General features: G+C 74.6%; 50 protein-coding genes and 6 pseudogenes (2 of these 56 only partly in view). 30 read left to right on the top strand and 26 right to left on the bottom strand.

All coding sequences use genetic code 11. From position 1 onward, the window contains the following. On the top strand, positions 1-110 hold the final stretch of the coding sequence (locus tag JKP75_RS09955; protein WP_255523334.1) for a hypothetical protein. It extends 409 nt beyond the left edge of the window; the window shows 110 of its 519 coding nt (coding positions 410-519); the start codon falls outside the window, past its left edge; it ends in the stop codon at positions 108-110. Between the two features lie 73 nt (positions 111-183). Beyond that, entirely contained in the window at positions 184-1,578 is a 1,395-nt protein-coding gene (locus JKP75_RS09950; protein WP_200491581.1) for an MFS transporter, read from the top strand. On the opposite strand, the gene JKP75_RS09945 is transcribed toward JKP75_RS09950, so the two are convergent. The 6 genes from JKP75_RS09945 to JKP75_RS09920 form a co-directional block, all read right to left on the bottom strand. Further along, a complete protein-coding gene (locus JKP75_RS09945) occupies positions 1,579-2,031 on the bottom strand; it encodes a hypothetical protein (protein ID WP_200491582.1) in 453 nt (150 codons plus the stop codon). A gap of 14 nt (positions 2,032-2,045) precedes the next feature. Then, entirely contained in the window at positions 2,046-3,452 is a 1,407-nt protein-coding gene (locus tag JKP75_RS09940; protein ID WP_309229727.1) for an aldehyde dehydrogenase family protein, read from the bottom strand. A 37-nt stretch (positions 3,453-3,489) separates the two neighbouring features. Next, the gene (locus tag JKP75_RS09935; protein WP_375539249.1) at positions 3,490-4,053 is read right to left on the bottom strand and encodes a phosphotransferase; all 564 of its coding nucleotides are present in this window, start codon (positions 4,051-4,053) and stop codon (positions 3,490-3,492) included. Positions 4,054-4,548: 495 nt separating this feature from the next. Beyond that, positions 4,549-5,550, bottom strand: a complete 1,002-nt coding sequence (locus JKP75_RS09930) for a hypothetical protein (RefSeq protein ID WP_200491584.1) — start codon at positions 5,548-5,550, stop codon at positions 4,549-4,551. A gap of 53 nt (positions 5,551-5,603) precedes the next feature. After that, positions 5,604-6,224, bottom strand: coding sequence for a TetR/AcrR family transcriptional regulator (locus JKP75_RS09925; RefSeq protein WP_200493024.1), 621 nt, complete (start codon positions 6,222-6,224; stop codon positions 5,604-5,606). Between the two features lie 10 nt (positions 6,225-6,234). Next, entirely contained in the window at positions 6,235-6,630 is a 396-nt protein-coding gene (locus tag JKP75_RS09920) for a VOC family protein (protein WP_200491586.1), read from the bottom strand. A 440-nt stretch (positions 6,631-7,070) separates the two neighbouring features. On the opposite strand from JKP75_RS09920, the pseudogene JKP75_RS24520 reads away from it, so the two are divergent. From JKP75_RS24520 to JKP75_RS24515, 4 genes and pseudogenes are all read left to right on the top strand, one after another. Continuing rightward, positions 7,071-7,574: pseudogene (locus JKP75_RS24520) on the top strand (MFS transporter); the annotation flags it as partial. Between the two features lie 37 nt (positions 7,575-7,611). After that, on the top strand, positions 7,612-8,466 hold the full coding sequence (locus JKP75_RS22685) for an MFS transporter (protein ID WP_200493023.1): 855 nt from the start codon (positions 7,612-7,614) through the stop codon (positions 8,464-8,466). A 131-nt stretch (positions 8,467-8,597) separates the two neighbouring features. Continuing rightward, positions 8,598-8,996 (top strand): nuclear transport factor 2 family protein, encoded by a 399-nt coding sequence (locus JKP75_RS09905; protein ID WP_200491588.1) that lies wholly within the window; start codon positions 8,598-8,600, stop codon positions 8,994-8,996. Between the two features lie 88 nt (positions 8,997-9,084). Further along, positions 9,085-9,690: pseudogene (locus JKP75_RS24515) on the top strand (flavin-containing monooxygenase); the annotation flags it as partial. Between the two features lie 119 nt (positions 9,691-9,809). Here the strand turns inward: JKP75_RS24515 and JKP75_RS21140 are convergent. Beyond that, entirely contained in the window at positions 9,810-10,034 is a 225-nt protein-coding gene (locus tag JKP75_RS21140; protein WP_242473281.1) for a hypothetical protein, read from the bottom strand. Positions 10,035-10,138: 104 nt separating this feature from the next. Here JKP75_RS21140 and JKP75_RS21135 point away from each other — a divergent pair, with 104 nt between their 5' ends. The 4 genes from JKP75_RS21135 to JKP75_RS09885 all read left to right on the top strand — a co-directional run bounded on the left by JKP75_RS21135 (position 10,139) and on the right by JKP75_RS09885 (position 15,946). Continuing rightward, a complete protein-coding gene (locus tag JKP75_RS21135) occupies positions 10,139-11,683 on the top strand; it encodes an alpha/beta hydrolase (protein ID WP_309229726.1) in 1,545 nt (514 codons plus the stop codon). 597 nt (positions 11,684-12,280) lie between these two features. Beyond that, positions 12,281-13,942: an AMP-binding protein gene (locus tag JKP75_RS09895; protein WP_200491590.1), complete on the top strand. Its 1,662-nt coding sequence runs from the start codon at positions 12,281-12,283 to the stop codon at positions 13,940-13,942. 19 nt (positions 13,943-13,961) lie between these two features. Then, positions 13,962-15,191 (top strand): phosphoglycerate dehydrogenase, encoded by a 1,230-nt coding sequence (gene serA / locus JKP75_RS09890; RefSeq protein ID WP_200491591.1) that lies wholly within the window; start codon positions 13,962-13,964, stop codon positions 15,189-15,191. After that, positions 15,191-15,946: a hypothetical protein gene (locus JKP75_RS09885; protein ID WP_200491592.1), complete on the top strand. Its 756-nt coding sequence runs from the start codon at positions 15,191-15,193 to the stop codon at positions 15,944-15,946. The genes serA and JKP75_RS09885 overlap by 1 nt, the downstream gene beginning before the upstream one ends. A 104-nt stretch (positions 15,947-16,050) precedes the next feature. Here the strand turns inward: JKP75_RS09885 and JKP75_RS09880 are convergent, their stop codons facing one another. Next, on the bottom strand, positions 16,051-18,390 hold the full coding sequence (locus JKP75_RS09880) for a xanthine dehydrogenase family protein molybdopterin-binding subunit (RefSeq protein WP_200493022.1): 2,340 nt from the start codon (positions 18,388-18,390) through the stop codon (positions 16,051-16,053). 175 nt (positions 18,391-18,565) lie between these two features. Here JKP75_RS09880 and JKP75_RS09875 point away from each other — a divergent pair, with 175 nt between their 5' ends. Both JKP75_RS09875 and JKP75_RS09870 read left to right on the top strand, forming a co-directional pair. Continuing rightward, complete coding sequence (locus JKP75_RS09875) at positions 18,566-19,069, top strand: (2Fe-2S)-binding protein (protein WP_200491593.1); 504 nt, start codon at positions 18,566-18,568, stop codon at positions 19,067-19,069. After that, on the top strand, positions 19,066-19,893 hold the full coding sequence (locus JKP75_RS09870; protein WP_200491594.1) for a xanthine dehydrogenase family protein subunit M: 828 nt from the start codon (positions 19,066-19,068) through the stop codon (positions 19,891-19,893). The genes JKP75_RS09875 and JKP75_RS09870 overlap by 4 nt, the downstream gene beginning before the upstream one ends. A 15-nt stretch (positions 19,894-19,908) precedes the next feature. Here JKP75_RS09870 and JKP75_RS21130 read toward each other — a convergent pair whose 3' ends face one another. Both JKP75_RS21130 and JKP75_RS24510 read right to left on the bottom strand, forming a co-directional pair. After that, on the bottom strand, positions 19,909-20,064 hold the full coding sequence (locus JKP75_RS21130; protein ID WP_242473279.1) for a hypothetical protein: 156 nt from the start codon (positions 20,062-20,064) through the stop codon (positions 19,909-19,911). Between the two features lie 76 nt (positions 20,065-20,140). After that, positions 20,141-20,329 (bottom strand): annotated as a pseudogene (locus JKP75_RS24510) (pyridoxamine 5'-phosphate oxidase family protein); the annotation flags it as partial. A gap of 165 nt (positions 20,330-20,494) precedes the next feature. On the opposite strand from JKP75_RS24510, the pseudogene JKP75_RS21125 reads away from it, so the two are divergent. The 4 genes and pseudogenes from JKP75_RS21125 to JKP75_RS09850 all read left to right on the top strand — a co-directional run. Then, positions 20,495-20,563: pseudogene (locus JKP75_RS21125) on the top strand (NAD-dependent epimerase/dehydratase family protein); the annotation flags it as partial. 61 nt (positions 20,564-20,624) lie between these two features. Further along, positions 20,625-21,437 (top strand): NAD(P)H-binding protein, encoded by an 813-nt coding sequence (locus JKP75_RS09860; protein WP_309229725.1) that lies wholly within the window; start codon positions 20,625-20,627, stop codon positions 21,435-21,437. Beyond that, positions 21,410-22,192 (top strand): CPBP family intramembrane glutamic endopeptidase, encoded by a 783-nt coding sequence (locus JKP75_RS09855; RefSeq protein WP_309229987.1) that lies wholly within the window; start codon positions 21,410-21,412, stop codon positions 22,190-22,192. The genes JKP75_RS09860 and JKP75_RS09855 overlap by 28 nt, the downstream gene beginning before the upstream one ends. 29 nt (positions 22,193-22,221) lie before the next feature. Next, positions 22,222-23,124, top strand: coding sequence for an NAD(P)-dependent oxidoreductase (locus JKP75_RS09850; protein ID WP_200491596.1), 903 nt, complete (start codon positions 22,222-22,224; stop codon positions 23,122-23,124). 98 nt (positions 23,125-23,222) lie between these two features. On the opposite strand, the gene JKP75_RS09845 is transcribed toward JKP75_RS09850, so the two are convergent. The 3 genes and pseudogenes from JKP75_RS09845 to JKP75_RS09835 all read right to left on the bottom strand — a co-directional run bounded on the left by JKP75_RS09845 (position 23,223) and on the right by JKP75_RS09835 (position 25,860). After that, complete coding sequence (locus JKP75_RS09845; RefSeq protein WP_200491597.1) at positions 23,223-24,518, bottom strand: acyl-CoA dehydrogenase family protein; 1,296 nt, start codon at positions 24,516-24,518, stop codon at positions 23,223-23,225. 177 nt (positions 24,519-24,695) lie between these two features. Beyond that, positions 24,696-25,376 (bottom strand): annotated as a pseudogene (locus JKP75_RS09840) (NADPH-dependent F420 reductase); the annotation flags it as partial. A gap of 88 nt (positions 25,377-25,464) precedes the next feature. Beyond that, complete coding sequence (locus JKP75_RS09835) at positions 25,465-25,860, bottom strand: VOC family protein (protein ID WP_200491599.1); 396 nt, start codon at positions 25,858-25,860, stop codon at positions 25,465-25,467. Between the two features lie 216 nt (positions 25,861-26,076). Here JKP75_RS09835 and JKP75_RS09830 point away from each other — a divergent pair, with 216 nt between their 5' ends. The 3 genes from JKP75_RS09830 to JKP75_RS09820 all read left to right on the top strand — a co-directional run bounded on the left by JKP75_RS09830 (position 26,077) and on the right by JKP75_RS09820 (position 30,470). After that, positions 26,077-27,333 carry an APC family permease gene (locus JKP75_RS09830; RefSeq protein ID WP_200491600.1) on the top strand — a complete coding sequence of 419 codons (1,257 nt, stop codon included), beginning with the start codon at positions 26,077-26,079 and terminating at the stop codon, positions 27,331-27,333. A 51-nt stretch (positions 27,334-27,384) separates the two neighbouring features. After that, on the top strand, positions 27,385-27,597 hold the full coding sequence (locus JKP75_RS23395; protein WP_200493020.1) for a PadR family transcriptional regulator: 213 nt from the start codon (positions 27,385-27,387) through the stop codon (positions 27,595-27,597). 122 nt (positions 27,598-27,719) lie between these two features. Continuing rightward, complete coding sequence (locus JKP75_RS09820; protein ID WP_200491602.1) at positions 27,720-30,470, top strand: glycoside hydrolase family 2 TIM barrel-domain containing protein; 2,751 nt, start codon at positions 27,720-27,722, stop codon at positions 30,468-30,470. Between the two features lie 13 nt (positions 30,471-30,483). On the opposite strand, the gene JKP75_RS09815 is transcribed toward JKP75_RS09820, so the two are convergent. Continuing rightward, positions 30,484-31,458: a zinc-binding dehydrogenase gene (locus tag JKP75_RS09815; protein WP_200491603.1), complete on the bottom strand. Its 975-nt coding sequence runs from the start codon at positions 31,456-31,458 to the stop codon at positions 30,484-30,486. Between the two features lie 687 nt (positions 31,459-32,145). Between JKP75_RS09815 and JKP75_RS24505 the strand changes: the two are divergent. From JKP75_RS24505 to JKP75_RS09805, 4 genes and pseudogenes are all read left to right on the top strand, one after another. Further along, positions 32,146-32,544: pseudogene (locus tag JKP75_RS24505) on the top strand (MFS transporter); the annotation flags it as partial. 73 nt (positions 32,545-32,617) lie between these two features. Beyond that, a complete protein-coding gene (locus JKP75_RS21110; RefSeq protein ID WP_242473275.1) occupies positions 32,618-33,013 on the top strand; it encodes an MFS transporter in 396 nt (131 codons plus the stop codon). Next, positions 33,010-34,068, top strand: coding sequence for a phosphotransferase family protein (locus JKP75_RS21105; RefSeq protein ID WP_309229724.1), 1,059 nt, complete (start codon positions 33,010-33,012; stop codon positions 34,066-34,068). The genes JKP75_RS21110 and JKP75_RS21105 overlap by 4 nt, the downstream gene beginning before the upstream one ends. After that, positions 34,065-34,823 carry an SDR family oxidoreductase gene (locus tag JKP75_RS09805; RefSeq protein ID WP_309229723.1) on the top strand — a complete coding sequence of 253 codons (759 nt, stop codon included), beginning with the start codon at positions 34,065-34,067 and terminating at the stop codon, positions 34,821-34,823. The genes JKP75_RS21105 and JKP75_RS09805 overlap by 4 nt, the downstream gene beginning before the upstream one ends. 24 nt (positions 34,824-34,847) lie before the next feature. Here JKP75_RS09805 and JKP75_RS09800 read toward each other — a convergent pair whose 3' ends face one another. From JKP75_RS09800 to JKP75_RS09790, 3 genes are all read right to left on the bottom strand, one after another. After that, a complete protein-coding gene (locus tag JKP75_RS09800; protein WP_200491605.1) occupies positions 34,848-35,984 on the bottom strand; it encodes an acetate/propionate family kinase in 1,137 nt (378 codons plus the stop codon). Further along, entirely contained in the window at positions 35,981-38,428 is a 2,448-nt protein-coding gene (locus tag JKP75_RS09795; RefSeq protein WP_200491606.1) for a phosphoketolase, read from the bottom strand. Before JKP75_RS09795 ends, JKP75_RS09800 begins: the two co-directional genes overlap by 4 nt. Before the next feature lie 76 nt (positions 38,429-38,504). Next, on the bottom strand, positions 38,505-39,047 hold the full coding sequence (locus JKP75_RS09790; RefSeq protein WP_200493018.1) for a flavodoxin domain-containing protein: 543 nt from the start codon (positions 39,045-39,047) through the stop codon (positions 38,505-38,507). A gap of 174 nt (positions 39,048-39,221) precedes the next feature. On the opposite strand from JKP75_RS09790, the gene JKP75_RS24500 reads away from it, so the two are divergent. Both JKP75_RS24500 and JKP75_RS24495 read left to right on the top strand, forming a co-directional pair. Continuing rightward, a complete protein-coding gene (locus JKP75_RS24500; RefSeq protein ID WP_375539243.1) occupies positions 39,222-39,680 on the top strand; it encodes a response regulator transcription factor in 459 nt (152 codons plus the stop codon). Continuing rightward, positions 39,664-39,912 carry a response regulator transcription factor gene (locus JKP75_RS24495; protein WP_375539242.1) on the top strand — a complete coding sequence of 83 codons (249 nt, stop codon included), beginning with the start codon at positions 39,664-39,666 and terminating at the stop codon, positions 39,910-39,912. The genes JKP75_RS24500 and JKP75_RS24495 overlap by 17 nt, the downstream gene beginning before the upstream one ends. A 50-nt stretch (positions 39,913-39,962) precedes the next feature. Here JKP75_RS24495 and JKP75_RS09780 read toward each other — a convergent pair whose 3' ends face one another. Then, positions 39,963-41,675 (bottom strand): GAF domain-containing sensor histidine kinase, encoded by a 1,713-nt coding sequence (locus JKP75_RS09780; protein ID WP_200493017.1) that lies wholly within the window; start codon positions 41,673-41,675, stop codon positions 39,963-39,965. A gap of 126 nt (positions 41,676-41,801) precedes the next feature. After that, positions 41,802-42,440 carry an SRPBCC family protein gene (locus JKP75_RS09775; protein ID WP_200493016.1) on the bottom strand — a complete coding sequence of 213 codons (639 nt, stop codon included), beginning with the start codon at positions 42,438-42,440 and terminating at the stop codon, positions 41,802-41,804. A 202-nt stretch (positions 42,441-42,642) separates the two neighbouring features. Between JKP75_RS09775 and JKP75_RS09770 the strand changes: the two genes are divergently transcribed. Further along, entirely contained in the window at positions 42,643-43,632 is a 990-nt protein-coding gene (locus JKP75_RS09770; protein WP_200491611.1) for a universal stress protein, read from the top strand. A gap of 22 nt (positions 43,633-43,654) precedes the next feature. On the opposite strand, the gene JKP75_RS09765 is transcribed toward JKP75_RS09770, so the two are convergent. Further along, a complete protein-coding gene (locus tag JKP75_RS09765) occupies positions 43,655-44,785 on the bottom strand; it encodes an Acg family FMN-binding oxidoreductase (protein WP_200493015.1) in 1,131 nt (376 codons plus the stop codon). 194 nt (positions 44,786-44,979) lie between these two features. Here JKP75_RS09765 and JKP75_RS09760 point away from each other — a divergent pair, with 194 nt between their 5' ends. After that, a complete protein-coding gene (locus tag JKP75_RS09760) occupies positions 44,980-47,475 on the top strand; it encodes an HAD-IC family P-type ATPase (protein WP_200491613.1) in 2,496 nt (831 codons plus the stop codon). 61 nt (positions 47,476-47,536) lie between these two features. Here the strand turns inward: JKP75_RS09760 and JKP75_RS09755 are convergent, their stop codons facing one another. From JKP75_RS09755 to JKP75_RS22675, 6 genes are all read right to left on the bottom strand, one after another. After that, positions 47,537-48,457: a universal stress protein gene (locus JKP75_RS09755; RefSeq protein ID WP_200491614.1), complete on the bottom strand. Its 921-nt coding sequence runs from the start codon at positions 48,455-48,457 to the stop codon at positions 47,537-47,539. 47 nt (positions 48,458-48,504) lie between these two features. After that, positions 48,505-50,913, bottom strand: a complete 2,409-nt coding sequence (locus tag JKP75_RS09750; protein WP_200493014.1) for a glycoside hydrolase family 65 protein — start codon at positions 50,911-50,913, stop codon at positions 48,505-48,507. Between the two features lie 32 nt (positions 50,914-50,945). Next, the gene (locus tag JKP75_RS09745) at positions 50,946-51,320 is read right to left on the bottom strand and encodes a DUF5335 family protein (protein ID WP_200491616.1); all 375 of its coding nucleotides are present in this window, start codon (positions 51,318-51,320) and stop codon (positions 50,946-50,948) included. Positions 51,321-51,504: 184 nt separating this feature from the next. After that, entirely contained in the window at positions 51,505-52,296 is a 792-nt protein-coding gene (locus JKP75_RS09740) for a hypothetical protein (protein ID WP_200491617.1), read from the bottom strand. Continuing rightward, positions 52,293-52,697 carry a putative PEP-binding protein gene (locus tag JKP75_RS22680; protein WP_200493013.1) on the bottom strand — a complete coding sequence of 135 codons (405 nt, stop codon included), beginning with the start codon at positions 52,695-52,697 and terminating at the stop codon, positions 52,293-52,295. Before JKP75_RS22680 ends, JKP75_RS09740 begins: the two co-directional genes overlap by 4 nt. Beyond that, positions 52,697-53,296, bottom strand: coding sequence for a putative PEP-binding protein (locus tag JKP75_RS22675; protein WP_200491619.1), 600 nt, complete (start codon positions 53,294-53,296; stop codon positions 52,697-52,699). Before JKP75_RS22675 ends, JKP75_RS22680 begins: the two co-directional genes overlap by 1 nt. 462 nt (positions 53,297-53,758) lie before the next feature. On the opposite strand from JKP75_RS22675, the gene JKP75_RS23840 reads away from it, so the two are divergent. The 3 genes from JKP75_RS23840 to JKP75_RS09715 all read left to right on the top strand — a co-directional run. Further along, positions 53,759-55,276, top strand: a complete 1,518-nt coding sequence (locus JKP75_RS23840) for a pentapeptide repeat-containing protein (protein ID WP_200491620.1) — start codon at positions 53,759-53,761, stop codon at positions 55,274-55,276. 109 nt (positions 55,277-55,385) lie between these two features. After that, entirely contained in the window at positions 55,386-55,997 is a 612-nt protein-coding gene (locus tag JKP75_RS09720; protein WP_200491621.1) for a hypothetical protein, read from the top strand. Between the two features lie 493 nt (positions 55,998-56,490). Continuing rightward, positions 56,491-56,986, top strand: partial view of a hypothetical protein gene (locus JKP75_RS09715; protein WP_200491622.1) — the 5' portion only. The gene runs 5 nt beyond the window's last position; the window shows 496 of its 501 coding nt (coding positions 1-496); it begins with the start codon at positions 56,491-56,493; the stop codon falls past the right edge of the window.

Raw genomic sequence — 56,986 nt, 5'->3', positions numbered from 1 at the left:
TCGCCACGCGCACCCCGGTGAGCCCGGCGCACCTGGCGGACGAGGGGCTGTCGCCGGTGTTCGTCGAGTACATGCGCAACTGGCGGGGGTTCGTCACCGAGGCGTCCTGACGCACCGGCGCGCGGGCGCCGATCCGGGTCGCGGGAGGCGGCCGGCACGACCGAGGGGAAGGGCGGAGGAGCGGTGAGCGACGGGCCGACCTCCGCCGACCCGGGCGGCGCCGACGTCCCCGATCCGCGGCGGCGGCGCTGGATCCTGCTGGCCTGCCTGGCCGGCATGTTCGCGACGACGTTCCCGGCGACGATCCTCACGATCGCCGTCCAGCCGATCGCGCTGGACCTGGGCTCCTCGCCCTCGACCGTCCTGTGGGTGACGACGGCGCCGCTGCTGGCCGCCGCCGTCAGCACCCCGGTGCTGGGCCGGCTCGGCGACCTGCGCGGCCACCGGCGGCTGTTCCTCACCGGGATGACCGTGGCGGTCGTGTTCGGCATAGCCACGGCGCTGGCGTGGGACGCGGGCAGCCTGATCGCCGCGCGCACCATCTCCCAGCTCGGCTCGGCCGCCACCATCCCGAGCTCGTTCGCCATGCTCTTCCGCGCCCACCCGCCGCACCAGCGGGTGCGGGTCTCCTCGCTGGCCTCGGCCGTGCTGGCCGGCGCGGCGGTGGTCGGCGTGGTCATCGGCGGCCCGCTGGTGGACCTCGTCGGGTGGCGGGTCATCTTCGTCGTCCAGGCGGCCGTCTGCGTCGGGGCGCTGGTGGCGGCGATCCCCGTGCTGCCCTCCGACCCGCGCGGGCGGGAGCGCATCCCGCTGGACCTGCCCGGGGCGCTGGCCCTGGCGGTGGCGACCCTCGCGCTCACCTTCGGGGTCAACCGGCTGGGCGTGTGGGGCCTGTCGCCGGTGCCGATCGGCTGCCTGGTCGTCGTGCCGTTCGCCGTCTGGGCCCTGGTCCGGATCGAGCGGCGGTCGTCGGCGCCGCTGCTGCCGCTGCGGGTGCTCTCCTCCCGCAACACCCGCGTGGTGACCGCCGCGAGCTTCTTCCTGGGCGCGGGGTGGATGGGCAACTTCGTGCTCACGCCGCTGCTCATGCAGTCGGTGATGGGCCTGTCGGCGGGCCTCACCTCGCTGCTGAGCGTGCCGCGTGCGGTCTTCATCGTGGGCGCGGCGCCGACCGCCTCGCGCTGGGGCCAGCGCTTCGGCGAGCGGCGGATGGTGGTGGTCGCGGCCGCCGGGCTGGGCCTGGTGATGGCGTCGATGACCGTGGGGGCGCTCACCACCTCGGTGGTCGCGATCTCCCTGGCGCTGCCGCTGTCCGGCTGGGCCTTCGGGCACGCGCAGCCAGGGCTGGTCTCGGCGATGGGGCACGCGGTGGACGAGCGGGACTTCGGGCTGGCCACCTCGCTGCAGCAGACGTCGAACCAGATCGGCGCCGTCGTCGGCATCGGGCTGTTCACCGCGCTGGCGGGGGATGCCACGACCGCCGGCCCGTTCGCCGTCGTCTACCTGCTGACCGCGACCTGCGCGTTCATCAGCGTGCCGTTCGCGCTGCTCATCCGCGACGGGCACGCGAAGGCCTGATCAGCCGGCGGGCTCCCGCGGCACCAGGGAGGCGACCAGCGCCGCGGCGGCGACGACGAGGAGCACCCAGGTGCCGGGGGCGCCGGGCGGGGTGCCGAGCGTCTCCAGGGGCTTGAGCCTGCCGACGAGCAGCCGCAGCAGCGCCTCCAGCAGCACGGCGGCCAGCACCAGCGGCACCAGCCCGCGGTACCGCGCCAGCACGACCCAGACCAGCAGCGCCAGCACCAGCTGCGCGCCGCCCCACTGCCCGAGCAGCGCGACCGCGTTGTCCCCGCCGGCGGCGCCGGTGTCGATCGTGGCGATCGACCCGGCGCCGCTGTCGGGGGCGAGCACGTGCACGAGGCTGCGGGCCGTCGCGAGGACGGCGTAGAGCACCAGGACGCCGATCGCCCACCGGGTGCCCCGGTACTCGTCGGCCCGTCGCGGGAGCAGCAGCCCCGGGTCGGGTCGCACGCCGTCCTCCGCCGCTACTGCTTGCGGCGGTGGAGAAGCTGCATGTCGGTGAAGCCCTTGAGCCCCCACGGCCCGTTCTCCACCCCGATGCCGCTCCACTTCAGCCCGCCGAACGGCAGGTTCGGTGCCAGGGCGGCGTGGGTGTTGACCCACGCGGAGCCGGCATCGAGCCGGCGGGCGACGCCCTCACCGCGCTCGGTGTCGGTGGCCCACACCGACGCCCCCAGCCCGAAGGTGGTGGCGTTGGCGCGCTCGACGGCCTCGTCCAGGTCGCGGTAGGCGATGACCGGCAGCGCCGGGCCGAACTGCTCCTCGTCGACGATCGCGGTGCCGTCGGCGGCGTCGGTGAGGATCGTCGGGGCGAAGAAGTAGCCGGGCCGGTCCAGCGCGGCACCCCCGGCCGCGGCGCGCGCGCCGGAGGCCAGCGCGCCGTCGACCAGGCTCCGGACCCGGTCGAACTGCGGCCGGTTCTGGATCGGGCCGAGCTTCGTCGCCTCGTCCATGCCGTCGCCGACGACGACGCTGGTCGCCTCGGCGACGAGGGCGTCGACGACGGCGTCGTGCAGGCTCTCCGGCACGTAGACCCGCTTGACCGCGACGCAGGTCTGCCCGTTGTTGGTGAACGCCGCGTTGAACAGCGCCTTGCCGACGACGGCGGGGTCGGCGTCGTCCAGCACGATCGCGGGGTCGTTGCCGCCGAGCTCGAGGGTCACCCGCTTGAGGTCGGCGGCCGAGGCAACCGCGACCTTCTTGCCGGCGCTGATCGAGCCGGTGAAGCTGACCTTGCGCGGCGTCGGGTGCGCGGTCATCGCCGCACCGAGGGAGTCCCCGCCGGTGACGATGTTGAGCACGCCCGGCGGCAGCGCGGAGTTGAGCACCTCGACCATCGCCAGCGACGACAGCGGCGTGTACGGCGACGGCTTGAGGACGACGGTGTTGCCGGCGCGCAGCGCGGGCGCGATCTTCCAGGACGACAGCAGCAGCGGGAAGTTCCACGGCGCGATCGCCGCGACCACGCCGATCGGCCGGCGCACCACCTCGACGAAGGCGGCGTCGTCGTCCTGGAGGATCTCGCGCTCCAGCTCCAGATCGGCGTAGTACTGCAGCCACATGCCGACGCCGGCGACCTCGAAGATCGCCTCGCCGAGCGGCTTGCCCTGCTCCTGGGTGAGCACCGGGGCGATCCGCGGGATCGCCTCGTTCACCGCCTTCGCGGCCAGCCGGAGCGCTTCGCGGCGGGCGTCGTCGTCCTGCCGCCAGGTGCGGAACGCCTGCGCGGCGCCGGCCATGGCGTCGTCGAGGTCGGCCGCGGTGGCCTCGGGGGCGGTGGCGAAGGGCTCGCCGGTGGCGGGGTTGATGACCTCGGAGCGGGCCGCGGAGTCGCGGGCCTCCCCGTTGATGGTCATGAGGTGCTGGGTCACGTCGGGTTCTCCTCGGGAGGTGGGGGAGCGGGTGCGGTCAGGTGAGGACGTCGGCGGCGTCGAGGTCGAGGGCGTGCCGGGCGTGCCGGGTGGCCATGGCGAGGAACATCTCGTCGCCGCGGTCGGTGCGCTTCACGCTCATCGAGGCCAGCACCGCCATCGACAGCCCGCCCCACGTGCCGCGGCGGTAGTCCAGCCAGCAGTCGGCCCAGTCGTAACCGGTCACGCCGCCGGCGACGAGACCGTCGAAGTAGTCGCGGACCAGCTGCTCCTCGACCTCGCGCCGGACCTCGGGGAGCAGGCCGGCGCCGAGGAAGTAGGCGACGTCGCTGGGGCCGGTGCCGGTGCCGCAGGTCTGCCAGTCGACGACGGTGACCGTGCCGTCCGGGCCGATGAGCAGGTTGTCCAGGCGGTAGTCGACGTGGGTGATCGTGGGCGCGGGGGCCCGCTCCGGCCGGGCGTCCAGCCGGCCGAAGTAGAGATCCCCGGCCTGCTTCACGTGCGGCTCCAGGACGGCGGCGTACCGCTCCTGGAAGCCGGCCCACAGCATCGGCAGCACCTCGCCGAGCAGCGCGCCCCGCCCCTCCGGGTCGCCGTGCAGCCAGTCCAGCGCCAGCAGCGAGGGGTCGCCCCACAGCCGGCGCGTGCAGGTTGACCAGCTCGCGCACCGCCGCGGCCGCGATGTCGGGACCGCAGCCGCGCAGCTGGTCGCCGGGCTCGGCCGGGGCGAGGTCCTCCAGGAGCAGCACGAAGGACGCCGTCTCGACGTCGAGGTCGGCGTGGTGCAGCCGGGGCGTGCGCACCGGCAGCCGGCCGGCCAGCTCCTGGTAGAAGCGGACCTCCTTCTCGTAGGAGCGGAACGCCTTCGCGGTGGCCCGGCTGCCCTCGTCGGCGGCGGGCAGCTTGGCGACCAGCGAGGCGGGGCCGGCGCCGGGCTCGTCGTAGGTGAGCCGGATCCGGACGCTGTCGCACATCTGCCCGGTGCCGAGGGGGCGGACGTCGGCGTCCACCACCCGGCCCACGGCGAGCGAGCCCGAGGAGGTGAGGGCGGCGGTCAGCCACTCCGGCGTCAGGGCGCCCGGGGTGTCGGCGATCGTCAGCACGGCAGCACCCCGGTGACGTCGGTGCCGGGGAAGAAGCGGTGGTGGCGCGCGCCGGTCACCTCGTAGACGGCGGTGCCGCTGCGCCCGTCGCCGGTGCGCACCCGGACGACGTTGAGGCCGCCGCGGTGGAACGGCTCGTACGGCCGGACGAAGTCGCCCTCGGCCTCGACGTCGATCGTGCGCCCGTCGGCGAGCACGAACCGGCAGCCGCCGGCGATCCCGGCGACCTGCTCGCCGTTCGTCCCGTAGTCGACGACGGCGCCGTCCCGGCCGCGCCAGTCGACGTCGTAGGTGAAGCCGACGACCGGCACCGGGTCGCTCCCGTCGGCCGCGGCCCAGCAGCCGTCGGTGTAGATCGTCGCGCCGTTGGCCAGCTCCCAGTGCCAGACGCCGAGCATCCCGTCCTCGAGCTGGATCTGGAACCAGATCCACAGCGGGCAGCGGCCGTGGTCGCGCACGCCCCAGGAGTGGTCGCGCTGGCCGGTCCAGCCGTCGATGGAGTGCTCGACGCCGGCGACGGTGTAGGTGCCCGACCAGGTGCCGGACTGCAGGATGTGGCTCTGGTCCCAGACGATGCCGTCGGCGGCGCGCATGGTGCCGCGGCGCAGGCCGTAGGGCTGGGTGCGGGCGCGGAAGACGGCGTCGACGCCGATCGGGCTCACGTCGGGGTCGGCCCAGAGCCGGACCTCCTGCCACGGCTTCACGATCTCCACCCGCGCGCCGGGCACCTCGGGGGTCTGCGGGTCCTCGCCCAGCTCGCGCGCGCTGCCGTGCAGGATCTGCTCGGCCCCGACCCGGCCCATCTGCAGGCTGTCCATCGTCCCCTGCGACGGCTTCACGGCCATCGTGAAGAACACCGCGTCCCCGGTGCCGGAGGGGTCGTGGATGTCGAAGAAGTGGCTCTCGCGCCAGTGCGGGTGCGGGGTCGCGACTGCCGGCAGGAGCTCGGGGAGCTGGTGGACCAGCTGTTCGTCGGCGGGGGTAGGACGGGCCACGGTGCCTCCAAGGTGGTGTGACCCCGGACACTAGCGAGCAGTGCTCGCATCCGTCAGCCCCTCTCGAGGCCGTCCAGGAACGTGGCGAGCCCGAAGGCGAAGACGTCGTCGCTGTCCGGGCGCCCGGGGGTCTCCGCGCCGGGCGTCTCGGTGGCGGCGTCGAAGGCGACGGAGCCCAGCACGTAGTCGAGCAGGGCGAGGTAGGCGGTCCGCGCGCGCTCGGGGGGATGCCCGGCGGCCAGCAGGTTGTCCAGCCCGCAGGCAGCGGCCCGCGAGGCGTTGGGCCCCTGGATGGGCGCGCCGCTCAGCGCCGGCACGACGTGCGGGTGGCTGCGCAGCACCCGGCGCAGCTCGGTGGACAGCTGCTCCACGCGGGTGCGGCCGGGCAGCTGCGGATCGGGCAGCCGCACCTCGCCGAGGACGGCGTCCACCAGCAGCACCAGCAGCTCGTCCCGGCTGGCCACGTGGCGGTAGAGCGTCGAGCTGCCGGTGCCCAGCCGGGTGGCCAGCGCGCGGACGGTGAGCGCGTCCAGCCCGTCGGCGTCGACGAGGGCGAGCGCCTCGGCGAGCAGCACCTCCAGCGTCAGGCCGTCGGTGTGCGGCCGGCGCCGGCCCAGCCGCTCCTCGTGCCGGCGCCACCAGGGGGCGCTGCCGGGGAGGGGGGCGACGGGCACCCGGGGAAGGCTACGGCGAGGTGGCGGTCTCCTGGTCGATGCACATGATGTTGCCCTCGCTGTCCTTGAACCAGGCCGCCCGGGCCATGCCCTCCATGGAGGCGATGTCGCCGTCCCACCGGACGCCGGGGAGGTCGTACACCTCGAACGTGACGCCCTTGGCCTTGAGGTCGCGCACCTCGGCCTCGATGTCGTCCACGTGCCACTGGGCGATGGTGTGCCCCGCCTGGCCGGCGTAGGCCGTCTCGTAGACGTTGAAGGTGGTGCCGCCCCGCGTCTCGTACCGGAGGGCGACGCCGCCCACCTCGCGGGTCGGGGTCATCCCGAGCTTCTCGGCGTAGAAGGCCCTCGCCCGGCCGAGGTCCGCGGCCGGCACGTTCGCCTCGACCCTGCTCGTGTTCAGCATGGCTGGCTCTCCATCGAGGTCGTCCCCCGTGCGGATGGGACCCGTCGAGCCTGGCCCTCCGCCCGGCACCCGGCAAGGGGTCGCGTGGCTCCCGGGAGGGCTCGTCGCAATTCACTCGGCTCGCGTGACGCCGGGCGATAGAGTCCTCCGGTGCTCGACCGGGGTCCCGTCCGCCAGGTCGGCCCGGGCAGCACCGATCGGCCGGGAGCTCGCCGCGCAACGCCGCGACGACGAGCGGACGGCCCGTCCACACGTCCCCAGGGGCAGCGCTCCGTGCTGCCCCGGGCCTTCCGGACACCACGCGGGCGGCGTCCTCCGCCCCGCTGACACCAGGAGAACCGCCTGTGACAACCCCCGCCGCGCCGACCGCGCCGGCGTACCCCGAGAAGATCGACGCCGCCGTCCTGAAGATCGCCGGCGTCGTCGTCCTCGGCGCGATCATGTCGATCCTGGACATCACCGTCGTCAGCGTCGCGCTGCCGACGTTCCAGGAGGTCTTCGACGCCACCTACGCCACCGTCGCCTGGACGATGACGGCGTACACGCTGGCCCTGGCCACCGTCATCCCGCTGACCGGCTGGGCCGCCGACCGGTTCGGCACCAAGCGGCTGTACCTGGCCGCGCTGTTCCTGTTCACCGCCGGCTCCGTGCTGTGCGCGGTGGCGACCTCGATCGAGATGCTGATCGCCTTCCGGGTCCTGCAGGGCCTGGGCGGCGGCATGCTGATGCCGCTGGGCATGACGATCATGACCCGCGCCGCGGGCCCGGACCGGATCGGCCGGCTCATGGCCGTGCTCGGCATCCCGATGCTGCTCGGCCCGATCACCGGCCCGATCCTCGGCGGCTGGCTGATCGACGTCGCCTCGTGGCACTGGATCTTCCTGATCAACCTGCCGATCGGGCTGCTCGCACTGCTCTACTCGTGGCGGGTGCTGCCCGCGGACGAGCCGAGCGAGACCGAAGACGTTCGACTTCCTCGGCATGCTGCTGCTCTCGCCGGGCCTCGCGCTGTTCCTCTTCGGTGTCTCCTCGATCGCCGAGGGCGGCGAGGGTGCGTCCTTCGGCCCGCGGGTCTGGGTGTCGGCAACCATCGGCGTCCTGCTGATCCTGGCCTTCGTCCGCCACGCGCTGGGCACCGACAAGCCGCTGATCGACCTGCGGCTGTTCCGCAACCGGCGGCTCACGATCGCGACCGTGGCGATGTTCGTCTTCGTCATCGCGTTCATGGGCGCCGGGCTGCTCTTCCCGTCGTACTTCCTGCAGGTGCGCGGCGAGACGACCCTGATGGCCGGTCTGCTGATCGCGCCGCAGGGCCTGGGCGCGATGGTGACCATGCCGATCGCCGGTGTGCTGGCCGACAAGGTGCCGATCGGGCGCACGGTGCCCTTCGCGCTGCTGGTCATGGCCGCCGGGTTCTTCGTCTTCACCCAGGTCGGCGCGGACACGCCCTACCCGGTGCTGTGCGGGGCGCTGTTCGTCATGGGCCTGGGCATGGGCGGCACGATGATGCCGATCATGACCTCGGCGCTGAAGTCGCTGACCAACGCCGAGGTCGCCCGCGGCTCGACGCTGATGAACATCGTCCAGCAGATCGGCGGCTCGATCGGCACCGCCGTGCTGTCGGTGGTGCTGACCAACCAGCTCCAGTCGCGGCTCCCCGGCGCGGAGGACCCGCTCGAGGCCATGGCCGCCGGGTTCGGGACGACGTTCACCGTCGCCTTCGTGCTGGTCCTGGTCGCCCTGGTGCCGGTCGCCTTCCTCCCGCGGAAGAAGGAGGAGTCGCACCTCCTGGACGACGAGGACGGCGCGGTCGCCGCTCCGGTGCTCATGCACTGATCCGCCCGCTCTGCATGACGACGGCCCTCCCGGTCCTCCCGGGAGGGCCGTCGCCGTTCCCGGGGGCGGGCACCTCCCGGCAGGATCGGTGCGGCGGCGCATCCCGCGCCGCGGACGACGAGGAGGTCCCCGTGATCGACGACGTCATCGCCCGCTGGCACCGGTACATGGCAGGCGAGCTGCCCGGTGGGCTCGACGAGCTGCTCGACGACGACGTCGTCTTCTACTCGCCGGTGGTCTACACGCCGCAGCGTGGCAAGGCGGTCACCACCCAGTACCTCCGGGCCGCGGCCGGGACGCTGGGCGGCGGGGAGGGCGGCACCTTCCGCTACACGAAGGAGGTGCTCGCCGGCGACACCGCGGTGCTCGAGTTCGAGACCAGCGTCGACGGCAAGTACGTCAACGGCGTCGACATCATCCGCTGCGATGACGCCGGCCGGATCGTGGAGTTCCGGGTCATGCTGCGCCCGCTGCAGGCGATCACCGCCGTCCACGAGCAGATGGGCCGCACCCTGGCCGCCGGCGGCTGAGCCGCCCGGGACGGGCCCCGGGCGGCCCGTCCCGTGGTACTACCGTCCCCATCGAGTGTGACCACCGTCATAGTCCGAGGGGGAGCGCGTGACCGAGGCAGCAGCGCAGCAGACCGGCCGGGAGCCGGACGTGGACGTCGTCGTCGTGGGGGCCGGCTTCGCCGGGCTCTACCTGCTGCACCGGCTGCGGGCCGCCGGGTTCCGCGCGCGCGGCTTCGAGGCCGCCGACGACGTCGGGGGCACCTGGTACTGGAACCGGTATCCGGGGGCGCGCTGCGACATCCCCACCACCGACTACACGTTCGGCTTCGACCCGGAGCTGGAGCGGGAGTGGACGTGGTCGGAGAAGTACGCGCAGCAGCCGGAGATCCTGCGCTACCTGCAGTTCGTGGCCGACCGCTACGACCTGCGCCGGGACATCACCTTCGGCACGCGGGTCGAGGAGGCCGCCTGGGACGACGCGGCCGGCCTCTGGCGGGTGCGGACCTCGGGCGGGGAGACCGTGACCAGCCGCTTCCACGTCATGGCGACCGGCTGCCTGTCGGTGCCCAAGCAGCCCGACATCGAGGGTGCCGACCGCTTCCGGGGCGAGGTGCACCTGACCAGCCGCTGGCCGCACGAGGGCGTCGACTTCACCGGCAAGCGGGTCGCCGTCATCGGCACCGGCTCCTCGGGCATCCAGTCGATCCCGCTGATCGCCCAGCAGGCCGCCGAGCTGACCGTCTTCCAGCGGACCCCGAACTTCTCCATCCCGGCGCACAACGGGCCGGCGCCGGCGGCGCGGGTGGAGCGCCTGGCCGCGGACCGGGCGGCCTACCGCGAGGCCGGCAGGTGGTCCCGGATGGGCGTGCCGGGCGAGGCCACCGAGCTGACGGGGGTCGGGACGCCGGAGGACGTCCGGCGGGAGCGGCTGGAGGCGGCGTGGGAGGCCGGCGAGCTGCAGGTGATCACCAGCGTCTTCGCCGACCAGGGCACCAACCCCGAGTCCAACGAGATCGTCGCGGAGTTCATCCGCGAGAAGATCCGGTCGATCGTCACCGATCCGGAGACGGCCGAGGCGCTCTCGCCGCGGGACCACTACTTCGGCACCAAGCGGTCCCTGCCTGGACACCGGCTACTACGCGACGTTCAACCTGCCGCACGTGCGCCTGGTCGACCTGCGGACGACGCCGATCACCACCATCACCGAGACCGGCATCGAGACGACCGAGGAGTCCGTCGAGATCGACGCGATCGTCTACGCGACCGGCTTCGACGCCATGACCGGCGCGCTGGTGAACGTCGACATCACCGGTCGCGACGGCGGAACGCTGGCGGAGAAGTGGGCCGACGGGCCCTCGACCTACCTCGGGCTCATGACGACGGGGTTCCCGAACTTCTTCGCCATCACCGGGCCCGGCAGCCCGTCGGTGCTGTCCAACATGGCCGTCTCCATCGAGCAGCACGTCGACTGGGTGGCCGACTGCCTCATCGACCTGCGCGACCGGGGGATGACGACGATCGAGCCGACCCCGCAGGCCGAGGAGGGCTGGAACCGGCACGCGGCCGACTGCGCCGCGATCACGCTGCACCCGACCGCGAACTCCTGGTACATGGGCGCCAACGTGCCCGGCAAGCCGCGCGTCTTCTACCCCTACATCGGGGGCGTCGACGGCTACCGGGCGGTGGCCGACGAGGTGCGCGAGCGGGACTACCTCGGCTTCCGGATGTCCGGGCCGGACGGCGAGCGGTGCACCGACGGCGTGGTGCGCCGGCTGCAGCCCGACGTGAGCGCGGTGCTGGAGGCCATGGCGCAGCTGGACCTGCCGCCGCTGGAGTCGATGCCGCCCGAGCAGCTGCGCGCCTTCATGGACACGCTCAACGCCGACCGCCCGCAGGGGCCCGACGTCGGCGAGGTCCGCGACGGCGTGCTGCTCGGCCCGGCCGGCGACCTCGCCTACCGGCTGTTCCGGCCGGCCTCGCCCGGGCCGCACCCGGTCGTCCTGTACTTCCACGGCGGCGGGTGGGTGATCGGCGACCAGGTGTCCGACGAGCCGCTGTGCCGTGACCTCTGCGTGCGCGCCGACGCGGTCGTCGTGTCGGTGGACTACCGGCACGGCCCCGAGGCGCGCTACCCGGCGGCCGTCGAGGACGCGGAGGCGGCGCTGCACTGGGTGGCCGCGCACACGGGCGAGCTCGGCGGCCTCCCGGACCAACTGGTGGTCGCCGGCTGGAGCGCCGGGGCCAACCTCGCGGCCGTCGTCGCCCAGCGGGCCCGGGACGCGGGCGGCCCCGCGCTGCGCGGGCAGCTGCTGATCACGCCGGTCACCGACTCGACCATGGCGACGGGGTCCTACCGGGAGAACGCCGAGGGCTACGTGCTCACCGCCGGCGTGATGCGCTACTTCTGGGACCACTACTGCGACGAGGACCGGCGCAGCGAGCCCGCGGCCTCGCCGCTGCGCGGCCGGCTCGACGACCTCCCGCCCGCGATCGTCGTCACCGCCGAGTTCGACCCGCTGCGGGACGAGGGCATCGCCTACGCCGAGGCGCTGCGCGCGGCCGGCGTCCCGGTCGAGCACGTGAACGCCCACGGGCACACGCACACCTCGCTCTCGATGGTCGGCGTCGTCCTCTCCGGTGCCCGGTTCCGGGCGGAGATCGCCGCGCACCTGCGCGCCCTCCTGCCGGAGACCGCGCCCGTCTGACGGCCCGCGCGACCCACGACGGACGCCCCGCGCCGGCATCGGCGCGGGGCGTCCGGCCCGGGCGTCAGCGGGCGCCCGCGGCCTCCGGCACCCGCGGCGGCGGCTCGTCGTCGGGCACGTCTGCCGGCACGAGCGGCTCGGAGGTGACCGGCTCGAGGTCCAGGTGGGGGGAGCAGCCGGTCCAGCCAGCCCGGGAGCCACCAGTTCCGGGAGCCCAGCAGCGCCACGTCGCCGGCACCAGCACCAGCCGGACCAGGGTCGCGCCGATGAGGATCGCGATCGCCAGGCCCCCGCCTCGGTGACCGGCACGTCGTAGCGCAGGTCGATCAGCGCGGTCGCGCCGTCGCCCGCGCGGCTCCCAGGCGGTGCTGCGTGCAGGTCATGCGCGTTCTCCTCGTCCGGGCGGGTGCGGGCAGGTGGTCCGCACCCGAGCGGGCAGACCATGGCGCGCGGCGCTCGGGAACCGCTGGAGCCGTCGTGGAGCGCACCGGGACCGGCCGGGCCGCCGCCCTGGACGGCGTGCACGCGTCCGGCCCACAATGCGTCGACCCGGGAACGGGCCGCTCCGCGCCGCACCCACCGCACCGGAGGTAGGACGTGTCCCAGCCGAGCCCCGCGGTCCCCTCCTACAGCAGCGGGACCTCCGCCGTGCCGCTGCTGGGCGACACGATCGGCGCGAACCTCGACCGCACCGCGGCCCGCGTCGGCGAGCACGAGGCGCTGGTGGAGTGCGCCACCGGCCGTCGCTGGAGCTACCCCCAGCTGGTCGCCGACGTCGACGCCTGCGCGCTCGGGCTCGACGCCCTCGGGGTGCGGAAGGGCGACCGGGTCGGCATCTGGGCGCCGAACTGCGCCGAGTGGGTGTTCGTCCAGTACGGGACGGCGAAGATCGGCGCGGTGCTGGTCAACATCAACCCCGCCTACCGGACGCACGAGCTGGCCTACGTGCTGAAGCAGGCGGGCATCTCGGTGCTGGTGTCCGCGCCGGAGTTCAGGACCAGCGACTACCGCGCGATGGTCGCCGAGGTGCGCGGCGAGTGCCCCGAGCTGCGCGAGGTGGTGTTCCTCGGGAGCCCGGAGTGGGAGCAGCTGCTGGCGACCGGCCGGGCGGCGGACCGCGGGCTGCTGGCCGAGCGGGAGGCGCAGCTGTCGGCCGACGACCCGATCAACATCCAGTACACGTCCGGGACGACCGGCTTCCCGAAGGGCGCCACGCTCACCCACCACAACCTGCTCAACAACGGCTTCTTCGTCGGCGAGGGCTGCGGCTACACCGAGGCCGACCGGGTCTGCATCCCGGTGCCCTACTACCACTGCTTCGGCATGGGGATGGGCAACCTGGGGGCGACCTCGCACGGGGCGACGATGGTCATCCCGGCCCCCGGCTTCGACCCGGCGCTGACGCTGAGGGCCGTGCAGGAGGAGCGCTGCACCTCGCTCTACGGCGTCCCGACCATGTTCATCGCCGAGCTGGGCCTGGCGGACTTCGCCGACTACGACCTGTCCACCCTGCGCACGGGGATCATGGCCGGCTCCCCGTGCCCGGTGGAGGTGATGAAGCGGGTGGTCAGCGAGATGGGGATGACCGAGGTGACCATCTGCTACGGCATGACCGAGACCTCGCCGGTGTCCACCCAGACCGGTGCCGACGACGACCTAGACCGCCGGACCGCGACCGTCGGCCGGGTGCACCCGCACCTGGAGGTGAAGGTCGTCGACCCCGCGACCGGGCTGACCGTGCCGCGCGGCGAACCCGGCGAGTTCTGCACCCGCGGCTACTCGGTGATGCTCGGCTACTGGGACGAGCCGGAGAAGACCGCCGAGGTCATCGACGCCGCCCGGTGGATGCACACCGGCGACCTCGCCGTCATGGACGAGGCGGGCTACCTGAACATCGTCGGCCGGATCAAGGACATGGTGATCCGCGGCGGGGAGAACGTGTACCCGCGCGAGATCGAGGAGTTCCTCTACACCCACCCCGACGTCGTCGACGCCCAGGTGATCGGCGTCCCCGACGAGCGGTACGGGGAGGAGCTCATGGCGTGGGTGCGGCTGCGCGAGGGCGCCGAACCGCTCACCGCCGAGGCGCTGCGGGAGTTCTGCGCCGGCCGGCTCGCGCACTACAAGGTGCCCCGCTACGTGAAGGTCGTCGACGAGTTCCCGATGACGGTGACCGGCAAGATCCGCAAGGTCGAGATGCGGGAGGTCTCCATCGAGGAGCTGGGCCTCCAGTCGGCCGCCGCGCACCGCTTCGCCTGACGCCGCTAGGTTCGGGTGCATGCCCAGAGCCCTGCTGCTCGAGAACATCGACCCGGTCGCGGTCGAGCTGCTGACCGCCGCCGGGTTCGAGGTCGAGTCCCGGCGCGGTGCGCTGGCCGAACCCGAGCTGATCGACGCCCTCGACGGGATCACGCTGCTCGGCATCCGGTCGAAGACCCAGGTGTCCGCCGAGGTGTTCCGGCAGCGCCCCGAGCTGGTCGCGGTGGGGGCCTTCTGCATCGGCACCAACCAGATCGACCTCGCCGCCGCCGCGGCCGCCGGCGTCGCCGTCTTCAACGCGCCCTACTCCAACACCCGCAGCGTGGTCGAGCTGGCGATCGCCGAGATCATCAGCCTGGCCCGGCGGCTGCTCGACCGGGACAAGGCGCTGCACGCCGGCACCTGGGACAAGTCGGCGGCGGGCAGCCACGAGATCCGCGGCCGGACGCTCGGCATCGTGGGCTACGGCAACATCGGCAGCCAGCTGTCGGTGCTGGCCGAGGCGCTGGGCATGCGGGTCGTCTACTACGACCTCGAGGACAAGCTGGCCCTCGGCAACGCGGAGAAGTGCGGCAGCCTGGACGAGCTGCTCGAGCGGGCGGAGGCGGTGACGCTGCACGTCGACGGCCGGGGCGGCAACGCCGGGCTGTTCGGCGCCGAGCAGTTCGCCCGCATGCGCCCGCGCAGCCTGTTCCTCAACCTGTCCCGCGGCTTCGTCGTCGACCACGAGGCGCTGCGCGAGAACATCCTCAGCGGGCACATCGCCGGGGCCGCCGTCGACGTCTTCCCGGAGGAGCCCGCCGAGCAGGGCGACCCCTTCGACTCCGCGCTCCGGGGGCTGCCCAACGTCATCCTCACCCCGCACGTCGGCGGGTCCACCCAGGAGGCCCAGCACGACATCGGCCGCTTCGTCGCGGGCAAGCTGGCCGACTACGTCGGCGCGGGGACGACGACGCTGAGCGTCAACCTGCCCACGGTCGCGCTGCACGGCCGCTCGGCGCAGCGGTTCGGGCTGCTGCACCGGAACGTGCCCGGCGTCCTGGCGCGGGTCGACGCCTTGGTGGGGGAGCACGGGCTCAACGTCGACGGCCAGGTGCTGGCCACCCGCGGCGAGTTCGGCTACGTCGTCACCGACGTGAGCGCGGAGCTCCCGCCCGCGCTGCTCGCGGCGCTGCGGGCGCTCCCCGAGAGCGTCCGGTTGACCACCCACGGGCCGGCGTTTCCCCGGCTGGTGGAGAGCGCCGGCTGATGGACGCCCCCGCGCCGCACCGGTTCGTCGCCCGTGTCGTCGAGGAGGCCGCCAACAAGATCCACGAGGACGGCGTCGCCCGGCAGCTCGGCTTCTCCGGCGCGCTGGTCCCCGGCGTGGAGCTGTTCGCCCGCATGACCACGCCGCTCGTGACCGGGTGGGGCGAGCAGTGGCTGTCCGAGGGACGGGTGGACGTGCGCTTCCGCCGTCCCGTCTACGACGGCGAGGAGCTGCTCGTCGAGCTGGCCGACGGCCGGCTCACCGCCACCGGCCCGGACGGCGAGGTGCGTTGCGTCGGCTCGGCGCAACCGTCGGCGGACCGGCCCGACCTCACCGGCTTCACGGAGGTGCCGGCCGGTCCCGGGTTGGTGGCGGACCCGGTCGTGGGGCCGTTCGGCAGCGTCGCGGAGCTGTGCACCGTCGAGCGGAACGAGTGGTACCTCGACGCGATCGGGGAGCCCCTGACGCTGTACCGGGAGAACGGCTGGGCGCACCCGGGGATGCTGATGAAGGCGGTCCACCGGCTGCTGATGCAGAACGTGGCCCTGGGGCCGTGGATCCACACCGCGAGCGACTGCCGCTTCCTCGGCATCGCCCGCCTGCCCGTGGTGCTCACGACGCACGGCCGCGTCACGCACGTCGGCCGCCGGGGCCGGCACGACGAGGTCCGCTACGACGCGCTGGTCCTCGCCGGCGACCAGCCGGTCTTCCAGGTGCACCACACCGCGCTGTACCGGCTGGGCACCGACGCCTGACGCGGCGGCGACCGGCACCGGACGCCCCGAGCGCCGCCGATCCGTGATCAGCCCTCGCTGAGGGTCGCCTCGCAGACGCTGGAACGACCGCGGGTGCGTGGTGATCACGCACGCGGCGTTCGCCTCGTCGGCGGGATCAGCCGACGGATGGCCTGCACCGCCCGCCAGATGCGCATCGGCGTCGTCGGCATGTCGACGTGCCGGACGCCGAGGTGGGCGACGGCGTCGATGACCGCGTTCTGCACCGCCGGGGTGGCGCCGATGGTGCCGGCCTCGCCGATGCCCTTGGCGCCGAGCGGGTTGTAGCTGGTCGGGGTCTCGCTGGCGACCAGCTCGAACGAGGGCAGCTCGGTGGCCGAGACGATCGGGTAGTCGGCGAACGTCGACGTCGTCGGGTTGCCGTCGGCGTCGTAGAGGATCTCCTCCAGCAGCGCCTGTGCCGCACCCTGGGCCAGGCCGCCGTGCCGCTGCCCCTCGGCGAGCAGCGGGTTGAGGATGACCCCGGCGTCGTCCAGCGCGACCAGCCGCACCAGCTCGGCCTTGCCCGACTCGACGTCGACCTCGACGACGGCGACGTGCGCGCCGAACGGGTACGTGGCGCCCGGCGCGGTGAACACGCTGCGGACGAACAACCGCTCCTTCTCCGCCAGCGCGGCGAAGGAGACCGACGCACCCGGGACGCCGGCGACGCGCAGGCCCGCGAGCTCCCGGTCGACGACGAGGTCGGCGGGGTCGACCTCCAGCTCCTGGGCCGCCCGCTGGCGGGCCAGCTCGACCAGCTCGCCGGCGGCCTGGCGCACCGACGCCCCGCCCAGCTGGAGGCTGCGGGAACCGCCGGTGCCGCCGCCCTTCGGGATCAGGTCGGTGTCGCCCCAGCGCACGGTGATCCGCTCGACCGGGATGCCGAGCTCCTCGCTGGCCAGCATCGCCCAGGCGGTGGAGTGCCCCTGCCCGTGCGGCGAGGTGCCGGTGAGGATCGTCGCCGACCCGTCGGGGTGCACCTCGACGACCGCGGCCTCGTTGGGGTCCCCGGCCTCGGAGCCCGCGCCGGTGATCTCCACGTAGACCGAGAGGCCCACCCCCAGCTGGCGGACGTCGCCGCGCTCGCGCCGGGCCGCCTGCTCCGCCCGGAGGTCGCCGTAGCCCGCGGCCTCGAGCACGGCGTCCAGGGCCGCCGGGTAGTCGCCGGAGTCGTAGAGGGCACCGCCCTTGCTCATCCACGGCTCGGTGAACGGGGCGACCAGGTTCTTCCGGCGCACCTCGGCGGGGTCCATGCCGAGCTCGGCGGCGAACAGGTCGACGGCCCGCTCGATGGCCGCGGTGGCCTCGGGCCGGCCCGCGCCGCGGTAGGCGCCGATCGGCGTGGTGTTGGTGACGACGCTCTGGAAGGAGGTCTCCAGCACCGGGATGTCGTAGACGCCGGGGGCCATGAGCAGGGTCAGCGTGGGCAGCAGCGCGCCCATCTTCGGGTAGGCGCCGGCATCCTGGAGCACGTGCAGCCGGTAGGCGCGGATCCGGCCGTCCCGGTCGCCGCCGATGGTCACGGTCTGCACCTGGGCCCGGCCGTGGGTCATCCCCAGCATGTTCTCGGAGCGGGTCTCCACCCAGGTGGCCGGCCGGCCGACGTGCCGGGCGACCAGGGCCACGACGGCGTGCTCGGGGTCGGCGCCGAACTTGCCGCCGAACGCGCCGCCGACGTCGGGGGTGATGACACGCACCTGGTCGGCGGGCAGTCCCAGCAGGCCGCGGGCCGCCCGCAGGCTGCCCTGGGCGCCCTGGTTGGGCAGCCACAGCGTCAGCCGGCCGTCCTCGCCCCACGCGGCGGCGGCGGCGCGCACCTCCAGCGGCGCCACGGCGACCCGCTGGTTGAGGATCTCCTGGGTGACGACGACCTCGCAGCCGTCGAAGGGGTCGGCGTCGGCGGGCTTCGCGGGGCCGGCGAAGCAGACGTTCGTGCCCGCCTCGGGGAACAGCAGCACCTCGCCGTCGAGCGCCGCCTTCGGGTCGACGACGACCGGCAGCGGCTCGTAGTCGACGCTGACCAGCTCGGCGGCGTCCTCGCCCTGGTACAGCTCCTCGGTGAGCACGACCGCGACCGGCTCGCCCACGAAGCGGACGGTGTCGCGGGCCAGCAGCGGCTGCGCCATGGGCTTCGGGTACATCGGCATCGCCGCGCGCTGCTCGGGCGCGTCGAGGTCCTCGCCGGTGAGGACGGCGACGACGCCCGGCATGCCCTCGGCGGCCGAGGTGTCGATGCCGGTGATCCGGGCGTGCGCCGCCGGCGAGCGCACGAACGTCACGTGGACGGCGCCGGCCAGCCGCTCGTCGACCAGGTCGTCGGTGTAGACCGCGCCGGTGGTGAGGAACCCCGGGTCCTCGGTGCGCAGCACCCGGGTGCCGAGGATGCTGCCCCGCGGCAGCACGTCGCTCGGGCCGTCCGTCATCTCCACCAGGGTCTCCTGCCGCCGAGGAACGCGTCGCCCGGCAACCTCGCACCGATCCCGTCGTCGTGCAAGGTCCGGCCCGCAACACGCGGTGCCAGGTGGTGTCCCGCCGGTCGCAGGGTGTAGACCTCGAACCCCGGCACCACGCACCGACCGCCGCCCAGGAGGGCAACCGATGCAGGTCTCCATCACCGTGAACGGCGAGCAGCGCACCGACGAGGTGGAACCGCGCCTCCTGCTCGCGCACTACCTGCGCGAGGTGTGCGGGCTCAAGGCGACCAACATCGGCTGCGACACGACGTCCTGCGGCGCATGCACGGTCGTCGTCGACGGGCTGAGCGTGAAGTCCTGCACCGTGCTGGCCGTGCAGGCCGCCGGCGCCCAGGTCACCACGCTCGAGGGCCTGGCCGGCGCCGACGGCGAGCTGCACCCGGTGCAGAAGGCGTTCCGCGAGGAGCACGGCCTGCAGTGCGGGTTCTGCACCCCGGGCATGGTCATGGCCTCGGTCGGCCTGCTGGCCGCCAACCCCGACCCGACCGACCGGGAGGTCCGCGAGGGCCTGGAGGGCAACCTCTGCCGCTGCACCGGCTACCACAACATCGTGCGGGCGGTCCGTTCCGCGGCCCAGGCCGGCCCGGCCGCCGGCCGCGTCCCGGGCGCGCAGGAGGTGCAGGCGTGATCCCCTCGCCCTTCGAGTACGTCCGGGTCGGCTCCGTCGAGGAGGCGCTCGCCGCGCTCGCCGAGCACGGCGAGGACGCCAAGGTGCTGGCCGGCGGGCACTCGCTGCTGCCGCTGATGAAGCTGCGGTTGGCCGTCCCGGAGGTGCTGGTCGACATCAGCGGCATCCCCGGGATGTCCTACGTCCGCGTCGAGGGGGACGGCGCGGACGCGGTCGTCGCGATCGGCGCGGGCACCCGGCACCACGAGCTGGAGCGGGACGAGGTCGCCCGCGCCGAGGTGCCGCTGCTGCCGCACGTCGCCGGCCTGGTGGGCGACCCTCAGGTGCGGCACCGCGGCACGATCGGCGGGACGACGGCGCACAGCGACCCGGCGTCGGACCTGCCCACCGCGCTGCTGGCGCTGGGGGGCACCGTCGTCCTCCAGGGCCCCGGCGGGCGCCGGGAGGTGCCGGTGACGGAGTTCTGGACCGGCTTCTTCGAGACGGCGATGTCGCCCGACGAGCTCGTCGTCGAGCTGCGGGTGCCGCGCACCGGCACCCTCGGGTGGGGCTACGAGAAGTTCACCCGGCGGGCCAACGACTGGCCGATCGTCGCCGCGGCCGCCGTCGACGGCCGGGTGGCCCTGGCCAACATGGGCGGCACGGTCCTGCGGGCCACGGCCACCGAGGAGGCCCTCGCGGCCGGCGCCCCGATCGCCGAGGCCGCGGCCCTGGCCGACCAGGGCACCTCGCCGGTGGCCGACATGCACGCCGACGCCGACTACCGCCGGCACCTCGCCCGGCTGCTCACCCGCCGGGCGCTGGAGACCGCCGCCGGCGCCTGACGGTTCCGGGAGCGGTCAGCTCTTGCGGAAGTCCCAGCTGACCAGCTTCTCCGGGACGATCCGCAGCCAGGCGTGCCGGCTGTCGGCGGGCAGCCGCCCACCGGCGTACTTGTCGCCGAACAGCCGCACCGGCTCGTCCAGCGCAGGGTCCGGCTGCCCCGTCCACGGCACGTCGCCGACGACGACGGCGCGGCCGGACAGACTCGACCCCGCGGAGCTCGGTGTACTCCACGCCCGCGTCGACCAGCACGGTCACCCGGGGGTCGCGCTGCAGGTCCGCCCAGCGCTGCGCCCGGACCAGCGAGTGCAGCCACAGCGCCGTCCCGTCCCAGACGAACCACAGCGGCGAGACGTGCGCGGCGCCGTCGGGGCCGACCGTGCCCACGCGGCAGGTCCGCTCCTCGCGGAGGAAGGCGTCCACCTCGTCGGGGGACATGGCGATGCGGCGGCCCCGGCGCTGCCCGGCCGAGGACTCGTCGAGGGAACTGGGCACGGGCCCTCCGGCTCGCACGGGGCCGACCCCGCGCGGGTCCGCCGAGGCCAGCACGGTATCCGGAGCCCGCGGGTCGCCGGGACGGCCGGTCCGGGTGAGGCTGTCCCCATGAGGATCCTGGTCACCGGCGCGTCGGGCTTCGTGGGCAGCAGGCTGGCCACCGCCCTCGAGGAGGCCGGCCACGAGGTCCGGGCGATGACCCGGCGGCCCCGAGCGGTACCGGGGCGCCGGCACGCCTGTGGCCGGCGACGTCGGGGACGAGGCCTCGTTGCGCACCGCGCTCGAGGGGTGCGCGGCCGCCTACTACCTCGTGCACTCGCTGGACGACCCCGACTTCGAGCGCAAGGACGCCGACGCCGCCCGCGCGTTCGCCCGTGCCGCCGCCGCGGCCGGGGTGGGCCGGATCATCTACCTCGGCGGCCTCGGCCAGGACGGCGACGAGCTCTCCCGGCACCTGCGCAGCCGCCGCGAGGTGGAGACGCTGCTGGGCGGCACGGGCGTGCCGGTGACCGTGCTCCGCGCCGGCATCGTGGTCGGCCACGGCGGGGTGTCCTGGGAGATGACCCGCCAGCTGGTGGCCCACCTGCCCGCCATGGTCACGCCCCGCTGGGTCAGCACCCGGACGCAGCCGATCGCGGTCGCCGACGTCGTCCGGTACCTGGTCGGGGTGCTCGAGGCCCCCGAGGCCGAGGGGCGGGTGTTCGAGGTGGGCGGGCCGGACGTGCTCACCTACCTGCAGATGCTCACCCGCATCGCCGAGATCCAGAACCGGCACCTGTTCGTCGTCCCCGTGCCGCTGCTCAGCCCGCAGCTGTCCTCGCGCTGGCTGGCCTTCGTCACCGACGTCGACGTGACCACGGGCCGGTCGCTGATCGACTCGATGACCAACGAGGTGGTCGTCACCGACGACGCCATCCGCTCGGTGGTGCCGTTCGAGCCGATGGACTACGACGAGATGGTGATGACCGCCCTGGTCGAGCGGGCGCGGGAACGCCGGCAGCAGGTGGGGGAGCGGCGCCGCGGGTGGCTCAGCCGCGGGGCGCGCCGGTGACCGGCCGCCGGCCGCTGCGGGGGCTGCGGACCGCGCTCGCCCGGGCCTCCGCACCGCTGGTGCGCATCGTGCCCCGCCAGCACTGGGACAGCGACGAGGTCTTCCGGCGCCGGCGGCGGGTGACCGGCGTGGTCGCGGTGGCCGGCGCCTCGCTGCTCGGCGTCTCGCTGTCGACCCCGCCGGGCTCACCCCGCTTCTACGGGCTCACCCTCGGCGTCGCCGGCACCTGGGTGGTCGGGGGGCTGGCGTCCGGGCCGCTGCACCTGGGCCGGATGTTCGGCCCGGAGGACACGCTGCGCCGGCCGGTGCTCACCCCGCTGGCCTCCGGCGTCGCCGCCTTCGGCGCCTTCTACGCGGCGGCGCTGGTGGCCCGCCGCATCCCCGTCCTGGACCGCGCGATCGGCTCGGTGCTGACCTACGCGGATCAGGGATCCGGGCCGCTCGTGCTCACCACGGCCCTGGCCAACGGGGTGGCCGAGGAGGTGTTCTTCCGCGGTGCGCTGTACGCGGCCTCCGGTCCGCGGCCGGTGCTGACGTCGACCGCGGTGTACGGCCTGGCCACCACGGCCACCCGCAACCCGGCGCTCGTGCTGGCCAGCGTGCCGATGGGGCTGCTCTTCGCGCAGCAGCGCCGCATCACCGGGGGCATCCAGGCGCCGATGATCACGCACGCGGTGTGGTCGGCGCTGATGCTTCGCTACCTGCCGCCGCTGTTCGCGGGCCGGCTCGCGGAGCAGCGACCGCTCCAGGGGTGACCCGGGCCGGCCACTGGCACAGTGGCGGCATGACCGAGCAGACCCCCGTCGTCGTCGTGACCGGTGCGAACGGCCTGGTGGGCACCGCGGTGTGCCGGGCCCTCGCCGACCGCGGAGCGCGCGTGCGCGCCGTCGTCCGCCGGCCGGGCGGTGCGCCCGCCCTCGACGGCGTGGAGGAGGCGGTCGGCGACTTCGCCGACGCGTCCTTCGCGCGCGAGGTGACCCGCGGCGCCGACGCCGTCGTCACCACGGTGCACCCCATGGCCTCCTCCCGGGAGGTGCAGCACCGGGTCGGCGCCGAGGGGACGGCGGTCCTCGCCCGCGCCGCTCGCGACGCCGGCGTCGCCCGGCTGGTGCACGTCTCCACCGCGGCGGTCTACGACCGCTCGACCGATCTCGGCGACGTGGCCGAGGACGGCGCGCTCGCGCCCGAGGGCAGCGGGGCCTACCCCGACAGCAAGAACGCCACCGACGCCGCCCTCGCGGAGATCGACGGGCTGACCGTCGTGCTGGTCCGCCCGCCCGCGATCCTCGGCGCCGGCGAGACGTCGGTCTGGAACACGCTGCGACCGCGGGCGATCGGGGCCGGCGACCGCCGGGCCAATCCCGACCAGACCTGGTCGTGGGTGCACGTCGACGACCTGGCCGCGTTCATCGCCGACGTCGCCTCCGGCGCGATCGCGACCGCCGACGCCCCCGCGCGGGGCCCGGTGGCCGGGGCGACCACCCCGGTGATCGTGGCGGGCGAGCCGGCGACGCTGCGCGACTACATCGGCACGGTGGCCGAGGCGCTCGGCGTCGAGCCGGAGTGGACCGACGAGCCGGCGTGGACCGGGCGGCTGCTCACCGACCGCGCGCACGGGTGGGGCTGGTCGCCCCGGGTCGGCCTGGCGCAGGCCCTGGACGAGCTGCGCAGCGGCCTGCGCCGCTGAGGCGCGCCGCCTCCCGGATGCGGGACGGGGCCCGGTCACCGTGTGGTGACCGGGCCCCGCTGCGTTCGGCCGTGCTGCCCGCGGAGCGGGCGGCGGCATCACGGACCGGCGAACACGCCCTCGCCGCGGGACTCCGAGCGGCCCGGGGCCGGCTCGTTGTAGCGGCCGGCCTCGGCGCGGGCGACCACGAAGTGGTGCACCTCGTCGGGGCCGTCGGCCAGGCGGAGGGTGCGCTGGCTGGCGTACATGCCGGCCAGCGGCGTCCACTGGGAGACGCCGGTGGCGCCGTGGATCTGGATGGCCTGGTCGATGATCTGGCAGACCTTCTCCGGGACCATCGCCTTCACCGCGGAGACGTAGACGCGGGCCTGGGCGTTGCCCAGCACGTCCATCGCCTTGGCGGCCTTGAGCACCATGAGCCGGCACGCGTCGAGCTCGATGCGGGCGCGGGACACCGTCTCCATGTTCTTGCCGAGGTTCAGGATCGGCTTGCCGAACGCCTCGCGGAACTTGCCGCGGCGGACCATCAGCTCCAGTGCCTTCTCGCCCTGGCCGATGGCGCGCATGCAGTGGTGGATGCGGCCCGGGCCCAGGCGCACCTGGCTGATCTCGAAGCCACGGCCCTCGCCGAGCAGGATGTTCTCGACCGGCACGCGCACGTCGGTGAACCGGATCCGCATGTGCCCGTGCGGGGCGTCGTCGCGGCCGAACACCTCCATCGGCTCCATCACCTGGACGCCCGGGGTGTCCATCGGCACCAGGATCTGCGACTGCTGCTGGTGCACCGGCGCGTCCGGGTTCGTCTGGCACATGACGATCATGATCTTGCAGCGCGGGTCGCCGGCCCCGGAGATGTAGTACTTCTCGCCGTTGAGGACGTACTCGTCGCCGTCGCGCACGGCCTGCAGCCGGACGTTCTTGGCGTCGGAGCTGCCGACGTCGGGCTCGGTCATGGCGAAGGCCGACCGGATCTCGCCGTTGAGCAGCGGCTCCAGCCAGCGGGCCTTCTGCTCCGGGGTGCCCACGCGCTCGAGCACCTCCATGTTGCCGGTGTCGGGCGCCGAGCAGTTCAGCGCCTCCGAGCCGAGCGGGTACTTGCCGAGCTCGACGGCGATGTAGGCGTAGTCGAGGTTGCTCAGGCCGCCGACCTCGGAGTTGGGGAGGAAGAAGTTCCACAGGCCGGCTTCCTTGGCCTTGTCCTTGGCGCCCTCCAGCGCCTCGAGCTGACCCGGCGCGTACGACCACCGGTCGGCGCGGCCCTCGCCGAGCCGGTGGAACTCCTCCTGCATGGGTGCGACCACGTCCTCGAGGAAGCGGACCACGCGCTCGTAGAGCGGCTGGGCCTCCTCGCTCATGCGCAGGTCGAACAGTTCCGCGGGCTCGGCTCTCTGCATCTGGATGTCCCTCTCAGCTGGTTCGTCGGGCGGCGGGCGCTCCACCGGGCTCCTGGTGATTCTCGCCACGAGGCTGCGCCGGTGGACGGCGGCCCCCCGAGGGTGGCACGGCACGGGCCGTTCGTCAGAACCGGATGCGCTCCCGTGTCGCCGTCGGGCCGCCGACCGCGCGAGGGGTCACCCGCGGGCGGCGAGCACCTCGCGGCCGCGCTCGGAGGCGGGGAACCGGTCGATCATGGCGCGCAGCTCGGCGGCGTCGACGTCGGCACCGAAGGGCTCGGTGCCCGGCTCGAGGCGCACGCCGTCGGCCAGGGGGCCGGCGACGACGGGGTCGAAGCCCAGGTCGGAGACGATGCGGGCGACCGCGTCGAGGTGGGCGGCCTCGTCCCCGGCGAGCGCGATCGCCTTCCGGTCGGGTGCGCCGGCGGGGCGGGCCCCGCCCTCGAGGTCGTGGTAGCCCATGTGGTTGAACGCCTTCACCACGCGGGACGCCGGCAGGAACGCCTGCACGATCTCGCTGGTGGAGGTGCGCGGGTCGGTGAGGTCCTCGCGGACGCCGTCGACCTCCCACCAGTAGTTCATCGCGTCGACGACCAGCTTCCCGGCAAGCGCGTCGACCGGGAGGGCCCGGTGCTTGCCGAGCGGGAGCGCGAGGACGACGACGTCGGACTTCAGCGCCGCCTCGGCCGCGGTGGTGGCGACCGCGCCCGGGACGAGCACCTCGACGGTCAGCGCGATCCGCGCCGGGTCGCCGGAGCCGGCGATCAGCACGTCGTACCCGGCCGCGCGCGCGAGGCGGGCGAGCACGGTGCCCACCTTGCCGGCGCCGAGGATGCCCAGCGTGGTCACGGGGATGACCTCTTCCTGCCGTGGAGTCGGGCGGTCACCTCCTCCAACCGCTCGACGCGCGCGGTGTTCCGCCGGCGCGGCAGCCCGCGGCGTGCGGCTACGGGGTGGCCGCGGCCGGGTGCCGCGCTGCCTGGAAGAGCTCCACCAGGTTGCCGTCGGGGTCGGCGAGCAGGATCTGCCGGCCGCCGGGGCCCGAGACCGGGTCGCTGCGGAAGGTCGCGCCCTGCAGCCGGGCGATCTCGGCGTCGAGGTCGTCGACGACCAGGTGGATGCGGTTGCGGCCCGGGGTGGCGGCGTCCGCGGGGGTCGCCCGGGCACCGGAGCTGGCCGGCCCCGAGAGCAGCAGCCGCAGCGGGCCGCGGACCACGTCGGCGAAGGCCGGTGCGGCGTCCATCCGGAGCGTGAAGCCCAGGTGCTGGGTGTAGAAGTCGATCGCCGCCTGCACGTCGGTGACGACGTAGCGGACGCTGGCGTACTGCTCGGCTGCGGTCACGGCCGATCCTCCGGTGCGGGGACGGGGGGAGGCGACGGCGCGACCGGCGGCGCAGCTGCTGTGCTCCGGGTCGGCCGAGCCCCGTGGATGCCCTCAGCGTCCGGCACGCTCCGCCCGGTGTCACCGGTATCGTGAACCGACATCGGGACCCGACATCGCCACGCCGGACGGGATGGCGATCCGGGGCGGAGCGGCGACCGACGGTGAGGGGGAGCGGTGGGCACCGGACCGGAGCTGTCCCGGCGCCTGGGGACCACCGACGCGGTGGTCATCGGCCTGGGCTCGATGCTCGGCGCCGGGGTGTTCGCCGCGTTCTCCCCGGCCGCGCAGGCCGCCGGCGCCGGGCTGCTCGTCGGCCTGGCGCTCGCCGCCGTCGTCGCCTACTGCAACGCGACCGCCTCGGCCCAGCTGGCCGCGCAGTACCCGGTCTCCGGCGGCACCTACGTCTACGGCCGCGAGCGGCTCGGGCCCTGGTGGGGGTTCCTCGCCGGCTGGTCGTTCGTCGTCGGCAAGACCGCCAGCTGCGCGGCGATGGCGCTGACCTTCGCCGCCTACACCGCCCCGGCGGGGTGGGAGCGGCCGGTGGCCGTCGCGGCTGTGGTCGGCCTGGTGACGGTGAACTACCGCGGCGTCACCCGCACCGCGCGTCTCACGCGGGTCATCGTGACCGGAGTGCTGGTCGCGCTGGCCGTGGCGGTCACCGCCTCTCTCGTCGGCGGGGACCCGGACCCCGGGCGGCTGTCGGGCTGGGCAGCACCTGACGGTGGGGTCCACGGCCTGCTCCAGTCGGCCGGGCTGCTGTTCTTCGCCTTCGCCGGCTACGCGCGGATCGCCACGATGGGCGAGGAGGTGCGCGACCCCCGGCGCACCATCCCGCGGGCCATCCCGCTGGCGCTCGGCATCGCGGTCGCCGTCTACGCGGTGGTGGCCGTCGCCCTGCTCGCCGTCCTCGGGCCGGACGGCGTGGCCGGCTCGTCCGCACCGCTGGCGACGGCGGTCGCGGGCAGCGGCTGGGCCTGGGCCGAGCCGGTCGTGCGCGTCGGGGCAGCCGCGGCGTCCCTGGGCGCGCTGCTGGCGCTGATCGCCGGCGTGGGGCGCACCGGCCTGGCGATGGCGCGCGAGGGCGACCTGCCGCGCGTGCTGGCCGCCGTGCACCCGCGCTTCGCCGTCCCGCACCGCGCGGAGGTGGCCCTGGCCGCGCTGGTCTGCCTGCTCGTGCTCACCGTCGACCTGCGGAGCGCGATCGGCTTCTCCTCGTTCGGCGTGCTGCTCTACTACGGCGTCGCGAACGCCGCGGCCTTCACCCAGGACCGCGCGCACCGCCGCTTCCCCCGCCCGCTGCAGGTGCTCGGGCTGCTGGGCTGCCTGGTGCTGGCGGCCACGCTGCCGTTGTCGGCGGTCCTCGGCGGTGCCGCCGTCGTCCTCGTGGGCGTCGCCTACCGGGCCGCCCGCCTGCGGCTGACCCCGGGCTGAGCGGCCCTACCCTTGCCGGACCGGGGCCGACGGCGTGGACAGGAGGGCGGCGTGCGGGAGTTCCAGCGGGGCGCGATGCGCATCCACGTCCTGCACCACGCCGCCGAGGAGGAGATCCACGGCGCCTGGATGGCCGAGGAGCTGGCGCGGCACGGCTACCGGATCAGCCCCGGGACGCTCTACCCGACCCTGCACCGGCTGGAGGCCGACGGGCTGCTCACCTCCCGGCAGCTGGTCGTCGACGGCCGCACCCGGCGGCTGTAGCCGCGCCACGGACGCCGGCCGGGCCGCCCTGGCCGAGGACAAGGCGGCGCTGGCCGAGCTCGCCCGCGAGGTGCTCGGCCTGCACGCGTCGGAACAGCCGCCGGGCACCTAGGCTCCCGCGCATGCTCGAGACGCGCTCCTGGACGCGGCCCGAGGCGGTGCAGCTGAACCGGCTCCCGATGACGACGTTCCTCCGCGAGGGCGCCGACGTGCTGTCCCTCGACGGGACGTGGTCGTTCACGCTGCTCGACCGCCCCGGCGGGGCCGTCCGCACCGAGGCGACCGTGCAGGTGCCGGGCTGCTGGACCATGCAGGACGTCGGGGACGGGCCGCAGTACACGAACATCCAGATGCCGTTCCCGGGCCCTCCGCCGCGCGTCCCGGCCGACAACCCCACCGGCGTCTACCGCCGGCAGGTCGAGCTCCCCGCGGACTGGGCCGGATCGCGGGTCGTCCTGCACGTGGGCGGTGCCGACTCCGTCCTCTACGTGGAGCTCGACGGCCGGGCGGTCGGCATGGGCACCGACTCCCGTCTCGGCCAGGAGTTCGACCTCACGGGTCTGCTCACCCCGGGCCGGCCGTCCGAGCTGGTGCTCACCGTCGTCCGCTGGTCGGCGGCCAGCTACCTGGAGGACCAGGACCACTGGTACCACGCCGGTCTGCACCGCTCGGTGCTGCTCTACCGCACCCCGCAGGTGCACCTCGTCGACGTCCGCGCCGTCGCCGACCGCGACCCCGCCACCGGCACCGGTCTGCTCACCGTGCACGCCACCACCGGCGAGGCGCGCAGCGACGGGGCGCGGCTCCGGGTGCTGCTGGACGGCGAGCCGGTGGGCGAGGCGCGCGCCCGCTGGGAGCACCGGACGGACGTCGCCACCAACGCCTACCGCTTCACCGGCCGCGGGGCGACGGTCTCCGCCGAGGTCCCCGGCGTGGCGGCGTGGTCGGCCGAGCACCCGCACCTGCACGAGCTCCGGGTCGAGCTGGTGGACGACGACGGCGCGGTGCTGGACGCGGTGCGGCTGCGCGTCGGGTTCCGCCGGGTCGAGGTGCGCGGCCACGAGCTGCTGGTCAACGGCCGGGCCGTGCTGATCAAGGGCGTCAACCGGCACGACCACGACCCGCGGACGGGCAAGACGGTCAGCCGGGCGGCGATGCGCCGGGACGTCGAGCTGATGAAGGCGCACAACCTCAACGCGGTGCGGACGTCGCACTACCCGAACGACCCCTACCTCTACGACGTCTGCGACGAGCTCGGCATGTACGTCGTCGACGAGGCGAACCTGGAGACGCACGCCTACCTGCGCTCCCTGCTCGCCGGGAGCGAGTGGGGCCCGGCGGTGCTGGAGCGGATCACCCGCATGGCGCTGCGCGACAAGAACCACCCGTGCGTCGTGATGTGGTCGCTGGGCAACGAGAGCGGCTGGGCGCCGATCCTGGACGCCGCCGCGTGGCTGCGGGCCTACGACCCCACCCGTCCCGTGCACTACGAGAACGGCTACCTCGAGGCGGCGCTCGCCGGCGGGCTGACCCCGCCGGAGTCGTGGCGCACCCCGCGGCGGGAGACCGACGTCGTCCCGCCGATGTACCCCGCGATCGAGGACCTGGAGGAGTGGGCGACGACGGTCGCGCTGCCCGAGCGGCCGCTGATCATGTGCGAGTACGCGCACGCCATGAACAACTCCGGAGGCGACCTCGACCGGTACTGGGCGGCGATCGAGGCGCACCCCGGCCTGCAGGGCGGGTTCGTCTGGGACTGGGTCGACCAGGCCCTCGTGCAGCGGATGCCCGACGGCACCGAGCGGCTCGCCTACGGGGGCGACTTCGGCGACACCCCGCACGACGGCCCGTTCTGCCTCAACGGGGTGGTCGCCGCCGACCGCACCCCGCACCCGGCCCTGTTGGAGCTCGCGCACGTCCTGCAGCCGGTGGGCTTCGCCTGGACCGGGGGAGGGGGCGTCCGGCTGACCAACAAGCACGACGTCACCGACCTGGCCGACGTCGCCGACGTCGACTGGTCGGTCACCGTCGACGGCGAGCAGGTCGCGGCCGGCACGTTCGGCCGCGTTCCGCTGGCACCCGGTGCGCACGGCGACGTCCGGGTGCCCGTCCCGCCGCTGCGGCTGCGCGGACGCCAGGTCGCGCACCTGGCGCTGCGAGTCGGCACGGTCGCGTCCTGGCAGATCGAGCTGGCGCGCTCGGAGGAGGCGGAGCCGCCAGGCGCCGGTCCGACGGTGAGCCTGCCGACCCGGCTCGCGCTGTGGCGGGCGCCGATCGACAACGAGACCTACGGGCCGCGGCACGCCGAGCGGTGGGAGCGGCTGGGGCTGCCCTCGGCGCACGAGCGGGTCGAGCTGCGGACGGAGACCGACGGCGACCGGGTCACCCACGAGGTGACCGTGCCCGACGACTGGGACGACATCCCGCGCGTCGGGGTCCGCCTCGAGCTGCCGCGGGGCGTCGTCGCGGTGGACTGGCTGGGTCGCGGCCCGCACGAGAACTACTCCGACCGCCGGGCCGGCGCGCTGTTCGGGCGCTGGCGCACGGCGGTCGACGACTGGCCCGTGCCCTACGTGCACCCGCAGGCCAGCGGCAACCGCACCGGGGTGCGCGTGCTGCGCTTCCTGGACGCCGACGACCGCGTCGTCCTCACCGTGGACGGGCTCGACGACCTGGACGTGACGGTGAGCCGCTGGACCGACGAGGAGCTGGCGGCCGCCGGCCACCTGGAGGACCTGCCGGCCCGCGACTCCGCCTACCTCTGGATCGACGCCCGGCACCGGGGCGTCGGCTCGGGCCCGGTCGGACCGGACGTCAGCGCCCCGCACCGGATCGGCCCCGGCACGTACCGCTGGAGCTACCGGCTGAGCTGACCCGGAGGCCCGGTCAGGCCATGTCCAGCGCGATCTTCAGCTGCCCGGGGCGCGGGGTGAGCGCCGCGCCGAAGGCCGCCTCCACGTCGCCGACCGGGTGGACGGCGGTGACGTAGCCCTCCCGCAGCTCCGGGTGCTCGGCCAGGTAGCGGTCGGCGTCGGCCAGCACGCGCCGCCGCTCCAGGGCGACGCCCGAGCGCAGGGTCAGGTTCTTGCGCAGGAAGGTCATCATGTCGAACGGGTAGACCGGGTCGTCGGGGACGCCGAAGTAGAAGACCTGCCCGCCGAACGCGACGGCGCCCAGGGCCGGCGCCAGCGTGGAGATCTGGTGGCCGACCGCTTCCACGACGACCGACGGCCGGTCGGCGTCCGACAGCCGCCCCGCCCACCGCTCGGCGCGGGCGGTGACCGTCTCGTCCACGCCGAACAGCGCGGCGACGTCGGCGCGGTCCACCGGGTCCACGCCCGTGACGCGCCGCGCACCGCGGGCCTTGAGGACGTGGCTGAACAGCAGGCCGATGGGCCCCTGCCCGATGACGGCCACCGACTGCCCCGAGGCGTCGCCGAGCTGCTCGACGGCGTAGAGCACGCACGCCAGGGGCTGCAGCATCACGGCGGTGGTGGCCGGCAGCCCGGCGTCGTAGCCGGCCAGGCCGTCGCCGTCGGTGACCACCAGCTCGGCGATGCCGTCGAACATGGACGCCCAGCCGACGACGAGGTCGCCTGGGGAGTGGTCGGGGTGCCGGCTGACGACGACCTCCCCGACGATCTCGTGCAGCGGGAAGCCGGGGGCCCGCGTGGCGCCCCACCCGTCCTCGGCGGCCGGGTGCGGCCACAGGCCGCCGCGGACGTTCGGCAGGTCGCTGCCGCAGATGGCGCCGGCGCGGGTGGCCAGCAGCACGTGCCGCGGGGGCAGGGTCGCGGGATCGGGGGCCGGGACCTCGACCTGCTCGAACCGGAAGGGCCCGCTCAGCGCCTGCGCCCACATGCTGGATCTCCGTCCTGCCGCTGCCCGCCACCGGGCGGGTCGCCGCCAGCCTGCCCGATGGGCCGGGGCCCGACCAGACGGCGGACGCTCACGGTGGAGCAGGCCTCCCGGGGCGTCCGGTGTGGCAGGGTGCGGAGACACGCCCCGACGCCGCCGAGGTGCCGGCTGCCGCGCGCGGGCGCCGGTCGAGGAGGGCCATGAGCGGGGAAGCCGTCCGCCACGTCGACGGGCCGGTCCTGTCACCCGAGGTCCCGGTGCCGGCGGTTCCGGTGCCGGGCGAGGCGCTCCCACCCGTTCCACCGGAGCCTGCGGTGCTCGGCGGGATGGCGATCCTGCGGCTCGGCGGCTTCCTGGTGCTGTACCTCAACTCCGCGGCGGTCTTCCTGGGCGTCATGGCGCAGGCGATCGCCCGCGGCTGGCTCGCCTTCGAGCTGACCGGGTCGAACGCCGCCCTGGGCGGGATCCTGCTGGCGTTCGGCGTGGCCCTGCTGCTGGCGACCCCGTGGGGCGGCGTGGCCGCCGACCGGTTGCCGAAGCGGATGGTGCTGCAGCTCTCGGTGCTGCTGCTGGCGGTGTCGAGCGCCGGCATCGGGCTGGCCGTCGTCTTCGACGTCATCGCCTACTGGATGCTGCTGGTGGGCCAGCGTGCTGCAGGCGGCGGGGTTCGCGCTCTTCGGCCCGGGCCGGATGGCCTTCCTCGCCGAGCTGGTCCCGCGCGGGTCGATGCCCGCGGCCGTCTCCCTGCTGATGGTCAACGCCGAGGTGAACCGGGTGGCCGGGCCCGCGCTGGCCGGAGTGGTCATCGGTTCGGTCGCCTGGGGCATCCAGGCGGTCTTCCTCGTCAGCGCCGGTCTGGCGGTCGTCGGCCTGATGCTGACCGCCGCGCTGCCGGCCGGGCGGCCGGGGGAGCCGTCGGGCCGCTCCCCGCTGGGCGAGCTGGCCGACGGCGTCCGCTACGTGCACCGGCACCGCGAGCTGAACGCCCTGGTGTGGTGCGGCGTCGGCGTCACCATGCTCGGGATGCCGTACCTGGCGTTCATGCCGACCATCGCCAGCGACCTGTTCGACCTGGGGTCGGCCGGCTACGGGGTGCTGTCCGCGACCTCCGCCGTCGGTGGTGTCGCGGCGGGTCTCCTCCTCCGGGCGGCGTGGCGCGTGGGTGCGGCGCCGGCGGGTCTTCGTGGGCGCGGGCGCCCTCTTCGGCCTGGCCATCTGCTCGCTCGCCGTGGCGCCGACCGCCTACGTCGCCGTCGTCGTGCTGCTCGTCGTCGGCGGGGCGATGCTCGCCTTCCAGACCAGCAACCAGTCGCAGCTGCTCGACCTGACCGATCCGGAGTTCCAGGGGCGGGTGCAGGGCCTGGTCATGCTGAGCTTCGGCGCCTTCGGCATCGCCGCCCTCCCGCTGGGGCTGCTCGCCGACTTCCTCGGGCTGCGCTGGACGCTCGCCGGGATGGGCGCCGGGGTGGTCGTCGTCGTGGCCGCCTACGCGCTCGCCGGCCGGCGCAGGACGGCGAACGCCCGACGGCAGGGCGCCGGCACGGCGAGGGACGCGTGACCACGACGCCGGGCGACGTCGACCCGGCGCTGGTGGACGTCGCCGCCCTCGGGCGCTGGATGGACGACCAGGGCCTGCCGAGGGGCGAGTTCGGCCAGTTCGACCCGATCCCCGGCGGGACCCAGAACGTGATGCTGCGGGTGCGGCGGGGCGGACGTCGGTACGTGCTCCGCCGCCCGCCCCGGCACCTCCGCCCGCGCAGCAACGACGCGCTGGTCCGGGAGATGCGGGTGCTGGCAGCACTCGCGTCCACCCCCGTGCCCGTCCCCGCCGTCATCGCGGCGTGCGCGGACCCCGGCGTTCTCGGCGGGGCCGTCTTCTACCTCATGGAGGACGTCGACGGATTCAACGCGACCGTCGAGCTGCCGGAGCCGCACGCCGGCGACCCGGCGCTGCGGGCCGCGATGGGCCGCAGCGCCGCCCGTGCCGCGGCGGTCCTCGGCGAGATCGACCACGAGGCCCTCGGGCTGGGCGACCTCGGGCACCCCGAGGGGTTCCTCGAGCGGCAGGTGGGCCGGTGGCTGCGCGAGCTGGACTCCTACGCCGCGCTCGACGGCTACCCGGGCCCCGAGATCCCCGGCGTCGGCGAGGTGGCCCGCTGGCTGGAGCGGCACCGTCCGCCGGCGGCCCGTCCCGGCCTCGTGCACGGCGACTTCCACCTGGCCAACCTGCTGTTCTCCCGCACCGGCCCGGAGGTGGCCGCCGTCGTCGACTGGGAGATGGTCACGGTCGGGGATCCGCTGCTCGACCTCGGCTGGCTGCTCGCGACGTGGCCGGCGCAGGACGGCGCCCCCGGCTCGCAGCGCCCCTCGGCGCTCGCCGCGGCCGGCGGGCTGGCGACGCCGGACGAGCTGGTCGCCTGCTACGCCGAGCACAGCAGCCGCGACCTCTCCGCGATCACCTGGTACCGGGTGCTGGCCTGCTTCAAGCTCGGCATCGTGCTGGAGGGGACCCACGCCCGCGCCTGCGCCGGCCTGGCCCCGGTGGCGGTCGGCGACCAGCTGCACGCGCACACCCTGGCTCTGTTCGCCCAGGCCCGGACGCTGATCCGGTGACCGACCCGCTGTTCGACCTGACGGGCAAGGTCGCCCTCGTGACCGGTGGGAGCCGCGGCCTGGGCCGGGCCATGGCCGGCGCGTTCGCCGCGCACGGCGCCGACGTGGTGATCGCCAGCCGCAAGCTCGAGGCCTGCGCGACGGCGGCCCGCGAGATCGCCGAGGAGCACGGGGTCCGGGCGCTGCCGGTCGCGTGCAACGTCAGCTCCTGGGACCAGTGCGACGCCCTCGTCGAGCGGGCCTACGCGGAGTTCGGCCGGGTCGACGTCCTGGTCAACAACGCCGGGCTCTCGCCGCTGTACCCGAGCCTGGACCTGGTGGGCGAGGCGCTCTGGGACAAGGTGGTGGCGGTCAACCTCAAGGGGCCGTTCCGGCTCACCGCGCTGGTCGGCACCCGGATGGCGGCCGGCGCGGGGGGCTCGATCATCAACGTGTCGTCCGTCGCCGCGATCCGCCCGACGCCGGCCGAGCTGCCCTACGCCGCGGCGAAGGCCGGGCTGAACACCCTCACCGAGGGGTTCGCGCACGCCTTCGGCCCCACGGTGCGGGTCAACGCCATCCAGGCCGGCCCGTTCCTCACCGACATCTCCACCGCCTGGGACCTCGACGCCTTCGCCGAGCGGGCTCGGAAGACGATCGCCCTGGAGCGCGCGGGGGAGCCCGGCGAGGTCGTGGGTGCCGCCCTGTTCCTCGCCGGTGCGGCGTCGTCGTACTGCACGGGTGCGGTGCTCCGCCTCGACGGCGGGTACCGGTGAAGCCCGCCGGCGAGCGGGCGCTCCTCACCCGGCAGCACGGCCTCGACCGGAACCAGCAGGGGCGGCACCCAGCGCGTCGAGCACCTGCTGGCGGATCTCGAGGTCCTCGCGCGCCGTGACGACGACGGTGCGGGCGGCGGCGCCGTCCGCACCGATGTCGGCGTCGGCCGTGGCGGCGATGTTCCGGTCGGCGTCGACGGCGACACCGACGTGCCCCAGCGCGTCCGCGACCGCCTGCCGCACCTGCCACGCGTGCTCGCCGACGCCGCCGGTGAACAGGAGCAGGTCCAGCCCGCCGGTGGCGGCGGTCATGGCCGCGATCTCGCGGTACAGCCGGTGCAGGTAGACGTCGACGGCCAGGGCGCAGCGCGCATCCCCGGCGTCCCGGCCGGCCAGGACGTCGCGGAGGTCGCCGGACTCCGTCCCGGACAGGCCCTTGAGGCCCGCGTGGTGCTCCAGCACGTCGGCCAGCTCCGGTTCGGGCACGTCGCCGTGCTCGAGCAGCCAGAGCAGCAGCCCGGGGTCCAGCGTGCCCGGCCGGGTGTTCATCACCAGCCCGGCCAGCGGGGTGAAGCCCATCGTGGTGTCCACCGAGACCCCGCCGCGGACGGCGGCCAGCGACGCCCCCGCGCCCAGGTGGCAGGAGACGACGCGCAGCTCCTCGACCGGCCGGCCCACCAGCTCCGCGCCCCGGCGGACGGCGTAGGCGTGGGACAGCCCGTGGAAGCCGTACCGCCGCAGCCCCCAGCGCTCGTTCCACTCGTGCGGCACCGCGTAGGTGGCCGCCGCGGCCGGGATCGTGGCGTGGAAGGACGTGTCGAAGCAGGCCACCGCCGGCACGCCGGGGAGCAGCTCGCGCACGGACCGGACGCCGGCCAGCGCGCGCGGCTGGTGCAGCGGAGCCAGGTGCGCGATCGAGTACAGGGAGGCCACGAGCAGGTCGTCGACGACCGCGGGCCCGGTGTGCCGGGGGCCGCCGTGCACGACCCGGTGCCCGACGGCGTCCACCTCGCCGCACGACCCGAGGAACTCCGTCAGCGGGTCCAGGTGCCCCTCGCCGCGCCAGCGCTCTACCGTCGTCGCCGCGGTCACCGCGCCGTCGTCGTCCAGGCGGGTGAGCTTGAGACTGCTGGAGCCGGCGTTGACGACGAGGACCCTCATCCCGCCTCCGGCTCGTGCAGCGGGTCCGGGCCCGTCGTCGTGGGGCCGGGCTGCCCCGACCACTGCCAGTTCCGGATCTCGGGCAGGTCCTCGCCGTGGGTCCGGACGTACTGGCGGTGCTCGGTGATCATGTCGCGCAGCCGGTCGCGGGCGTGCGCGCCCACGGCGCGCAGCCGCGGCACCCGGTCGATGACGTCGATGGCCAGGTCGTAGCGGTCGATGCGGTTCATCACGCAGATGTCGAACGGGGTCGTCGTGGTGCCCTCCTCGACGTAGCCGCGCACGTGGAAGTTGTCGTGGTTGGTGCGCCGGTAGGTCAGCCGGTGGATCAGCCACGGATAGCCGTGGTAAGCGAAGATCACCGGCTTGTCGCGGGTGAAGTAGGCGTCGAACTCGCGGTCGGAGAGCCCGTGCGGGTGCTCGCGGTCGTCCTGCAGCCGCATGAGGTCGACGACGTTGACGAGGCGGATGCGCAGGTCGGGGAAGAACCCGCGGAGGATCTCGACGGCGGCCAGCGTCTCCATCGTCGGGATGTCACCGGCGCAGCCGAGCACGACGTCGGGCTCGGCGCCGGCGTCGGTGCTCGCCCACTCCCAGATGCCGATGCCCTTCGTGCAGTGCGCGACCGCGGCGTCGACGTCCAGGTACTGCAGCGCCGGCTGCTTGCCGGCGACGATCACGTTGACGTACTGCCGGGTGCGCAGGCAGTGGTCGGCGACCGACAGCAGCGTGTTGGCGTCCGGGGGCAGGTAGACCCGGATGACGTCGGACTTCTTGTTGACGACGTGGTCGATGAAGCCGGGGTCCTGGTGGGAGAAGCCGTTGTGGTCCTGCCGCCAGACGTGCGAGGTGAGCAGGTAGTTGAGCGAGGCGATCGGCCGCCGCCACGGGATGCCGTTCGTCGTCTTCAGCCACTTGGCGTGCTGGTTGAACATCGAGTCGACGACGTGGATGAACGCCTCGTAGCAGGAGAAGAAGCCGTGCCGGCCGGTGAGCAGGTACCCCTCCAGCCAGCCCTGGCACAGGTGCTCCGACAGCACCTCCATGACCCGCCCGCCGGGGGCGAGGTGGTCGTCCCCGGGCAGCCGCTGCGCCATCCAGGCCCGGTCGGTGACGTCGAGGACGTCGCCGAGCCGGTTGGAGTTGTTCTCGTCCGGTGAGAACACCCGGAAGGTCGTCATGTTCTCGCGCATGACCTCGCGCAGGAAGCGCCCCAGGACGCGGGTGGACTCGACCGCCCCCGTGCCCGGCGCCGCGACCGGCACGGCCTGGTCGCGGAAGTCGGGCATGCGCAGCGGGGAGAGGAGCTTGCCCCCGTTGGCGTGCGGGTTGGCGCTCATCCGGCGGTCGTGCGCGGGGTGCAGGTCCCGGACGGCGGGCACCGGCGCGCCGTCGTCGTCGAAGAGCTCCTCCGGCCGGTAGCTGCGCAGCCACTGCTCGAGGACGGCGCGGTGGCCGTCGTCGTCCCGGGCGTTGGTGAACGGCACCTGGTGCGCCCGCCAGGTGCCCTCGACCTGGACGCCGTCGACGACCTCCGGGCCGGTCCAGCCCTTGGGGGAGGCCAGCACGATCATCGGCCACCGCGGCCGGACGGTGACGCCGTCGACCCGCGCCCTCCGCTGGATCGCGGCGATCTCGTCGAGGCAGCGGTCGAGGGTGGCGGCGAACTGCTGGTGCATGGTGGCGGGGTCGTCGCCCTCCACCAGGTAGGGCGTGTGCCCGTAGCCGCGCAGCAGCTCGAGGAGTTCCTCGCGCGGGATGCGGGCCAGCACGGTCGGGTTCGCGATCTTGTAGCCGTTGAGGTGCAGGATCGGCAGCACCGCGCCGTCGGTGGCCGGGTCGGCGAACTTGTTCGAGTGCCAGCTCGCCGCCAGCGGCCCGGTCTCGGCCTCGCCGTCGCCGACGACCGCGGCGACCACGAGGTCGGGGTTGTCGAACGCCGCCCCGTAGGCGTGCACGAGGGCGTAGCCGAGCTCACCGCCCTCGTGGATGGAGCCCGGGGTCTCCGGGGCGACGTGGCTGGGGACCCCGCCCGGGAAGGAGAACTGGGTGAACAGCCGGCGCATCCCCGCCTCGTCCTGCGAGACGTCCGGGTAGTAGTGGCTGTACGTGCCCTCCAGCCAGGCGGCGGCGACCGGGCCGGGCCCGCCGTGCCCGGGGCCCATCACGTAGATCATGTCCAGGTCGCGCGCGGTGATGGCGCGGTTGAGGTGGGCGTGCACGAAGTTCAGCCCGGGGGTGGTGCCCCAGTGGCCGAGCAGCCGGGGCTTGATGTGCTCCGGCCGCAGGGGTTCCCGAAGCAGCGGGTTGCCCATGAGGTAGATCTGCCCGACCGAGAGGTAGTTGGCGGCCCGCCACCAGGCGTCGAGGCGGGCGAGTTCGTCCCCGGACAGCGGGCCGGTGGCGTCGGAGGGGAGCTCGGGCCGGGTTGCGACGGCGTCCATCGCCCGATCTCACCGGAGCGGCCCGACCTCGGCAATGCCCGCCGTCCCGGTGGCCACCGGACCCCGCGGGAGCTGTTCACCGGGAGCCGGCATCGAGCGGCGACGACGCGAGGGCACCGGCGACCTCGTCGGCCCACGCGTCGATCGCGGGCCAGTCGCGCTGGTCGCCGGGGTGCTGGCGGGCGAGGCGGTAGAAGAGCCGTCCCCACAGGGGAACCCCGTCCATCCGGACCACGCCGCCGAACAGCCGGTGGTCGCGCGGGTGCAGCTCGCCGGGCAGCCCCCGGGCGACGCGCGCGGCCTCCTGGTGCGCCATCCACGTCCGGGTCCGGCCGCGCGGGTCGATCCCGGCCACGCTGAAGAACCAGACCGGGCGCCCCCGCACCACCGGTGCGAGGCGTTGGGCGAGCCCGCGGGCCGGGGGCAGCCAGGCCATGTCGTGCACCGCGCTCCCGATCACGAACGCGTCGAACCGGTCGAGCTCCACCCCGGGCCCGGCCGGGAGCATCGCCACGTCCGCGACCGCCCGGAGCCGCCCGCCGATGCGTTCGGCGATCTCGCGGGTGGACCCGGACGCGGTCGCGAAGGCGACGAGGACCTGCCTGCGGGGTTCGGTCATGCGCCCACCGTGGCGGCCGCGGACCCCGGCCCGGGAGAGGCCGAGGCCGCCGCCACCCGGGGCCGGTGGTCGCGCCGGGAGGAGCCGAGGACGGGACCTTCGACTCTGCGTGCGGTGCACCGTCGGACGCCTAACCTCGGGCGCAGGGACGGTGGCAGGGACGGAGCGGATCCCGTGGGGACGACGGACGACGGCGCGGCGGTGGGGGCCATCCGGGTCTTCCTCCTGGACGACCACGAGATCGTCCGGCGCGGTGTCGCCGACCTGCTCGAGAGCGACCCCGCGATCACCGTCGTCGGCGAGGCAAAGAACGCCAAGGAGGCGGTCGCCCGCATCCCCGCGCTGCGGCCGGACGTCGCGATCCTCGACGTGCGGCTGCCCGACGGCGACGGCGTCACCGTCTGCCGGGACGTCCGCTCCCTCGTGCCGGAGCTCAAGGTCATCATGCTGACCAGCTACAGCGACGACGAGGCGTTGTTCGAGGCGATCATGGCCGGCGCCTCGGGCTACCTGCTCAAGCAGATCCTGGGCCAGGACCTGGTCAACGGCGGTGCGGACCGTGGCGGCGGGCGGTTCCCTGCTGGACCCGACGGCGACGACGGCCGTGCTCGAGCGGATGCGGCGGGCTGCTGAGCCCGCGGGGCCGCTGGCGAAGCTCAGCGAGCAGGAGCGCACCGTGCTGGAGCTCATCGGGGAGGGGCTGACCAACCGGCAGATCGGCGAGCGGATGTACCTGGCCGAGAAGACCGTGAAGAACTACGTCTCCCACCTGCTGGCCAAGCTGGGGCTGGAGCGGCGCACCCAGGCGGCGGTCCTGGCCACGGAGCTCCGGGGCACCGGGGGCCCGGCCCGCCCGGAGCGCTGACCCCGGAGCGCTGATCCCGGAGCGCTGACCCCGCGGCTCGGATCCGGCGCTCACCCGAGCGGGGCCCACCACCGGAGCCGCGTGCCGCCCTCCGGCCGAGCCTCGACGGTGGCGCCGCCGCTGCGCCGGACGGCGCGGTCGCTGAGGTTGCGCAGCCCGCTGCGGGGCGCCCGCGCATCGATGCCGCGGCCGTCGTCCAGGACCTCCAGCACCACCCGGTCGGTCACCTCCAGGGTGACGGTGACGTGCTGGGCGCCGGAGTGCCGGGCGGCGTTGCTCACCGCCTCGCGGGTGACCGCCTCGACGTCGGCGGCGAGGTCACCGCCGACCAGGCTGTCCACCGGCCCCGACATGCGCACGGTGGGGGAGAGGTCGCCCGCCGTCTCGGTGACGACGTCGAGGACGCGCCGCCGGAGGCTGCTGCCGGCGTCGGCGTCCTCGGTGGTGTGCAGGTCGAAGATCGTCGTCCGGATGTCCCGCACGGTGCCGTCCAGTTGCTCGATCACCGCACGGATCCTCTGCTGGGCCTGCGCGTCGGTCACCCGCGGCAGCACCGACTGCAGGCTCAGGCCCGCGGCGAACACGCGCTGGATGACGAGGTCGTGGAGGTCCTGCGCGATCCGGTCACGGTCCTCGAAGACGTCCAGCCGGCGGGCCGTGCGCTGCTGGTCGGCCAGGTCGAGGGCCACGGCCATCTGGTCGCCGAACGTGCCCACGAGGGGGGCCAGCGCGGGGTCGAACGCCTCGCCACCGGCCCGCCTGGCGGCGACCAGGAGCGCACCCGCGGCCCGCAGCTGGACGGCGATGCAGGGGCCCCAGCCGATGTGCGCGTTGGGGCCGTCGTAGGCCACCCCGCTCATGTCCAGGACCACCACGCCCTGCGTCTCGGCCACCGCGGCCAGCAGCGGGGCCTCCGACGGGAGGAGCCGGGCGCCCGCGGCGTCCTCGAGGTCGGCTCCGGCCTGGGCGCGCACCGTGTACCGCGAGTCCTGGGGGTCGGGCCCCATGAGCATCCAGGCCGCGTCGGCTCCGGTCAGCTCCCGCACGCGGTCGACGATGAGGTCCAGCGCCTCCTCGGGCGGCACGTCCCCGAGCAGCCGTTCGCGGACGTCGCCGGCGGCCACCGACCACCGCCGCCGCAGCTCGCCCGCCTCGAACAGGCGCGCGTTGTCGATGGCGATGCCCGCCGCCCCGGCGAGCGCGGTGAGCACGGCCTCGTCCTCCGCGGTGAAGGGGCCGCCGCGCTTCTCGGTCAGGTAGAGGTTGCCGTAGACCGCCCCGCGCACGAGGACCGGGACGCCGAGGAAGCTGCGCATCGGCGGGTGGCCCTCGGGGAAGCCCACGGACGACGGGTGCGTGGAGAGGTCGTCGATCCGCAGCGGGTAGGGCTCCGCGATGACCTGACCCAGCACGCCCTTGCCCTCCGGCAGGTGCGGCATCGACGCGACCGCCTCGGCGTCCATCCCGGCGTGGACGAAGGCGGACAGGCCGCCCTGGGTGCCGAGGACCCCCAGCGCGCCGTACCGGGCGTCGACGAGGCCGATCGCGGACTCCACGATCCGCCGCAGCGTCGAGTCGAGGTCCAGGCCGGTGGACACGCTGAGGAACGCGTCGAGCAGCCCCTGGACCCGCTCCTGCGTGCGGGCCACCGCCCGCAGCCGCTCCTGCACCTCGTTGAGCAGCTCCACCAGCCGCATCCCGGCCAGCAGGTCATGGCTCGACGACCTGTCTCCCGGCCGGTCGCCCGGCCCGTGTCCCGGCATCGCTCCGTCCCGTCCGCTCGCACGGAGGCCACCGGGGCCACCTTGGACGGCGGCTCCGGCCGCTGCTGGTGACGGTGGCACCGCGCCGCGTGAGCGGTCAAGGGAGCCCGGCGCCGCGGCGGGGCGTCAGCGCCGCTGGGCGCGCTCGGCGATGCCGCGCAGCATCCGGCGGGTCATGACGAGCGTGACCGGCTCCATCACCCGGTTCGCCACGCGGAGGCCGACGCCCCGCGGTCGACGCGCGACCGACCGGGAGAGCAGCCGGCACCGGCCGGGACCGTGCGGTAGCAGGTGGAAGGACCACACGGCGTCCCACGGGTGCTCCGGCGGAGCCTGGCGCAGCACCAGCGCCCGCCCGGGCACCACCTCGGCCACGGGGAAGGAGTAGCCGGCCGGGATCGCCCGGTACCCCTCGGGCACGACGACGACGCGGTCACCGGCGGCCAGGTGCTGCCACTCCTCGCGGATCTCGTCGGTGGAGTGGATGTCCAGGCCGAGCAGGTTCTCCAGCCGGTCGTAGCTGTACATGCCGCCGCGGTCCTGGCCGATCTGGACCAGCCACGGCCAGACCGCCTCGGGAGGGGCCTCGACGGTCACCGCCAGGGTGGTCCGCTCGACCGGGCCGGGGACGAGCTCGTCGCCGGGGAGGACGCGGGACACCTCCCCGGAGCTGGCACCCCAGTTCCGGGTGGCGTGCAGCAGCTGCGCAGCCGAGGCACCCACGCCGGCGGTCAGCAGGGCGCGCTGCGCCAGGGACAGGGGCATCGGTCACCTCGGGTCGACGATCCGGCCGGCTCCACGGCGACGCTAGGTGCCCCGGACCACCGGTGCGGCGGCTAGAGGGCACAGCCGGGCGGGCCGAAGGTCACCGCCGGCCGGGACGTCGGCCCTCGTCCGCCCCCGGCCGTCCGGACGCAGGCTCGGGTCCGAGGCCCGGCGCGTGTCCGGGCGGAGAGCCGAGGACGACGTGACGACGGAGCGGACGCCTGCGGAGGCCGACGGGCACGGCGACGCGGACGGCGGTCCGGCGCGGTGGGTCGTGGGCGTGGACGGGTCCCCCGGGGCGCGCGCGGCCCTCGTCTGGGCGCTGGCCGCGGCGGCCCGGGCGGGCGCGACCGTGGAGCTGGTGAGCGCCTACCCGGTGGACTACTACTGGGCCGACCCCTACCTGGTCGACAGCCGCCGGCTGGACGAGGTCCGGGCGGACACGGCGCGCCTGGTGCTGGACGCGGTGGACGAGGCGCTCCGGGATGCGGCGGTCGCCGCCGTCCCCGGGATCTCCGCGTTGAGCACCGAGGTCACCGTGGTCGGCGGCGCGGCGGCGGAGCACCTCGTCGCCGAGGCCGAGGGCGCGCAGCTGCTGGTCGTGGGCAGCCGCGGCCGGGGCGGCGTCCGCAGCACGCTCCTGGGGTCGGTCGCCCTGCACTGCGTGGCGCACGCGCCGGTCCCGGTGGTCGTCGTGCACCCCGGGGTGGTGCAGCCCCCGCCCCGCGTCGTCGTCGGGATCGACGACTCGGCGACGGCGCGGGCGGCGCTGGCGCGGGCAGCGCGGGAGGCGCAGGTGCTGGGCGCCGAGCTCGAGGTCGTCGCCGCACAGCAGCCGGTGGCCTACTGGAGCGAGGTGCACGCCGTGTACCTGCCCCCCGCCGCCGAGGCCCGCGCGCAGCTCGAGGAGCGCGCCGAGCAGATCGTCGCCGAGGTGCTGGGCCCCGGGACGACGGCGCGGCTGAGGCTGGAGGACGGCGCCCCGGGGGAGGTGCTGACCCGTGTGGCCGACGGCGCGGCGCTGCTCGTGGTGGGCAGCCACAGCCGCAGCCGGATCGCCGGCATGCTGCTGGGCTCGGTGGCGCTGCACGTCGTCGTGCACGCGCCGTGCCCGGTCATGGTCGTGCACCCGGAGCGCACCCGTCGGGCGGGGAAGCCGGCGGCGCAGCCGGCCGCTGCCGCGTCGACCTGACCCGCGCGGAGGGTGCCCCGCCTCACGCCCAGGTGGTCCCACCCCGGCCGTCGGGAACCGGCCGGGAGGCGGGTGCCCCCGCGTCGGGGAGGAGCGCCGGATCCGGTTGCTCCAGGGGCTCGTGCGGGACGTGCAGGCCGGGCCGGCGGGTGCCGCTCTCCACGACGTCGTCGCGCAGGCGGTGCGGAGGAGCGGGCGTGGGCGCCGCCCGGCCGATGCGGAGCAGCATCTGCGGATGGGCGTCCCAGGTCAGGGCCGACCGGAGCTGCGTGCGGGTGACGGGCACCTCCACCGCCGAGCTCAGCGGGCTGGCGGCCCAGCCGTGCAGCGTCAGCACCAGGAGCAGCCGCTCCAGCGCCTCGCCGGCGCTCAACCAGGCCGCCCGGTCGTCGAGCGGGGTGGCGAGCAGGACCAGCGTCTGACCGGAGGTCGAGCGGGTCTCCGGCGGCAGTTCACCGGTGCCCGTGCTGTCGAAGTCGCGGAGCGGGAGGTCGTCGTGCTGCAGGCCGTCGACGTGCGGCACGACCGCCGGGGGCACGCCGTCCCCGCTGTCGGGTGACCTGGTGGTCCAGCGGCGCAGCTCCGCGCGGTACGCCGGATCGGCGTTCTGCAGGGCGTCCGCCCGCTGGGTGAGCGCTGCCACGAGCCGCCGGTGGTCCGCGGACCGGACGGGGATCAGCTGGACGCCCTCCTCCGCGGCGACGGCGACCAGCTCGCCCAGCAGCTCGTCGGGCAGCTCGGCCGCGGTGAAGGCGCGCCGGTTCGTCCGGCGGTCCGGGACGGCTCCGGCGAGCGCGGTGAGGGCGGCGTCCACGGCGCCCTCGACCGGAGCGAGCACCGCCAGCAGATCGGGATCACGCGGATCGGGGCACCGCCGCACCGCGGTGGCCCACCCCGACGCGGCGAGGGCGACCCGTGCGTTGGCCAGGGCGGCGCCGACGCTCTCGGTGAGGGCCCGCCCCACCGGATCGAGCACCGCCAGCTGACGGCCGCGGTCGGCGCGGAGCTCCAGCCGGTCGCCGTGCAGCACGAACCGCCAGGGCTGGGTGTTGTGCACCGAGGGAGCCAGCCGCGCCAGGTCGACCGCGGTCTCCAGCGCCTCCGCCACGGTCGGGCGGGGAGCGGGGTGGGTGGGGTCGGCGTGCGGTGCCATGAGGGCTCCTCGGTGCGGCTGCACGGTCCAGCCTCGGCGGCGCCGGCGGTCCCCACCCGGGGCCCACGTCACCTCCCGCGCGCCGAACGTCCCGGGGACGCGGACCCCGGCCGCGGGCCGGTCGTGGCCGAGGTCTCAGGAAACGGGGCCTTCGGACCCGGCCGGCGAGGGGACCGCCGGGCCAGGATGGCCCGGTGTCCCACCCCGGTCCCGTGCCCGTGCGGGCCGGGGAAGAGCCCGTCACCCGCCCGACCGGGCTCACCGCCGCCGAGGTCGCGCACCGGGTCGGCACCGGCGCGGTCAATGCCGGCGCTGCGCGGACCAGCCGCACGCTGACGCAGATCCTGCGGGCCAACGTCTTCACGTTCTTCAACGCCCTGCTGGCGGTCCTGTGGGTGGTGTCGGCACTCGCGGGCCGCTGGCAGAACACGCTCTTCGGGGGCGTGGTGGTGGCCAACGCGGCCATCGGCATCGTCCAGGAGGTGCGTGCCAAGCGGACCCTGGACCGCCTCGCCGTGCTGAGCGCGCCGCGTGCCCGTCCGGTGCGCGACGGCCGGGAGGAGGAGGTGGCGGTCGAGCAGGTCGTCCTCGACGACCTGCTGGTCGTGCGGGCGGGCGACCAGGTGCCGGTCGACGGGGTGCTGCGTGACGGCGCCGGTCTCTCCGTCGACGAGTCGCTGCTCACCGGCGAGGCCGACGCGGTCGCCAAGGGGGCGGGTGACCAGCTGCTGTCCGGGTCGGTGGTGCTGGCCGGCGCCGGGCGGATGCAGGCCACCGCGGTGGGGGAGCAGGCCTACGCCGCGCGGCTGGCGGCCGAGGCGCGGGTCTTCACCCGGGCGCGGTCGGAGCTGCAGGACGGGACGAACCGCATCCTGCGCTGGATCGCGGCCGGGCTGCTCGTCGTCGGCCCGCTGGTGCTGTGGAGCCAGTTCCGCGCCGAGGACAACGTCGACTGGCGCGACGCGGTCACCGGCACGGTCGGCGCGATGGTCGGCATGATCCCGGAGGGCCTGGTCCTGCTGACCACGCTGGCGTTCCTGGTGGCGACGCTCGGCCTGGCCCGGCGCCAGGTTTTGGTGCAGGAGCTGCCGGCGGTGGAGGGGCTGGCCCGCGTCGACGTCGTCTGCCTGGACAAGACCGGCACGCTCACCCACGGCGACGTCGCGTTCGACCGCCTCGAGCCGCTCGCGGACGGCGCCGCGGCGCCCGCCGCGCTGGCGCTGCTCGCCGATGCCGACGGCGGCAACGCCACGGCTCGCGCCCTGGCGGCCGTCTTCTCCGACACCGGCGGTCAGGCGAGAGCGGACGCGGTGCCGTTCTCCTCGGCGCGCAAGTGGTCGGCGGTCCGCACGGCGACGGGGACCAGCTGGGTGCTGGGCGCGCCGGAGATGGTGCTGCCGGCGCCCGCCGGGCCCGCGCAGGAGCAGGCGCGGGCGCGGGCCGACGCCCTGGCCGCCGAGGGCCGCCGGGTGCTGCTGCTGGCCCGGTCCCCGCAGCCCTGGTCCGGCGACGCGGCCGAGCCCGACCTGCCCGGTGCGCTGGTGCCCGAGGCGCTCGTGGTGCTGGCCGAGCGGATCCGGGAGGACGCCGCCGAGGTGCTGCGGTACTTCACCGAGCAGGGGGTCGCCCTCAAGGTCATCTCCGGGGACAACCCGCGGACGGTGGGCGCCGTGGCCGCGGCGGTGGGCGTGCCCGGGATCGCGGGCGCCGGCGATGCCGTCGACGCCCGGTCGCTGCCGGACGACCCGGAGGAGCTGGGCGCCGCGGTCGAGGCCGGGAGCGTCTTCGGCCGGGTCACCCCGCACCAGAAGCGCGCGATGGTGCGGGCCCTGCAGGCCCGCGGGCACGTCGTGGCCATGACGGGGGACGGCGTGAACGACGCGCTGGCGCTCAAGGACGCCGACATCGGGGTGGCCATGGGGACCGGCGCCCCGGCCACGCGGGCGGTCGCGCAGCTGGTGCTGCTCGACGGGCGCTTCGCCCACCTGCCGCACGCCGTCGCCGAGGGGCGGCGGGTGATCGCCAACATCGAGCGGGCGGCGAACCTCTTCCTGGTCAAGAACGTCTACAGCCTCGTGCTGGCCTTGGTCACCGTGGTGACCCTGGTGGCCTACCCGCTGGCGCCGGTGCAGCTGACGCTCATCTCCACGCTCACCATCGGCGTCCCCGGCTTCTTCCTCGCACTGGCCCCGAACCGCCGCCGGTACGTGCCGGGCTTCCTCAGCCGGGTGCTCCGGTTCTCCGTGCCCATCGGGATCGTCATCGGTGCTGCCGCCTACACCGGATACGCAGCCACCCGCTGGCTCGACCCCGGCGCGGGGGTTGCCGAGGGGAGGACGACGGCGACCGTCGTCGTCCTCGTCGTCGCGCTGTGGACGCTGGTCGTGCTGGCCCGCCCGCTCACGCCGCGGAGGGTGGCCCTGATCGGGACCATGGCCGGCCTCTCGGCGGGCGCCGTCGCGCTCCCCACCGTCCGGACCGACGTGCTCCTGCTGGAGCCGACCGCGCAGGGGATGGCCGTGGCGGCTGCCCTGGGGGTCGTCGCCGGGCTGCTGGTGGAGCTCGTGGGCCGGCGAGGTGGCCTCCCCTCCGACGGTGTCTCCGACCCCGCGGCGGACCGCCGACCCGGTGACCGAGGGGTTCGCGTCCCTGGCGTCGGTGCCCAGCCGACGCCCCGGGGGACGCCGTGACCCGGCTCCACGACCTCGGTGGTCCCGCGGACCCCGTGCCCGTCCCGCCGAGCGGGCCCGGTCAGCGCGCCCCGGGTCTTCCGGCCTCCGCCGGTCCGGCCCCGGGGACGACCTCCACCGGGCAGCCGGCCCGGTGCAGCACCGCGTTCGTCGTCGACCGGAGCGTGCCCAGCGGCCCGCCGGGCCGGTGATGCCGGCCGACCACGAGGAGCTCCGCGGTCAGGGCCGCCGACAGCAGCACGTCCGCGGCCCGGGCCTGCTCGACCACCCGGCGGACGGGCACGTCGGGCCGGCGGGTCGTCCGGGACGTCAGGAGGTCGTCCAGGAGGGACTCCTGGCGCCGCTGGGCGGCGTCGGCACCGATCAGGGGGTCGAGGACGACGTGGGCCGCTCCGGGGAAGGGGTGCCGCCAGGTGTGCACGGCCACCAGTCCGCAGTCGCGCGCCTCCGCCGCGTCGAACGCGGCGTCCAGCACCGGGTCGTCCTCCGGTCCGTCGACACCGACCACCACGCCGGACCGGCCGGTGACCGTGGACCCGGCGCGCAGGGGGACGACCAGCACCGGGCACGCAGCGTGCCGGGCGACGGCCGACGCCGTGGATCCCAGGACGACGTCGTCGATCGAGCCGCTGCTCCGGGACCCGACGCAGAGCAGCTGCGCCGACCTGCTGGCGGCCACCAGCACGTCGGGAGCCGCGCCCACGTGCATCCGGGATCCGACCGTGAGGCCGGGGACGCGTCGCCGCAGGGTGTCGACCGCCGTCTCGAGCACCAGTTCCGCCATCACGTGCATCGCGGCCCGTCCGTCGAACCCCTCCGGCGCCGCGACCCGCGCGCCCTCCGGCCACGGGAACGCGAACAGCAGCTCGACCGGGGCACCCCGTCGGCGCGCCTCCTCCGCGGCGAGCTCGGCCGCCGCCCAGGCGTCGGCGGAGCCGTCGAGCCCCACGACCACCGGGGCCGGGCTGGTCGGATCGGTCACGGGATCTCCTCTGCGTCGGGGGATGTCCTCGGGGGGCCGAGGAGGCGTCAGTCACCGCGTCGCCGGCGCAGGGGGATGGCGAGGCTGCCCCGCGGATCGAGCCTGAAGTGCTTGTCCCGGACCCGCACCGGCAGCACCGTCGAGCCGGTGGAGGAACCGCCGACGGTGAGCGTGTCGTGGTCGATGGTCACCTCCACCTCGCTGTGCCGCCGGTAGCGCAACCGGAACCGCACGCTGCCGAGGGCGTCCGGCAGGAAGGGGTCGAAGCCCAGGACCTCCTCGCGTGTCTCCAGGCCGGTGAACCCGCGCTGGAGCAGGTCGAGGGTCCCGGCCATGGCGCCGAGGTGGATCCCTTCTCCCGTGGTGCCGCCCTGCACGTCCGCCACGTCGCTCTCGAGGGCCTCGAGGAACCAGTTCCACGCCCTCCGCCGGTCCCCCCGGGCCAGGACCCACGCGTGCACGACCTTCGACAGGGTCGACCCGTGGCTGGTGCGCTCCAGGTAGTACGCGACCGAACGCGGGATGGTGTGCCGGTCGTGCGGGTACCCGAGACGGTCCAGGACGGCGTACAGCTCGTCGGACGTGAGCAGCTGGAACAGCATGAGGACGTCGGCCTGCTTGGACAGCTTGTAGTCGTTGGGGCTGCGTCCCTCGGCCTCCAGGATGCGGTCCAGCCGGCTGATGTCGCCGTAGCGCTCCCGGTACCCGGCCCAGTCGAACTCCTCGAGCTGGTCGTACCCCCTGAACTGGAGCAGCACGCCGTCCGCCCAGCACAGCCGGAGCTTCCGGCTGACGTGCTGCCAGTGCTCCAGGTCCGCGCGGCGGATGTCCAGGAGGTCGAGGAGTTCGTGCCGTCGGCCCGGGAGGAGCACGTCGAGGCACTCGAGCGCCCGGGTGAGCGTCCAGGCCGCCATCACGTTGGTGTAGGCGTTGTCGTCGAGCCCCGGGGAGTCCGCGCCGGGCAGGGCGTCGTGGTACTCGTCGGGGCCCATCACCCCGCAGATGTCGAAGCGGTCCCCGACGGGGTCGTAGCTGGCCAGGTCACCCCAGAACGCGGCCACGGACAGGATGAGTTCGGCGCCGTACTCGCTGAGGAAGTCGACGTCCCCGGTCGCCTCGTAGTACCGCCAGGTGTTGTTGTAGGCGACCGCCAGGCCGATGTGCCGCTGCAGGTGGGAGTTGTCGGGCAGCCACCGCTGGGACCGCGGGTTGAGGTGCATGGTCTGCGTCTCCTCGCGACCCGTCGAGCCGCTCTGCCAAGGGAACATGGCTCCTCGCCGGCCGACGGCCCGGGCGCTCGCGCGGGCCTGCGGCAGGCGGCGCCAGCGGTAGAGCAGCATCGCCCGGGCCACCTCGGGCAGCCGCAGGTTCAGGAAGGGGAGCACGAACACCTCGTCCCAGAAGACGTGGCCGCGGTACGCCTCACCGTGCAGTCCCCGCGCGGGGATGCCCACGTCCAGGTCGACGCTGTGCGGGGAGACGCTCTGCAGCAGGTGGAACACGTGCAGCCGGAGCACGAGGGTGGCGCGGACCGGGCCGGTGATCCGCACGTCGCACCGGGTCCAGAGGTGGTCCCACGCCAGCTCGTGCCGGGCGAGGACGTCGGCGAAGCTCCCGGCCCGGGCGATCTCGTCACGTGCCGCCTCACCGGGTTCGCCGATGCCGCGGTCGCGCGAGGTGCACAGAGCGGCGATCTTCTCGACGGTCACCGGTCGGCCCGGATCGACGGCCAGGACGAGGTCGACCGCCGCGCAGCCCGGCTCCGTGGCCGTCTCCGTCCCGGCCGTGGCGGGCCGTCCGTCGACGAGCACGCGGTGCCGGGCGGCCAGGCTCACGACGACACCCGACTGGACGGTGCGGGCGTCGAGCCCGAGGACGTCGCCGTCGACCACGGGCCGGAGGTCCACGAGGTGCCGCCCGTCCAGCCCGCGGTACCGGGCGACCCCGTCGTTGGTGACCCGCCCGTCCAGGGCCGAGCGGACGGTCAGCGTGCCCGACCAGTTCTCGGCCTCCACGGTGAGGTCCAGGGCGGCCAGGCACGGGTCGGCCATGGAGACCAGGCGTCGCTGGGCCACCCCGGTCCGCCGCCCCTGCTGGTCCTCGACGACGAACCGGCGGGTCAGCACGCCGCGGCGCAGGTCGAGCTCCTGCACGTATCCGGTGACGGCCAGGGCGGAGAGGTCCAGCCAGGCGCCGTCGTCGATGCGGAAGGTGAGCGACTGCCAGTCGGGCAGGTTGACGATGCTCTCGTTCTCCAGCCGGTGGCCGTCGACCACGTCGGGCAGGCGGTCGAACACGCCCGCGGCGTAGGTCCCGGGGTAGGACCCGTTCCCCGCTCGGTTCTCCGGGGCGGCGGCGCGCGTGGCGAACCGCCCGTTGCCCAGCGCGCACAGCGACTCGCGCAGCGCCTCCGCGGAGGGATCCCACCCGTCGTAGCGGAGCAACCACCCCGTCATGCCGACGTCCCTCGCCGCGCCCGCCGCGCCGGCTACGGCTGCGAGGAACCGTGATCGCCGCGGTCGGAACGCCGCAGGATGCTGATCAGCGTGGTCGTACCCGACGCGTCGGTGACCTTGAGCGCTCCGCCCTGCCGCACCACGTCGAACTGGATCTCGGTCGGGTGCTCGATCACGTGGCGCAGCTGCACCGGGAACCGCGGTTCGCTCCCACCGACGGACACGACGAGGACGTCGTCCTTGTGGTCGTAGGTGATGCCGGAGAACGGCAGCCGCTCGACCATCGATGCATCGCCGCCCTCCGCGTCGAGGATCTCGATGGTCACCTCGTTGCCTGCCGAGGCGGCGCTGAGCCGCTCGGTGAGCGTGCCCCAGTCGGCGCGCTGCTCCACCGTGGTCTCGGACATGACGCTCCCTCCTCCGTCTCCCGGTCCCCGGCCGCGCCTCCGGCGTCCTGGGGCGGGCGTGGCACCACCGTGGACCCGGCGGGTCCTGCGGGGGAGCGGCCCAAAGGCCGGGAGGGTGGGGACTTCGGACCCCGCCCGACCTGGAGCACCGCCGAGAGGCAGGTCGGGGCGACCGCGCACCGGGTCACCCGATCCTGATCAGGGCCTGGGGGTGGTCGTCCCAGCACAGCGCCGACCGCGCCTCGGCCCGGACGAGGGGGACGGCGAGGGCGGAGGGGACCACGCTGGCGGTCCAGCCTCGGTGCGCCAGCTCGAGCAGGACGCGTTCCAGCGCCTCTCCCGACCGCAACGCGGCGAGCTCGTCGTCGGCCTCGGTGGCGAGGAGCAGGAAGACGTCCCGGTCCGCGCGCTCTCCCGCGCCGGTGGCCGCGCCCGAGGCGTGCCCGAGCACGGAGCCGGCCTCCCGGTCGAACTCCTCCACCGCGCGGCGGCCGTCGTCGGACGTGATCGGTACGAGCACTGCGCCTTCGAGCGCCGCCACGCGGCCCAGGTGCGACAGCAGGGTGGGCGAGGGCACCCGTGCCCGGGTGGTGCGACGGCCGAGCGGCCCTCCGGCGGCCACGGCGGCGAGCGGAGCGAGCCCCGCTTCGAGAGCTCGTGCCACGGGACGCAGGACGGCGACCAGCTCGGGGTCGTCCGGGCGGGGCAGGCGGTCGACCTCCACGGCCCAGCCCTGCCCGGCCAGCGCGACCCGGACGCCGAGCACCAGGGCTCCGACACCCTGGACGTCTCGGCGCGGGGGAGACCACGTGCCGGATGCCCCGGGCGTCCGATCGACGCGCACCTCCAGCCGGTCCGGGTGCAGGACAGGGGCGCAGGGAGGTACGTCGCAGAAGGCCGAGGTGAGCGTCGCCCGGCCGGCGGCCGTCTCCAGCGCAGCCATCCGTTCGTCGAGCTGCGACAGCCGGCCGGTCACCGGGACACCGCCGACGAGGGGGCGGCGCGGTGCGCGGCCTCCAGGAGTAGACGCCGCTCGGCGGTGGCCAGCGCCCGCCGCGTGGCGGGTACGGCGGCCGGCTCGACCGAGACGGAGGTGATGCCCGCGCGCACGAGGTGCTCGACGAACTCGGGACGTCGGGACGGTGCCTGCCCGCAGAGGCTCGACGGGATCCCCGTCCGCCGGGCTGCGGCTATGACCGCGTCGATGACGGCGAGCACGGCGGGGTCGGCCTCGTCGAAGAGCTCGGCGAGGTCGCCGGAGTCCCGGTCCACCCCGAGGACGAGCTGGGTGAGGTCGTTGCTCCCGATGGAGACGCCGTCGACGCCCAGTCCGACGTACTCGGGCAGCCAGTGCGCCACCGACGGGACCTCCGCCATCACCCAGGCCGCAGGCCCCGCTGCCGACCGAGCGGGGAGTCGTCGACGAGCTGGAGGCACGCCTCCAGCTCCCACTTCGTGCGCACGAAGGGGATCATCAGGCCGACGGCCGGGAACTCCTCCCGCACCCGGGCGAGCGCGGCCAGCTCGAGGCGGAAGAACGACGGGTCGTGGACGTACCGGTAGCAGCCGCGGTAGCCGATCATCGGGTTGTCCTCGACGGGCTCGTACACGTCGCCGCCGGTGAGGCCGCGGAACTCGTTGCTGCGCAGATCGGCGGCGCGGTACGTGACCGGGCGGGGCGCGAACGCGCCGGCGATCGTCCCGATCGAGGCGGCCAGGTCGGAGACGACCTGCTCGGACTCCCCGGCCGCGATCAGCGCGGAGGGGTGCTGCCCCCGGAGCGCCCGGGTGAGGAGCGAACGCGCGGGCGATGGCCGGCAGATCGGCTTCCCTCGCCCGACGGACGAGGTAGGCCCAGACCAGTACGCGCAGGACGCGGTGCAGGCCGTAGAGGCACACTCCGACGCCCGCGAGGACGGGCGCGTCTCACTCTCGCGGTCCCGTGAGCACCATGCGCGCCTGGAACCGCAGCGCATTCACCCGGTGGTTTCGTTGCAACCCCAACTCTCCATCGACTCCGCCGGCCTTCTCGTGGCCCCGATGAACTTCGCCGCGTGCACGCTTCTCGATCGGGCTCGCTCCGCATTCGCCTGCACAGGACCCTGAGCGCTGCGGTTCACCTTCCGGAGGGGCGCGTCGCGGAGTCGGCGCGGCTAGCCTGCTGCGGTGCCGAACCCGCCGCGTCCAGGACCTCGGGCGCTGCCTGAGTTCCGCGGCACTGCCCACGCCCGTCCGGACCGAGTGGTTCGTTCTCAGGTCGAGGCGTTCGTCCTGGAGCAGTACACGGCGGGCCGATCGCTGCGTAAGCAGGCGAAGCTCACCGACTCACCGCCCAGGGCGCGCGACAGATGGTCCTGCACCTGGCGCCGGCCACCCTCAGCGGCGACGAGGACCCCGTCCTCGGCGGCGAGGACGCCGAGGAGGGGTAGCCCGCCCCGGTGAGCACCGCAATCGTCGTCGCCGTTGGGGTCACCGCCGTGCTGATTGCGGTGGCGACGCTGCTCTTCCCGCTGCCGCGACGGACGCGGCAGCCCGGCCACGCGGAGGCGCCCCGGCGGCGGGAGAAGATCCGCCAGCGGCTGCAGCAACGGCGCCCGCTCCTGCTGACCTATCTCGGGCTGGTCGTGATGGTCGCGGTCGTGGCCGTTATCTGGGTGCTGCCGGCGGTGCTCACCCGCCACCCGCATCTCAACGAGCCTGCCGAGCGGCATCAGGCGATTGCCGACACCCGGACCGGCCTGGTGGCCATGCTGGTTGCGCTCGGTGCTGCGGGCGGCCTGGCCTACACCGCCCGGACCTACCGACTCAGCCGGGAAGGTCAGATCACCGACCGCTACTCGAAGGCCGTCGAGCAGCTGGGCAGCGACAAGCTCGAGGTCCGCCTCGGCGGCATCTACGCCCTCGAAAGGCTGATGCACGACAGCCCAACCGACCAGCCCACGATCATGGAGGCACTCACCGCTTACGTCCGCCACCACGCACCGCGCGCACCGGGGGAGGCGCCGCCTGTGAGGGAGCGGCGCGTCGCCGGGCATCGCCGCCGCCACACGCCAGCTGTCCCGGAGCACCCGGCCGAGGACGTCCAGGCCGTGGTCACCGTGCTGGGCCGACGCCGTCGCGTGGCTGGCGAGAACCCCATCGAGCTACCGGTCACCATGCTCCGCAGAGCCAGGCTCGACGGTGCGTACCTGGCCGGTGCCCAGCTCTACGGTGCGGACATGACCGGCGCCCAGCTCGACGGCGCGGAACTGACCGAAGCGCATCTCGACGGGGCAGACCTGACCGGCGCCTGGCTCTTCGGGGCGGACCTGAACGGCGCCCAGCTCCTCGGGGCGGACCTGACCGGCGCCCAGCTCCTCGGGGCGGACCTGACCGGCGCCCGGCTCGACGGGGCGAACCTGACCGGCGCGACTCTCCACAACACGATCCTGACCGGCGCCCGGCTCGTCGGCGCGAAGCTACCCGGTGCTGTGCTCCCCGACTCGGACCTCAGAGGCAGGAACTTCCAGCGAGCGACGCTGACTGACGCCATGTTCGCCCGTTCGAACCTCTCCGATGCTCAGTTCGCCGGCGCCGACCTGACCGGCGCCACCCTCTCCGCGGCGGATCTGCGCGGTGCCTTCCTCTACGACGCCAAGCTGGTCGGTGCTCACCTCGTCCTCACCAGGCTGCACAACGCCGATCTCTGCGAGGCAGACCTGACCGGCGCTGACCTCCACGACGCCAAGCTGGTCGGTACCCAGCTGCCCCGCGCAAGGCTGGCCAACGCCAACCTTCTCCGCGCGGATCTCACCGACGCGGACCTCACCGGCGCGGATCTCACCGGCGCGAATCTCACCGAGGCCGACCTCACCAATGCACGACTTACCCGTGGTGGACTCAGCGCTCCGCAGATGGCTGGAGCGCGAAACGTCGACCGGATCCGGTGGTACGAGAAGACGCCCGACGACGAGTAGACCCGCTGAAGGAGCCGCGACGCTGATCGCCGCCATCCTCGCGAGTAGTGCGTCGAACGCACCGTCACTGGCGCTTACAGAATGTGATGGCGCGGGTAGCCTGCCCGCCATGGAGAAGTGGCTGTCGGATGTGCTGCGGCGTGGGTCGGTGCGGATGCTGACCTCCTTGCCAGTGGCGGCGGCCCTGCCCCTGGACGACTGGCCCGGGGCCGATGGCTACAGCGCATGCTGGCCCGACCTCTTCGGCAACCATCTGATCTTCGTTGCCCGTCGCGGCGCCGGGTCGACCGCCAGCGTCCACCTGTCCCGCGAAGGCTGGGTCAAGCGCCGGGTCGAAGGCGGCCAGGTGTCGGAGACCCGCTTGCGCCCAGATGAGCGGGCGTTCGTCGCCCTCTGCTGGAGTTCGTCGTCGGCGGTCCGCCACGATCGGGAGCCGATGCGCGCCCTGTCGCGCACCGCTGATGCCGCCGAGGTGGCCCGCTGGCAGGCGATGGTCGAGGAACCCGAGGTGCTCATCGCGCTGACCGCGGTCACGGGCTGGGCCGACTGCCGGTGCGGGGCGCGCATCTGCCGGGTCGACGGCCACTGGTGCCATCCTCGTGTCGACGGCGCTCCGGGCTCGCGCAAGTGCCGGACCGCCGCGCTCGAGCGCGGCGAGGACGCCGACGCCGCCATCGCGGCCGGCACACTGCACGCGACCTGGTCCGCCGAACCGATCTGACGCCTGGACACAGGGCCTCAGTCCCACCACAGCAGGTCGATCCACGGCGCACCGGTCCGGCGCCGGAAGCCGGGGTCCGAGCTCATGACCGTCATGGTGGCGCGCGACGACAGGGGCCGACAACCGCTCCATCTGCGGCTCGGGACGCCCACGGACGGCGTTTCACATCGACGCTGGCCGCTGTCGGGCTGGCGTCAACGCTCGGCGAACAGGTGTGCAGCAGGACGGGCGCCGTTCAGCACGGCTCCCAGGTCTGCAGGATGGCGGGTCGGCCGGGCTGCTCGACCGTCGAGCTGGGCGGGTTCAGGCCGGCGGGCCACTCGATGACGGCCACACCCCACGTCGGGTCGCCCCCGTCGCATGGGGCCCCGTGAACCTGACGCGGCCGGGCACGCTCCAGACCACCGCGCCGACGTCGGTGATGTTCTCCCGGAAGTACCGTGTGTCCAGGCTCGCCTTGACGACCCCGATCACGGTCGTGCCTCCGGCCGCGGTGAGGACCGCTTTGCGCAGAAAAGCGGCGAAGGTGGAGCTGGGCACGCTGCGGGAGCTCGAGGCCCACCCCTCCACTGACGCCGACGAGGTGTGGGAGCTGCGGGACGCCGGCCGCGACCCCTACACGCCGGCCTCGGACGCGTTGGCTCAGCTGCTTCCCGCCGACCAGCGGTTCACCGACGTGCACGCCGGCATGCTCGGCCGGGACGGCAGTCGCCTCGACTTGCGCAGCGGCCCGGTGCAGGTGCCGCAACGGATGCGGCACGCCCTGCTCCGCCAGCGGACCGTGTCGGTGCTGCGCAACGGGCCGGCCGACTACCCGCTGCTCACGCTGTTCGACAAGTACGTGCCCGACCCTCACTGGGCCGTCGGGGCGCCGGCCCACCAGGCCACGATGTCCAATGCGCGCAGTTCGGTGATGGGCCGGCGGCCGGCGCTCGTCCGCGCGGCGGGACATCGAGGCAATACCGATCAATCATTGGTTCAATGTGTTG

Source organism: Blastococcus sp. TML/M2B (genome assembly GCF_016612865.1).
In the GTDB taxonomy this organism is placed as follows: Bacteria; Actinomycetota; Actinomycetes; order Mycobacteriales; family Geodermatophilaceae; genus Blastococcus.
The sequence above is the reverse complement of the archived record's forward strand: the minus strand, read 5'-3'. Positions and strand labels throughout refer to the sequence as shown.

Coding starts and splice junctions, on each gene's coding strand:
- JKP75_RS09880 (WP_200493022.1), bottom strand. CDS start 18,390: ATGACGGACGGCCCGAGCGACGTGCTGCCGCGGGGCAGCATCCTCGGC.
- JKP75_RS09745 (WP_200491616.1), bottom strand. CDS start 51,320: ATGTCCGAGACCACGGTGGAGCAGCGCGCCGACTGGGGCACGCTCACC.
- JKP75_RS09780 (WP_200493017.1), bottom strand. CDS start 41,675: ATGCCGGGACACGGGCCGGGCGACCGGCCGGGAGACAGGTCGTCGAGC.
- serA (WP_200491591.1), top strand. CDS start 13,962: ATGCCCAGAGCCCTGCTGCTCGAGAACATCGACCCGGTCGCGGTCGAG.
- JKP75_RS09815 (WP_200491603.1), bottom strand. CDS start 31,458: ATGTGGGCGCAGGCGCTGAGCGGGCCCTTCCGGTTCGAGCAGGTCGAG.
- JKP75_RS09750 (WP_200493014.1), bottom strand. CDS start 50,913: ATGACGGGGTGGTTGCTCCGCTACGACGGGTGGGATCCCTCCGCGGAG.
- JKP75_RS09875 (WP_200491593.1), top strand. CDS start 18,566: ATGCAGGTCTCCATCACCGTGAACGGCGAGCAGCGCACCGACGAGGTG.
- JKP75_RS09920 (WP_200491586.1), bottom strand. CDS start 6,630: ATGCTGAACACGAGCAGGGTCGAGGCGAACGTGCCGGCCGCGGACCTC.
- JKP75_RS22680 (WP_200493013.1), bottom strand. CDS start 52,697: ATGGCGGAGGTCCCGTCGGTGGCGCACTGGCTGCCCGAGTACGTCGGA.
- JKP75_RS09790 (WP_200493018.1), bottom strand. CDS start 39,047: ATGACCGAACCCCGCAGGCAGGTCCTCGTCGCCTTCGCGACCGCGTCC.
- JKP75_RS09820 (WP_200491602.1), top strand. CDS start 27,720: ATGCTCGAGACGCGCTCCTGGACGCGGCCCGAGGCGGTGCAGCTGAAC.
- JKP75_RS09775 (WP_200493016.1), bottom strand. CDS start 42,440: ATGCCCCTGTCCCTGGCGCAGCGCGCCCTGCTGACCGCCGGCGTGGGT.
- JKP75_RS09765 (WP_200493015.1), bottom strand. CDS start 44,785: ATGGCACCGCACGCCGACCCCACCCACCCCGCTCCCCGCCCGACCGTG.
- JKP75_RS22675 (WP_200491619.1), bottom strand. CDS start 53,296: ATGCGCTGCGGTTCCAGGCGCGCATGGTGCTCACGGGACCGCGAGAGT.
- JKP75_RS09885 (WP_200491592.1), top strand. CDS start 15,191: ATGGACGCCCCCGCGCCGCACCGGTTCGTCGCCCGTGTCGTCGAGGAG.
- JKP75_RS09720 (WP_200491621.1), top strand. CDS start 55,386: ATGGAGAAGTGGCTGTCGGATGTGCTGCGGCGTGGGTCGGTGCGGATG.
- JKP75_RS09850 (WP_200491596.1), top strand. CDS start 22,222: ATGACCGAGCAGACCCCCGTCGTCGTCGTGACCGGTGCGAACGGCCTG.
- JKP75_RS09795 (WP_200491606.1), bottom strand. CDS start 38,428: ATGGACGCCGTCGCAACCCGGCCCGAGCTCCCCTCCGACGCCACCGGC.
- JKP75_RS09800 (WP_200491605.1), bottom strand. CDS start 35,984: ATGAGGGTCCTCGTCGTCAACGCCGGCTCCAGCAGTCTCAAGCTCACC.
- JKP75_RS09845 (WP_200491597.1), bottom strand. CDS start 24,518: ATGCAGAGAGCCGAGCCCGCGGAACTGTTCGACCTGCGCATGAGCGAG.
- JKP75_RS22685 (WP_200493023.1), top strand. CDS start 7,612: ATGCTGCTGCTCTCGCCGGGCCTCGCGCTGTTCCTCTTCGGTGTCTCC.
- JKP75_RS24495 (WP_375539242.1), top strand. CDS start 39,664: ATGCGGCGGGCTGCTGAGCCCGCGGGGCCGCTGGCGAAGCTCAGCGAG.